General features: G+C 62.8%; 57 protein-coding genes, 1 tRNA gene and 1 pseudogene (1 of these 59 running past the window's edge). 31 read left to right on the forward strand and 28 right to left on the reverse strand.

Annotated elements, in window-relative coordinates; genetic code table 11:
* Positions 1 to 616: the 5' portion of a DMT family transporter gene (locus tag QTI05_RS16675; RefSeq protein ID WP_286622414.1), read on the reverse strand. Its footprint begins 275 nt before the window's first position; 616 of the gene's 891 nt are visible here — the first part of the coding sequence; it begins with the start codon at positions 614 to 616; the stop codon falls past the left edge of the window.
* Between the two features lie 66 nt (positions 617 to 682).
* Here QTI05_RS16675 and QTI05_RS16680 point away from each other — a divergent pair, with 66 nt between their 5' ends.
* The 12 genes from QTI05_RS16680 (at position 683) to QTI05_RS27855 (ending at position 11146) form a co-directional block, all read left to right on the forward strand.
* Entirely contained in the window at positions 683 to 1087 is a 405-nt protein-coding gene (locus QTI05_RS16680; protein WP_444812912.1) for a gamma-glutamylcyclotransferase family protein, read from the forward strand.
* 213 nt (positions 1088 to 1300) lie between these two features.
* Complete coding sequence (gene aceA, locus QTI05_RS16685) at positions 1301 to 2620, forward strand: isocitrate lyase (protein WP_286546103.1); 1320 nt, start codon at positions 1301 to 1303, stop codon at positions 2618 to 2620.
* A 287-nt stretch (positions 2621 to 2907) separates the two neighbouring features.
* Positions 2908 to 4815: a threonine--tRNA ligase gene (gene thrS / locus QTI05_RS16690; RefSeq protein WP_286622287.1), complete on the forward strand. Its 1908-nt coding sequence runs from the start codon at positions 2908 to 2910 to the stop codon at positions 4813 to 4815.
* A gap of 102 nt (positions 4816 to 4917) precedes the next feature.
* On the forward strand, positions 4918 to 5520 hold the full coding sequence (gene infC, locus QTI05_RS16695) for a translation initiation factor IF-3 (protein WP_286546253.1): 603 nt from the start codon (positions 4918 to 4920) through the stop codon (positions 5518 to 5520).
* Positions 5521 to 5657: 137 nt separating this feature from the next.
* On the forward strand, positions 5658 to 5861 hold the full coding sequence (gene rpmI, locus QTI05_RS16700; RefSeq protein ID WP_286546105.1) for a 50S ribosomal protein L35: 204 nt from the start codon (positions 5658 to 5660) through the stop codon (positions 5859 to 5861).
* 24 nt (positions 5862 to 5885) lie between these two features.
* On the forward strand, positions 5886 to 6245 hold the full coding sequence (gene rplT / locus QTI05_RS16705; RefSeq protein ID WP_007832499.1) for a 50S ribosomal protein L20: 360 nt from the start codon (positions 5886 to 5888) through the stop codon (positions 6243 to 6245).
* Positions 6246 to 6353: 108 nt separating this feature from the next.
* Positions 6354 to 7430 carry a phenylalanine--tRNA ligase subunit alpha gene (pheS, locus tag QTI05_RS16710; RefSeq protein WP_286546106.1) on the forward strand — a complete coding sequence of 359 codons (1077 nt, stop codon included), beginning with the start codon at positions 6354 to 6356 and terminating at the stop codon, positions 7428 to 7430.
* A gap of 24 nt (positions 7431 to 7454) precedes the next feature.
* Complete coding sequence (pheT, locus tag QTI05_RS16715) at positions 7455 to 9896, forward strand: phenylalanine--tRNA ligase subunit beta (protein WP_286622288.1); 2442 nt, start codon at positions 7455 to 7457, stop codon at positions 9894 to 9896.
* A gap of 15 nt (positions 9897 to 9911) precedes the next feature.
* A complete protein-coding gene (locus tag QTI05_RS16720) occupies positions 9912 to 10274 on the forward strand; it encodes an integration host factor subunit alpha (protein ID WP_286546108.1) in 363 nt (120 codons plus the stop codon).
* 64 nt (positions 10275 to 10338) lie between these two features.
* Entirely contained in the window at positions 10339 to 10803 is a 465-nt protein-coding gene (locus QTI05_RS16725; protein ID WP_286622289.1) for a MerR family transcriptional regulator, read from the forward strand.
* 26 nt (positions 10804 to 10829) lie between these two features.
* Positions 10830 to 10906, forward strand: a tRNA-Pro gene (locus QTI05_RS16730).
* Positions 10862 to 11146, forward strand: a complete 285-nt coding sequence (locus QTI05_RS27855; protein WP_353505960.1) for a DUF3363 domain-containing protein — start codon at positions 10862 to 10864, stop codon at positions 11144 to 11146. The genes QTI05_RS16730 and QTI05_RS27855 overlap by 45 nt, the downstream gene beginning before the upstream one ends.
* 18 nt (positions 11147 to 11164) lie before the next feature.
* On the opposite strand, the gene QTI05_RS16735 is transcribed toward QTI05_RS27855, so the two are convergent.
* The 3 genes from QTI05_RS16735 to QTI05_RS16745 all read right to left on the reverse strand — a co-directional run bounded on the left by QTI05_RS16735 (position 11165) and on the right by QTI05_RS16745 (position 14321).
* Entirely contained in the window at positions 11165 to 11533 is a 369-nt protein-coding gene (locus tag QTI05_RS16735; RefSeq protein ID WP_286546111.1) for a winged helix-turn-helix transcriptional regulator, read from the reverse strand.
* 396 nt (positions 11534 to 11929) lie between these two features.
* Positions 11930 to 13045, reverse strand: a complete 1116-nt coding sequence (locus tag QTI05_RS16740) for an NADH:flavin oxidoreductase (protein ID WP_286622290.1) — start codon at positions 13043 to 13045, stop codon at positions 11930 to 11932.
* A 334-nt stretch (positions 13046 to 13379) separates the two neighbouring features.
* Positions 13380 to 14321, reverse strand: a complete 942-nt coding sequence (locus QTI05_RS16745; RefSeq protein ID WP_286622291.1) for a LysR family transcriptional regulator — start codon at positions 14319 to 14321, stop codon at positions 13380 to 13382.
* A gap of 106 nt (positions 14322 to 14427) precedes the next feature.
* Between QTI05_RS16745 and QTI05_RS16750 the strand changes: the two genes are divergently transcribed.
* Genes QTI05_RS16750 through QTI05_RS16765 form a run of 4 tightly spaced genes read left to right on the forward strand, consistent with a single transcriptional unit; the run spans position 14428 to position 18391 of the window.
* The gene (locus QTI05_RS16750; protein ID WP_286622292.1) at positions 14428 to 15660 is read left to right on the forward strand and encodes an FAD-dependent oxidoreductase; all 1233 of its coding nucleotides are present in this window, start codon (positions 14428 to 14430) and stop codon (positions 15658 to 15660) included.
* 19 nt (positions 15661 to 15679) lie between these two features.
* Positions 15680 to 16411, forward strand: a complete 732-nt coding sequence (locus tag QTI05_RS16755; protein ID WP_286622293.1) for a class II aldolase/adducin family protein — start codon at positions 15680 to 15682, stop codon at positions 16409 to 16411.
* Positions 16408 to 17364 carry a 2-hydroxyacid dehydrogenase gene (locus tag QTI05_RS16760; RefSeq protein ID WP_286622294.1) on the forward strand — a complete coding sequence of 319 codons (957 nt, stop codon included), beginning with the start codon at positions 16408 to 16410 and terminating at the stop codon, positions 17362 to 17364. Before QTI05_RS16755 ends, QTI05_RS16760 begins: the two co-directional genes overlap by 4 nt.
* Positions 17365 to 17413: 49 nt before the next feature.
* The gene (locus QTI05_RS16765) at positions 17414 to 18391 is read left to right on the forward strand and encodes a Bug family tripartite tricarboxylate transporter substrate binding protein (protein WP_286546124.1); all 978 of its coding nucleotides are present in this window, start codon (positions 17414 to 17416) and stop codon (positions 18389 to 18391) included.
* On the opposite strand, the gene QTI05_RS16770 is transcribed toward QTI05_RS16765, so the two are convergent.
* From QTI05_RS16770 to QTI05_RS16790, 5 genes are read right to left on the reverse strand one after another with little or no spacing between them, the layout of a single operon-like run.
* Positions 18388 to 19599, reverse strand: coding sequence for a M20 aminoacylase family protein (locus QTI05_RS16770; protein ID WP_286622295.1), 1212 nt, complete (start codon positions 19597 to 19599; stop codon positions 18388 to 18390). The genes QTI05_RS16765 and QTI05_RS16770 overlap by 4 nt on opposite strands.
* Complete coding sequence (gene hisC, locus QTI05_RS16775) at positions 19596 to 20705, reverse strand: histidinol-phosphate transaminase (protein WP_286546127.1); 1110 nt, start codon at positions 20703 to 20705, stop codon at positions 19596 to 19598. Before hisC ends, QTI05_RS16770 begins: the two co-directional genes overlap by 4 nt.
* Before the next feature lie 55 nt (positions 20706 to 20760).
* Complete coding sequence (locus tag QTI05_RS16780) at positions 20761 to 21453, reverse strand: amino acid ABC transporter permease (protein ID WP_286546128.1); 693 nt, start codon at positions 21451 to 21453, stop codon at positions 20761 to 20763.
* A gap of 5 nt (positions 21454 to 21458) precedes the next feature.
* Positions 21459 to 22187: an amino acid ABC transporter permease gene (locus tag QTI05_RS16785; RefSeq protein ID WP_286622296.1), complete on the reverse strand. Its 729-nt coding sequence runs from the start codon at positions 22185 to 22187 to the stop codon at positions 21459 to 21461.
* 14 nt (positions 22188 to 22201) lie between these two features.
* Positions 22202 to 23125 carry a transporter substrate-binding domain-containing protein gene (locus QTI05_RS16790; RefSeq protein WP_286546131.1) on the reverse strand — a complete coding sequence of 308 codons (924 nt, stop codon included), beginning with the start codon at positions 23123 to 23125 and terminating at the stop codon, positions 22202 to 22204.
* A gap of 151 nt (positions 23126 to 23276) precedes the next feature.
* On the opposite strand from QTI05_RS16790, the gene QTI05_RS16795 reads away from it, so the two are divergent.
* Positions 23277 to 24350 carry an aminotransferase class IV gene (locus QTI05_RS16795; RefSeq protein WP_286622297.1) on the forward strand — a complete coding sequence of 358 codons (1074 nt, stop codon included), beginning with the start codon at positions 23277 to 23279 and terminating at the stop codon, positions 24348 to 24350.
* Here the strand turns inward: QTI05_RS16795 and QTI05_RS16800 are convergent.
* Positions 24316 to 25245, reverse strand: a complete 930-nt coding sequence (locus QTI05_RS16800; protein ID WP_286622298.1) for a LysR family transcriptional regulator — start codon at positions 25243 to 25245, stop codon at positions 24316 to 24318. The genes QTI05_RS16795 and QTI05_RS16800 overlap by 35 nt on opposite strands.
* Positions 25246 to 25436: 191 nt before the next feature.
* Between QTI05_RS16800 and QTI05_RS16805 the strand changes: the two genes are divergently transcribed.
* From QTI05_RS16805 to QTI05_RS27860, 4 genes are all read left to right on the forward strand, one after another.
* On the forward strand, positions 25437 to 26174 hold the full coding sequence (locus QTI05_RS16805; protein WP_286622299.1) for an amino acid ABC transporter ATP-binding protein: 738 nt from the start codon (positions 25437 to 25439) through the stop codon (positions 26172 to 26174).
* 99 nt (positions 26175 to 26273) lie between these two features.
* Positions 26274 to 27080, forward strand: coding sequence for an alpha/beta fold hydrolase (locus tag QTI05_RS16810; protein WP_286622300.1), 807 nt, complete (start codon positions 26274 to 26276; stop codon positions 27078 to 27080).
* 223 nt (positions 27081 to 27303) lie between these two features.
* Positions 27304 to 28122 (forward strand): acyl-CoA thioesterase, encoded by an 819-nt coding sequence (locus tag QTI05_RS16815; protein WP_286622302.1) that lies wholly within the window; start codon positions 27304 to 27306, stop codon positions 28120 to 28122.
* Positions 28123 to 28143: 21 nt separating this feature from the next.
* Positions 28144 to 28647 carry a LysR substrate-binding domain-containing protein gene (locus QTI05_RS27860; RefSeq protein ID WP_353505958.1) on the forward strand — a complete coding sequence of 168 codons (504 nt, stop codon included), beginning with the start codon at positions 28144 to 28146 and terminating at the stop codon, positions 28645 to 28647.
* 171 nt (positions 28648 to 28818) lie between these two features.
* Here QTI05_RS27860 and QTI05_RS16820 read toward each other — a convergent pair whose 3' ends face one another.
* Positions 28819 to 29454, reverse strand: a complete 636-nt coding sequence (locus QTI05_RS16820) for a TetR/AcrR family transcriptional regulator (protein WP_286622303.1) — start codon at positions 29452 to 29454, stop codon at positions 28819 to 28821.
* 46 nt (positions 29455 to 29500) lie between these two features.
* Between QTI05_RS16820 and QTI05_RS16825 the strand changes: the two genes are divergently transcribed.
* Entirely contained in the window at positions 29501 to 30376 is an 876-nt protein-coding gene (locus tag QTI05_RS16825; protein WP_286622304.1) for an NmrA family NAD(P)-binding protein, read from the forward strand.
* A gap of 115 nt (positions 30377 to 30491) precedes the next feature.
* Here QTI05_RS16825 and QTI05_RS16830 read toward each other — a convergent pair whose 3' ends face one another.
* The 7 genes from QTI05_RS16830 to QTI05_RS27865 all read right to left on the reverse strand — a co-directional run bounded on the left by QTI05_RS16830 (position 30492) and on the right by QTI05_RS27865 (position 36680).
* Positions 30492 to 31361: an AraC family transcriptional regulator gene (locus tag QTI05_RS16830; protein ID WP_286622305.1), complete on the reverse strand. Its 870-nt coding sequence runs from the start codon at positions 31359 to 31361 to the stop codon at positions 30492 to 30494.
* 204 nt (positions 31362 to 31565) lie between these two features.
* Positions 31566 to 32489, reverse strand: coding sequence for a 3,5-dioxohexanoate:acetyl-CoA acetone transferase (gene kce / locus QTI05_RS16835; protein ID WP_286622306.1), 924 nt, complete (start codon positions 32487 to 32489; stop codon positions 31566 to 31568).
* 55 nt (positions 32490 to 32544) lie between these two features.
* The gene (locus QTI05_RS16840; RefSeq protein WP_286622307.1) at positions 32545 to 33297 is read right to left on the reverse strand and encodes an SDR family oxidoreductase; all 753 of its coding nucleotides are present in this window, start codon (positions 33295 to 33297) and stop codon (positions 32545 to 32547) included.
* An 87-nt stretch (positions 33298 to 33384) separates the two neighbouring features.
* Positions 33385 to 33756 carry a tautomerase family protein gene (locus QTI05_RS16845; RefSeq protein WP_286622308.1) on the reverse strand — a complete coding sequence of 124 codons (372 nt, stop codon included), beginning with the start codon at positions 33754 to 33756 and terminating at the stop codon, positions 33385 to 33387.
* 639 nt (positions 33757 to 34395) lie between these two features.
* Complete coding sequence (locus tag QTI05_RS16850; RefSeq protein ID WP_286622415.1) at positions 34396 to 35745, reverse strand: MFS transporter; 1350 nt, start codon at positions 35743 to 35745, stop codon at positions 34396 to 34398.
* A gap of 62 nt (positions 35746 to 35807) precedes the next feature.
* Positions 35808 to 36179, reverse strand: a complete 372-nt coding sequence (locus tag QTI05_RS16855; protein WP_286622308.1) for a tautomerase family protein — start codon at positions 36177 to 36179, stop codon at positions 35808 to 35810.
* Between the two features lie 324 nt (positions 36180 to 36503).
* Positions 36504 to 36680, reverse strand: a complete 177-nt coding sequence (locus tag QTI05_RS27865; RefSeq protein ID WP_353505959.1) for a CoA transferase — start codon at positions 36678 to 36680, stop codon at positions 36504 to 36506.
* Positions 36681 to 36732: 52 nt separating this feature from the next.
* On the opposite strand from QTI05_RS27865, the gene QTI05_RS16865 reads away from it, so the two are divergent.
* From QTI05_RS16865 to QTI05_RS16895, 7 genes are all read left to right on the forward strand, one after another.
* Positions 36733 to 36969, forward strand: coding sequence for a hypothetical protein (locus QTI05_RS16865; RefSeq protein WP_286622310.1), 237 nt, complete (start codon positions 36733 to 36735; stop codon positions 36967 to 36969).
* Between the two features lie 9 nt (positions 36970 to 36978).
* The gene (locus QTI05_RS16870; protein WP_286622311.1) at positions 36979 to 37953 is read left to right on the forward strand and encodes an amidohydrolase family protein; all 975 of its coding nucleotides are present in this window, start codon (positions 36979 to 36981) and stop codon (positions 37951 to 37953) included.
* Between the two features lie 34 nt (positions 37954 to 37987).
* Positions 37988 to 38758 carry a class II aldolase/adducin family protein gene (locus QTI05_RS16875; RefSeq protein WP_286622312.1) on the forward strand — a complete coding sequence of 257 codons (771 nt, stop codon included), beginning with the start codon at positions 37988 to 37990 and terminating at the stop codon, positions 38756 to 38758.
* 17 nt (positions 38759 to 38775) lie between these two features.
* Positions 38776 to 39741 (forward strand): NAD(P)-dependent oxidoreductase, encoded by a 966-nt coding sequence (locus QTI05_RS16880; RefSeq protein ID WP_286622313.1) that lies wholly within the window; start codon positions 38776 to 38778, stop codon positions 39739 to 39741.
* Between the two features lie 29 nt (positions 39742 to 39770).
* Positions 39771 to 40736 carry a Bug family tripartite tricarboxylate transporter substrate binding protein gene (locus QTI05_RS16885; protein WP_286622314.1) on the forward strand — a complete coding sequence of 322 codons (966 nt, stop codon included), beginning with the start codon at positions 39771 to 39773 and terminating at the stop codon, positions 40734 to 40736.
* A 34-nt stretch (positions 40737 to 40770) separates the two neighbouring features.
* Positions 40771 to 41559 (forward strand): SDR family oxidoreductase, encoded by a 789-nt coding sequence (locus QTI05_RS16890; protein ID WP_286622315.1) that lies wholly within the window; start codon positions 40771 to 40773, stop codon positions 41557 to 41559.
* A 165-nt stretch (positions 41560 to 41724) separates the two neighbouring features.
* Positions 41725 to 42414, forward strand: a complete 690-nt coding sequence (locus QTI05_RS16895) for a TetR/AcrR family transcriptional regulator (protein WP_286622316.1) — start codon at positions 41725 to 41727, stop codon at positions 42412 to 42414.
* A 97-nt stretch (positions 42415 to 42511) separates the two neighbouring features.
* Here the strand turns inward: QTI05_RS16895 and QTI05_RS16900 are convergent, their stop codons facing one another.
* From QTI05_RS16900 to QTI05_RS16925, 6 genes and pseudogenes are all read right to left on the reverse strand, one after another.
* Entirely contained in the window at positions 42512 to 43657 is a 1146-nt protein-coding gene (locus QTI05_RS16900) for a thiolase C-terminal domain-containing protein (protein ID WP_286622317.1), read from the reverse strand.
* A complete protein-coding gene (locus QTI05_RS16905) occupies positions 43654 to 43905 on the reverse strand; it encodes a Zn-ribbon domain-containing OB-fold protein (protein ID WP_286622416.1) in 252 nt (83 codons plus the stop codon). The genes QTI05_RS16900 and QTI05_RS16905 overlap by 4 nt, the downstream gene beginning before the upstream one ends.
* 15 nt (positions 43906 to 43920) lie before the next feature.
* A pseudogene (locus QTI05_RS16910) lies at positions 43921 to 44067 on the reverse strand (Zn-ribbon domain-containing OB-fold protein); the annotation flags it as partial.
* Between the two features lie 14 nt (positions 44068 to 44081).
* Positions 44082 to 44543 (reverse strand): MaoC/PaaZ C-terminal domain-containing protein, encoded by a 462-nt coding sequence (locus QTI05_RS16915; RefSeq protein WP_286546165.1) that lies wholly within the window; start codon positions 44541 to 44543, stop codon positions 44082 to 44084.
* Positions 44544 to 44597: 54 nt separating this feature from the next.
* A complete protein-coding gene (locus tag QTI05_RS16920; RefSeq protein ID WP_286622318.1) occupies positions 44598 to 45680 on the reverse strand; it encodes a CaiB/BaiF CoA transferase family protein in 1083 nt (360 codons plus the stop codon).
* On the reverse strand, positions 45677 to 47236 hold the full coding sequence (locus tag QTI05_RS16925) for a class I adenylate-forming enzyme family protein (protein WP_286622319.1): 1560 nt from the start codon (positions 47234 to 47236) through the stop codon (positions 45677 to 45679). Before QTI05_RS16925 ends, QTI05_RS16920 begins: the two co-directional genes overlap by 4 nt.
* Before the next feature lie 316 nt (positions 47237 to 47552).
* Here QTI05_RS16925 and QTI05_RS16930 point away from each other — a divergent pair, with 316 nt between their 5' ends.
* On the forward strand, positions 47553 to 49643 hold the full coding sequence (locus tag QTI05_RS16930) for a PQQ-dependent dehydrogenase, methanol/ethanol family (RefSeq protein ID WP_286622320.1): 2091 nt from the start codon (positions 47553 to 47555) through the stop codon (positions 49641 to 49643).
* Between the two features lie 423 nt (positions 49644 to 50066).
* Here QTI05_RS16930 and QTI05_RS16935 read toward each other — a convergent pair whose 3' ends face one another.
* The 4 genes from QTI05_RS16935 to QTI05_RS16950 form a co-directional block, all read right to left on the reverse strand.
* The gene (locus tag QTI05_RS16935) at positions 50067 to 51107 is read right to left on the reverse strand and encodes a Bug family tripartite tricarboxylate transporter substrate binding protein (protein WP_286546173.1); all 1041 of its coding nucleotides are present in this window, start codon (positions 51105 to 51107) and stop codon (positions 50067 to 50069) included.
* A gap of 151 nt (positions 51108 to 51258) precedes the next feature.
* On the reverse strand, positions 51259 to 52698 hold the full coding sequence (locus QTI05_RS16940; protein WP_286622321.1) for an aldehyde dehydrogenase family protein: 1440 nt from the start codon (positions 52696 to 52698) through the stop codon (positions 51259 to 51261).
* A 134-nt stretch (positions 52699 to 52832) separates the two neighbouring features.
* Positions 52833 to 53732, reverse strand: a complete 900-nt coding sequence (locus QTI05_RS16945) for a helix-turn-helix transcriptional regulator (RefSeq protein WP_286622322.1) — start codon at positions 53730 to 53732, stop codon at positions 52833 to 52835.
* Between the two features lie 228 nt (positions 53733 to 53960).
* A complete protein-coding gene (locus QTI05_RS16950) occupies positions 53961 to 54662 on the reverse strand; it encodes a TetR/AcrR family transcriptional regulator (protein WP_286622323.1) in 702 nt (233 codons plus the stop codon).
* Between the two features lie 363 nt (positions 54663 to 55025).
* On the opposite strand from QTI05_RS16950, the gene QTI05_RS16955 reads away from it, so the two are divergent.
* Complete coding sequence (locus tag QTI05_RS16955; protein ID WP_444812929.1) at positions 55026 to 55859, forward strand: MaoC/PaaZ C-terminal domain-containing protein; 834 nt, start codon at positions 55026 to 55028, stop codon at positions 55857 to 55859.
* The last annotated feature ends 39 nt before the right edge of the window (positions 55860 to 55898 follow it).

The following is a 55898-nucleotide window of genomic DNA, read 5'->3' on the forward strand; positions in this document are numbered from 1 at the left end:
GCGCAAACCAGATGCCGAAGGGCGTCGAGAGCACGAAGCCCCAGAGATTGATCAGCGACGAAATGCGCTTGGGCCCCATCCGGCCGGTCAGCGATTTGCCGATCACTGCGTAAGCCGCTTCGCAAAGCACCGCGCAGAACACCAGCAGGTTGCCGAGCCACGGCATCACCACGCGCGGCGTGCCGGGTGCTGTCGTGTGGGCGGGCACGAGTGCGAGCACCCCGATACCGAGCGCAGCACAGCCGATGGCCGCCGCGATGCGCACGGTGATGCGCTCGCGCAGAAACAGCCAACTCATCACTGCGACCACTGCAGGGATCGACGCCATGACCACGCCGGCCGAGACCGCGCTGGTCATGCTCACGCCGAACAGCATGCAGACCGAGAACATGAAGTTGCCGAGAAAGGATTCGAGGAACACCAGGCCGCGTGTGCGCGGCGTCATGGCCGGCTCGTCTGCCGGGCGTTTGAGCCAGTGCGGCATCGCGAGCGCCGCGATGCCGAAGCGCAGCCAGGCCAGCAGCAGCACCGGAAAGGTTGCGACGAGCGGTTTGGAGAGAGCCACATAGCTGCCCACGAGCGACATGCTGAGGGCGAGGCAACCATAGGCCAGCATGCGCTGGGTGGTGGTGCGGACGGGGTTCAATAGACTGCGAGCCGTTCAAACAAAACGGATTCGATGATGCCGCATCAGGCCAGCGCACCGCGTCATGTGTTCGTCTACGGCACCCTGCGCGCGGGCGGCAGCAACGACATTGCGCGCTTGCGGCCACCGCCCGAGCGCGTCGGCGATGGTGCGATTGCCGGCACCCTGTACGACCTGGGCGCCTATCCGGGCGCGGTGCTTGGTGGCGCAGGACGGGTGCACGGCGAGATCTATCGCATCACGCCGGAAGTCGAGGCCGCACTCGATCGGCTCGAAGAGGTGGTGGACGACGGCAGCGGGGAATACATCAAGCGCGAGCTGCTGGTCGTGGTGAATGCAGTTCGGTTGCAATGCCTTGTGTACGAAGTCCATCCCGACCGCGTGCACGACCGGCCCGTGATCGCCAGCGGCGACTGGTTCCGGCGCGAGTTTCATGGCTGAGAAGTGCATTGCGCATCATGAAAAATGCGCCTGCTGCGGCGCAATATTTTTTCTCAATATAAGAAAAATAATTTCGCATTGAGAAAATGTCACGTAAGCCGTTGATTTTGTTGAACGAAAAATATGTCTTCTATAAGACATAAGAGTTGGAGATTTGGCTACAGTAAAGCCCAAGGCCGCAGCGCCTCACCCTTAACCAACTCCGGAGTGACCATGCCCCAAAACTTCACCGAACAGCTCAGCCGTGAACAACAAATCGCAGCCCTCGAAAAGGACTGGGCTACCAACCCGCGCTGGAAGGGCATCAAGCGTGGCTACAGCGCGGCCGACGTCGTGCGCCTGCGCGGCTCGTTCCCGATCGAGCACACGCTGGCCCGTCGCGGCGCCGAGAAGCTGTGGAGCCTCGTGAACACCGAGCCCTACGTCAACTGCCTCGGCGCGCTCACCGGCGGCCAGGCGATGCAGCAGGTCAAGGCCGGCGTGAAGGCGATCTACCTGTCGGGCTGGCAAGTCGCCGCCGACAACAACAGCTACGCATCGATGTACCCCGACCAGTCGCTGTACCCGGTGGACTCGGTGCCGACCGTGGTCGAGCGCATCAACAACACCTTCCGTCGCGCCGACGAGATCCAGTGGTCGAAGGGCACCAACCCCGGCGACAAGGACTACACCGACTATTTCGCGCCGATCGTGGCCGATGCCGAAGCCGGCTTCGGCGGCGTGCTGAACGCCTTCGAACTGATGAAGGCCATGATCAACGCCGGCGCGGGCGGCGTGCACTTCGAAGACCAGCTCGCTTCGGTCAAGAAGTGCGGCCACATGGGCGGCAAGGTGCTGGTGCCCACCACCGAGGCAGTGCAGAAGCTCATCGCCGCGCGCATGGCAGCCGACGTCTGCGGCACGCCGACGCTCGTGATCGCCCGCACCGACGCGGAAGCTGCTGACCTGATCACCAGCGACTACGACGAGAACGACAAGCCCTTCATCACCGGCGAGCGCACCGCCGAAGGCTTCTATCGCACGAAGAAGGGCATCGACCAGGCCATCAGCCGCGCCGTCGCCTATGCCCACTATGCCGACCTGGTGTGGTGCGAAACCGGCACGCCGGATCTCGCGTTCGCCAAGAAGTTCGCCGATGCCGTGCACAAGGTGCACCCGGGCAAGATGCTCGCGTACAACTGCTCGCCTTCCTTCAACTGGAAGAAGAACCTCGATGACGCGACCATTGCCAAGTTTCAGAAGGAACTCGGTGCCATGGGCTACAAGTACCAGTTCATCACGCTGGCCGGCATCCACTCGATGTGGTTCAACATGTTCGACCTCGCACAGGACTACGTGGCCCGCGGCATGTCGGCCTATGTCGAGAAGGTGCAGGAGCCCGAGTTCGCTGCGCGCGACCGCGGCTACACCTTCGTGTCGCATCAGCAGGAAGTCGGCACCGGCTACTTCGACGAAGTGACCACGGTGATCCAGGGCGGCAAGTCCAGCGTCACGGCGCTGACCGGCTCGACCGAAGAAGAACAGTTCCACTGAACGATTTCGCTGTCACTTTCAGCCCGGCCGCGTGCCGGGCTTTTTTGTGGGCGCCTGTCGCCCCAGCCGGGGCGCCCTCGCCGCGGTGACTGCGCGGCTAGAATCCAGGCTTCCTCCGTCAACAAGGGCGAGAAAGGCAATCTGGTTATGACACCGCGAACTACACCGCAAGGATTTCAAGGCCGAACCGGCCGGTAGCGCGCGTGGGCTGGACGTATCCAGCTATCAAAACCATGGCAAAGCGCGGTACCGACCGCGCTTTTTGTTTTTCTCCCGAGGTTTTTTCCATGATCCAGATCACGCTCCCCGACAACTCGCAGCGCGAGTTTCCTGGCCCGGTTTCGGTGGCCGAAGTGGCCCAGTCCATCGGCCCCGGCCTGGCCAAGATGACCCTGGCCGGCAAGGTCGATGGCGTCCTGGTCGATGCCAGCGACATCATCGACCGCAGCGCCAGGCTGCAGATCATCACGCCACGCGACGATGAGGGGCTGGAGATCATCCGCCACTCGACGGCGCATCTGGTCGGCCATGCGGTGAAACAGCTCTACCCGACGGCCCGGATGGTGATCGGCCCGGTGATCGAGGAGGGCTTCTACTACGACATCGCGTACGAGCGCCCGTTCACGCCCGAAGACATGGCTGCCATCGAGGCGCGCATGCGCGAGCTGATCGCGCAGGACTACGACGTGGTCAAGAAGATGACGCCGCGCGCCGAAGTCATCGAGGTCTTCAAGTCGCGCGGCGAAGAATACAAGCTGCGCCTGGTCGAGGATATGCCCGACGAGCAGGCCATGGGCCTCTACTACCACCAGGAATACGTCGACATGTGCCGCGGCCCGCACGTGCCGAACACGCGCTTCCTGAAGGTGTTCAAGCTCACCAAGCTGGCGGGTGCCTACTGGCGCGGCGATGCCAAGAACGAGCAACTGCAGCGCATCTACGGCACGGCCTGGGCCGACAAGAAGCAGCTCGACCAGTACATCCAGCGCATCGAGGAAGCGGAGAAGCGCGACCACCGCAAGCTCGGCAAGGAGCTCGACCTGTTCCACATCGACGAGGTGGCGCCCGGCATGGTGTTCTGGCACCCCAAGGGGTGGGCCATCTGGCAGGCGGTCGAGCAGTACATGCGCGGCGTCTACCGTGACACGGGCTACGAGGAAGTGAAGGGCCCGCAGATCCTGGATCGGAGCCTCTGGGAGAAAACGGGCCACTGGCAGAACTACCGGGAAAGCATGTTCACGACGGAGTCGGAAAAGCGCGACTACGCGATCAAGCCGATGAACTGTCCCGGCCACGTGCTGATCTTCAAGAGCGATCTGCGCAGCTATCGCGACCTGCCGATCCGCTACGGCGAGTTCGGCCAGTGCCATCGCAACGAGCCTTCGGGCGCGCTGCACGGCATCATGCGCGTGCGTGGTTTCACGCAGGACGACGGGCATGTGTTCTGTACCGAAGACCAGATCCTCGACGAGTGCGTTGCCTACACGACCAAATTGCAGAAGGTCTACGCCGACTTCGGCTTTACCGACATCCTCTACAAGGTGGCGACGCGGCCCGACAACCGGGTCGGCTCCGACGCGATCTGGGACAAGGCCGAGCACGCCTGCATGGAGGCGCTGCGCCGCTCCGGCGTCGATTTCGTGGTCTCGCCGGGTGACGGCGCGTTCTACGGCCCGAAGATCGAATACACGCTGCGCGATGCCATCGGCCGGCAGTGGCAGTGCGGCACGATGCAGGTCGACTTCAACACGGCCGAGCGCCTGGGCGGCGAATACGTGACGGAAACGAGCGGCCGCGCCTACCCGGTGATGCTGCACCGCGCGATCGTCGGCAGCCTGGAGCGCTTCATCGGCATGCTGATCGAACATCACGCCGGCGCCATGCCCGCCTGGCTCGCGCCAGTGCACGTGGCGGTGCTCAATATCAGCGAAGGACAGGCCGATTACGCTGCGGAAGTTGCAAAAACGCTGCGGAATCAAGGGCTTAGGGTTCAGCTCGACCTGCACAACGAGAAGATTACGTATAAAATACGCAAGCATTCGTTGCAAAAGCTCCCTTACATCCTCGTCGTAGGCGACAAGGAAAAGGAAGCAGGTGCCGTCGCAGTGCGCGCCCGGGGCAATCAAGACCTCGGTGCAATGTCCCTCGAATCGTTCGTGCAACGGCTCGTCCAGGATATTGCTGACAAGCGTTGATTTGTCTCCGGAACACCCCCATATGTTTCCTTGCCAAATCACGCCGCTTGTCCGCGAGGACTGCCCGGCGTTCGCTACAGATTTTGTAGCAAATTTTGAAGGATTCTGACCATCGCTACTGCATTTCGCGACCGCCGCCACCGCGAGGAACGCCAACACCGCCTGAACCGGGAAATCATGGCCCCGGAAGTCCGCCTAGTCGGCCCGGAAAACGAGCCGTTGGGTGTCATGAGTCTCTCCGAGGCCCTGCGCCTGGCCGGCGAGGCCGACGTGGATCTGGTGGAGGTCGTTGCGGCGGCAAATCCTCCGGTCTGCCGCCTGATCGAGTACGGCAAGTTCAAGTACCACGAGCAGAAGAAGGCAGCCGAGGCGAAGTCGAAGCAGAAGGTCATCGAGGTCAAGGAAATCAAGTTCCGGCCCGGTACCGACGATGGTGACTACAACATCAAGATGCGCAACATCAAGCGCTTTCTTGAAGAGGGCGACAAATGCAAGATCACGCTGCGCTTTCGCGGCCGCGAGATCACGCACCAGGAGCTCGGTCTGGCACTGCTGCAGCGCATTCGCGACGAGCTGGCCGACCTGATCGTCGTCGAGCAGTTTCCGAAGCTCGAAGGCCGGCAGATGATCATGATGATCGCGCCGGGCCGCAAGAAGGCCGGTGGAGCGGCGCCGAAGCCGACGACGGAGCCGGCAGCGGCCTGATCCGGCGGCAGTAGAAGGTTTGAAGGGATTTCGCGGCGGCTTGCAAAAGCCGCCGCGGGATAAAGAAGTGTCTCGGGGCCAACAAGCCCGTGGAACATCCACGGCGCCTCACGAGCACAATTTAAAGGAGCATGAATATGCCCAAAATGAAGACCAAGAGCAGCGCGAAAAAACGTTTCCGCGTTCGTCCCGGTGGCACCGTCAAGCGCGGTCAAGCCTTCAAGCGTCACATCCTGACCAAGAAGACCACCAAGAACAAGCGCCATCTGCGCGGTGCAGTGACGGTTCACGAAACCAACATGGTTTCGATGGCCGCCATGATGCCCGGCCGTGGCATTTAACCCCGACGAACAAGGAGTACACACATGCCTCGCGTCAAACGTGGTGTAACGGCTCGCGCCCGCCACAAGAAAGTTCTCGCACTCGCCAAGGGTTTCCGCGGTCGCCGCGGCAATGTCTTCCGCGTCGCCAAACAGGCGGTGATGAAGGCAGGCCAATATGCCTACCGTGACCGCCGCACCAAGAAGCGCGTTTTCCGTCAACTGTGGATCGCGCGTATCAACGCCGCCTCGCGCGAACTGGGCCTGACCTACAGCCAGTTCGCCAACGGCATCCGCAAGGCGGGCATCGAGATCGACCGCAAGATGCTTGCGGACATCGCGGTGCACGACAAGGCCGCTTTTGCCGGCATCGTGGAGCAGGTCAAGGCCAAGCTGGCTGCTTGATCCCGCAGAGCAGGCCGCAGTCTTTCTGGACGGCTGCCTGCGCCCACGGCATGAGGGCTGGCGCTTGAAAAGGCTCCAGCCCTTTTTTATTTCTCTCTCCGAATTCCTATGAACGAGTTGGACTCCCTGGTCGACACCGCACGCGCTGACTTCGCCCTCGCGAAAGCGCCGGCGGATCTGGAGAATGCCAAGGCCCGCTTCCTCGGCAAGGCCGGTCGCATCACCGAACTCATGAAGGGTATGGCGGCCCTCAGCGTCGACGAGAAGAAGTCGCGTGGCGCCGCCATCAACGTCGCCAAGCAGGCGATCGAGGCCGCGCTCAACCACCGCCGCCAGGCGCTGGCCGACGAAGAACTCGAAGTGCAGCTGCGCGCCGAGGCGCTCGACGTCACGCTGCCCGGCCGCCGCCGCGTGGGTGGAGGCCTGCACCCGGTCAGCCGCACCATGGAGCGCATCGAAGCGATCTTCTCGAGCATGGGCTTCGACGTGGCCGATGGCCCCGAGGTCGAGAGCGACTGGCACAGCTTCACCTCGCTCAACAACCCGCCGAACCATCCGGCGCGTTCGATGCAGGACACCTTCTACGTCGACATCGACGGCGAGGACGGTATCCCCTACAACCTGCGCCCGCACACCAGCCCGATGCAGGTGCGCTATGCGCATCAGCACATCAAGAAGCACGCGGCCGCGTTCGAGGCTGCGGCGGCCGATGCCACCGGCGCCACGCGCGCACCCGAGATCCGCGTGATCGCACCGGGCCGCACCTACCGCGTCGACAGCGACGCCACGCATTCGCCGATGTTCCACCAGTGCGAAGGCCTGTGGCTCGGCGAGAACGTGAGCTTCAAGGATCTGAAGGTCGTCTTCACCGATTTCTGCCGCACTTTCTTCGAAAGCGACGACCTGGTGCTGCGCTTCCGCCCGAGCTTCTTTCCGTTCACCGAGCCAAGCGCCGAGATCGACATCCAGTTCCAGAGCGGCCCGCTGGCCGGCCGCTGGCTCGAAGTCGCGGGCTCGGGCCAAGTGCACCCGAACGTGGTGCGCAACATGGGCCTCGACCCCGAGCGCTACATTGGCTTCGCCTTCGGCATGGGCCCGGATCGGCTCACCATGCTGCGCTATGGGGTGAACGACCTGCGCCTGTTCTTCGACGGCGACCTTCGCTTTCTGAGCCAGTTCCAGTAAACCGACAAGAACGAGAACAACGAGATGCAATTCCCCGAGTCCTGGTTGCGAGAGTTCTGCAACCCGCCGCTGTCGAGCGAACAACTGGCCGAGACGCTCACCATGGGCGGTTTCGAGGTCGAAGAACGCCGCCCGGTGGCGCCGCCCTTCAGCAAGATCGTGGTCGGCGAAATCAAGGAAGCCGTGCAGCACCCGAACGCCGATCGCCTGCGCGTGTGCCAGGTCGACGCGGGGCAGGGCGCCTTGCTCAACATCGTTTGCGGTGCACCCAACGCGCGCGTCGGCATCAAGGTGCCTTGCGCATTGGTCGGCGCAGAACTGCCGCCCGGCGAAGACGGCAAGCCCTTCCTCATCAAACTCGGCAAGCTGCGCGGCGTCGAGAGCCAGGGTATGCTGTGCTCGGCGCGCGAACTGCAGCTCAGCGAAGACCACGGTGGGCTGCTCGAACTCGCGGCCGATGTGCCGGTGGGTGCAGACGTGCGGGATGTGCTCAAGCTCGACGACGCACTGCTCACGCTCAAGCTCACGCCGAACCTGGCCCATGGCCTGAGCGTCTACGGCATCGCACGCGAGCTGGCCGCCCTGACGGGCGCGCCCCTCAAGACACCGGCCGTGCCAGCGATCACTGCATCGTTTGCCGACGTGCTGCCCGTCAAGGTCGACGCGCCCGAACTCTGCGGCCGTTTCTCGGGCCGCATCGTGCGCGGCGTGAACACCCGGGCGGCTACGCCGGCCTGGATGGTCGAGCGCCTGTCGCGCTGCGGGCAGCGCAGCGTGACGGCGCTGGTCGACATCTCGAACTACGTGATGTTCGAGCTGGGCCAGCCCTCGCACATCTTCGACCTCGACAAGCTCCACGGCGGCCTCACGGTACGTTGGGGCAAGGCGGGCGAGCAGCTCAAGCTGCTGAACGGCAACACCGTCACGGTCGATGAAAAGGTCGGCGTGATCTCGGACGAGCGCGAGGTCGAGTCGCTGGCCGGCATCATGGGCGGCGACGCCACATCGGTGACCGACGACACGAAGAACATCTATGTCGAGGCCGCGTTCTGGTGGCCCGAGGCGATCCAGGGGCGCTCGCGCCGTTTCAACTTCTCGACCGATGCGGGCCACCGCTTCGAGCGCGGCGTCGATCCGAGCCGCACCGTCGGGGTCATCGAGCGCATCACGCAGCTGGTGCTCGAGATCTGTGGCGGCCAGGCCGGCGCGATGGACGACCAGACGCTGAAGCTGCCCGAGGCCAAGCCCGTTACCTTGCGCGTGGCCCGTGCCGCGCGTGTGATCGGCATGCCGCTGACCCAGGCCCAGTGCGTCGATGCCCTGGGCCGCCTCGGCCTGCCGATCGAGGAGGGCGATGGCACGCTGCGCGTGACGCCGCCGCCGCACCGCTTCGACCTGCTGATCGAGGAAGACCTGATCGAGGAAGTTGCACGCCTCATCGGCTACAACAACCTGCCGACCACGCCGCCGCTCGCACCGATCACCGCGCGTGTGAGGCCCGAAGTGCAACGCGGCTCTTTCGCGCTGCGCCATCGCGTCGCCGCGCTCGGCTACCAGGAAACCATCAACTTCAGCTTTGTAGAAGCGCACTGGGAGCAAGACCTTGCAGGCAATGCCAACCCGGTCAAGCTGCTGAACCCGATTGCCAGCCAGATGAGCGTGATGCGCTCGTCGCTGCTCGGCTCGCTGTTGCAGGTGCTCAAGTTCAACCTCGACCGCAAGGCGCCGCGCGTGCGCGTGTTCGAGGTGGGCCGCGTGTTCGTGCGCGACGACAGCGTGGCCACGACCGACAGCACCGTCAAGGGCGTCCGCCAGCCGATGCGCGTGGCCGGCCTTGCGTGGGGCGACGCCGACGAATCGCGCTGGGACGGCAAGCCGCAGCGCACCGACTTCTTCGACGTCAAGGGCGATGTCGAGGCGCTGCTGGCGCCGCTGCTGCCCACCTTCGAGCCGACCGAACACCCCGCGCTGCACCCGGGGCGGGCGGCGCGCGTGCGTGTCGATGGCTGTGACATCGGCGTGGTCGGCGAACTGCACCCGCGCTGGCGCCAGAAGTGGGAGCTGGCGCAGGCGCCGGTGCTGTTCGAGCTGGACCTCGATGCGGTCAGCGCACGGCCCGTGCCGGTCGCGCAGCCGGTGCCGCGCCACCAGGCCGTCGAGCGCGACATTGCCGTGGTGGTGGCCGAAGCCGTCACGCACGACGCGTTGATGGAAACGATCGAGGCCGCCTCGGCCGATGCCGGCTTGCTTCAGGGCGCGACCCTGTTCGACATCTACCGCCCGCAGCCGGCGCGCGACGGCGCTGCGGTTTCATCGGCAGGTTTGGCGCAGGGCGAGAAGAGCATGGCGGTGCGCCTGAGCTTTCAGAGCGACGCGGCCACGCTGACCGACGAGCAGATCGAACCCGCCGTGCGCGCCATCATCGACCAGCTCGGTGCCCGGCTCGGCGCCCGGCTGCGCGGATAACAGAGGACGATGATCATGGAATTCACGCTCGAAGCCCTCGAAACGCCGGCCCTCACCAAGGCGCACCTGGCCGACCTGCTGTTCGAGCAGATCGGCCTGAACAAGCGCGAGTCCAAAGACATGGTCGAAGCGTTCTTCGACCTCATCGCCACCAGCCTGATCGAAGGCACCGACGTCAAGATCTCGGGCTTCGGCAATTTCCAGATCCGCACCAAGGCCCCGCGCCCGGGGCGCAATCCGCGCACTGGCGAAGCCATTCCGATCGGTGCGCGCCGCGTTGCCACGTTCCATGCGAGCGCCAAGCTCAAGGAACAGATTCACGGAAACATCACGGAAGATGGTGCACAAGAGGTCGAGTGGAGCATTGGTGCCGAATAGTGCTTGGCGCCCGGAAGGTGCGTAGAGTAACCTCTGAGGTTTCGCGCGCACTGTCTTGATTTCAATGGAGAAAACGCTCCCCCCGATTCCCGTCAAACGCTACTTCACGATCGGTGAGGTGGGCGAGCTTTGCGGCGTCAAGCCGCATGTGCTGCGCTACTGGGAGCAGGAGTTCACGCAACTGCGCCCGATGAAGCGGCGCGGCAACCGGCGCTACTACCAGCACCATGAAGTGCTCATGATCCGCCGCATCCGCGACCTGCTCTACGACCAGGGCTTCACCATCAGCGGCGCGCGCAACAAGCTGCAGGAACTGGTGCAGCACGAACGCGACCGCCGCAAGGCCGGCGAGGTGCCGCTGGAAGGCGTCGAGGCCATCGAGATCGACCAGGAAGAGTTCGACGCCGCGGTGCAGGACGAAGAACTGCACATGCATGCCGCATCGTCGCAACGGCTTGCCCCATCGCTGCTGGCTCAGTTGCGCCGCGAACTCTTTGAAATCCGCGAGCTGCTCAGCGCAGGACACTGAAATCTGCCCGCTATAATTGCGGGCTTCGGTGTGTGGCGCAGCCTGGTAGCGCACTTGCATGGGGTGCAAGGGGTCGAAGGTTCGAATCCTTTCACACCGACCAACAAAACGTCCAAGGGCGTCCGGATTCATCCTCCGGACGCCCTTTTTCTTTGGGGAACTGGGCGAATCGTGTCCGGAGGCATTCAGCGGCCGATTTGCCATGCTCGACGATGGGAAAGCGTTCAATCTGGTGCCGTGGCCGCCGATCGCGGACGAGTATCTTGGGCCGCAGGTTTCGGTCGTCTTGCGAGGCTCCTCAGCAGCATGGAGTTTTGGCAAGAGCCGGACCGTTGGCATCTAGCAGTCACTCACGAGCAGATCAAAGCCCTCGCTGGTCAAATGCTTGGCGTGCCTTCTGGACCGACGGCAGCTTGACCATCGTCCAATCGTGCAGTGCACGCAACGGCTGTTGCAAGGTGCGCCCAAGCGGTGTGATGTCGTACTCAACTGCAACGGGCGAAACCGGAATGACGCGACGGGAGACCAAGCCGTTGCGTTCGAGGCGGCGAAGGCTCTGGGTCAGCGCCTTCTGGGTGACGCCTTCCAGGCGACGCTTGATGGCGTTGAACCGGTGCGGCTCGTCCTCCAGCACGGCCAAAATCATCATCGACCACTTGTCCGCGATCTGGTCGAACAAAGCTCGACTCGGACAATCTGAAGAAAAGCATTCCGGCGTGATCTTTGGCATTGGGCGGTTTCCTTCGCGATACCTAGGCGATCCTAAGTGTCTGATTGAAGTCAAGTCTACTTTGTGTACCTTGGTAGCTCCCGCGCGACGGGCAAACGACGCAAAGAGAGGAGATCCGTATCGCGACTTGCGTATTGCACAAACACCAGAAACATGGATCACGAGCTCGCTCAATCGATTCCTTGCCCACGCCAAAAAATCTGTCCTGACCTTTGGCTGTTGGGCGCTCCGCAGCCAAGCGACCTCGAGTTCGCATCCCGCCATGCACGCAGAAACTGGTTGCGTCCTGCCGCCACTGGGAGCCGTCTAAGGTGTCCAGATTTAGGCACTGAAGAAGGCTTCGGCCACTATTTGAAAGTGGCCGACTAGCGATCTGTGATCAGCGTCGCAGTTGCATCAGACGAGCGCACCCAGTGCGGCGGCATCAAAGCCCTGCAGGTTCTTGTGATCGCCCGATTGGATTTTTGAAACCCAGTGCGGGTCGCCGAGCAATGCACGGCCGACGGCAATCAGGTCGAACTCGTTGCGTTCCATGCGCTCGACCAATCGCTGCACGCTCGCCGCTTTCGATCCCTTGCCGGCAAAGGCGTTCAGGACGTCGCCGTCCAGGCCGACAGAGCCCACGCTGATCGTGGTCGCGCCGGTCAGCTTCTTGGCCCAGCCCGCGCAGTTCAGGCCGTTTTCGCCGTCGAGCTCCGGAAATTCCGGCTCCCAGAAACGCCGCTGCGAGCAATGCAACACGTCCACGCCAGCTTCCACGAGCGGCAGCAGCCAATCCGTCATTTCCTTGGGGGTGGGTGCGAGACGCACGGTCAGGTCCTGCTGCTTCCATTGGCTGACGCGCATGATGATCGGAAAGTCGGGACCCACCGCCTTGCGGATGGCAGCCACGATCTCGCTGGCGAACCGCGAACGCTCCTTGAGTGTGGCGCCGCCATACCGATCGGTGCGCCTGTTGGTGCCGGACCAGAAGAACTGGTCGATGAGGTAGCCGTGTGCACCATGAACTTCCACGGTATCGAAGCCCAAGCGCTTGGCATCTTCCGCGGCTGCGGCGAACGCCGCCACGGTGTCCGCGATCGCTTCCTCGGTCATGGCTTCACCGCGCGGCTTGTCCGGTGCGTCCAGGCCCGACGGGCTTTCCACGGGCGAATCGGGTTCCCACTCGGTGTAGCGCGCCGAACCGGTATGCCAGAGCTGTGGACCCATGCGGCCGCCCGCTGCGTGCACGGCATCGATCACCCCCTTCCAGCCGGCCAGCGCGGCTTCGCCGTGGAAGAACGGGATGTTGGGATCGTTGCGGGAGGCAGGGCGATTGACCACCGTACCCTCCGAAAGAATCAGCCCGACCTGGCCTTCTGCACGGCGCCGGTAGTAGGCCGCATTCGCCTCGACGGGAACACCGTTGGGCGAGAAGGTGCGGGTCATCGGCGCCATGACAAGCCGATTCTTGAGCTGGAGGTTCTTGACGGTGAGTGGCTGGAACAGCGCGCTGGTGTCGACGGATGACATGGGTAACTCTCAGTTGTAAAGACCTGGCGAATGGTATACAGAGTAAACCTAGTGTCAATTAGGCACTTTAAAGTGCCCAGGTATATCCGAGGAAACCGAGCCATGATCGAGCGGCAACTGGAAGGCATCACGCAGAAAGCGCTCACCCAGTGCCTGCGGCGGCGCAGATGCCTCGCGGCAGCTTAGAGAGAACATTCGACCGTCACATGCCGATCGCGCCGTTTGCGCGCGCCTAAGCACCTGGCACGGAGGGAATGTTTTCCCACTCCTCGCGACCACGCTCGACCTTGGCGAATTTGTGGATTTGCCTGGATGGCGCCCGCGTCGGCGGCGTTCAGGCCACTGCGAGCTGGCTCAACTTCCTAAAGTGACGGCCCAGGTCGTCGATGAGTTCGGTGGCCAGCTCGGTTTTCTGGCGCCCCTTCCTGCTCACCACGAAGAAGTCGATTGGCACCACGGGATTCACCAGCGTCTGCACTTCCACGTCGTAGCGCGCGCAGGCTGGAAGCACAAACCCAGGCAGGGCGGCGACCCCATGCCCTGCCTCCACCATCGCGATGATGGCCTGGATGTTCTGCAGTGCTCCACTGAACGCGGGTGCCACGGCCAGCCCGCGCAGCTGAGCGTCCACGAGCTTCTGGATCGGGTTCTCTATGGGCAACGCAAGCAGGCGTTGACCCGCGAACTCCGCCCACGCGGCGCGCTTGCCTGCGCTGGCCGGCCGTGTGCGCGTGCCGGCCAGGGTGCGACGACCCGATTTCGGACTGACGCGCACCATCGGAAAAGTGGCTAGCAACTGCCGTTCGATGCCCGATGCTGGCTTAAAGAAGGCGCCCAGACCGAGGTCGACTTCACCTGCGTCAATGCCCAGCAGAATCTGCTGGCGATCCAGGTCGCTGACATTCACGCGGGTGCTGGCTTGCACCAAGCGAAACTCATTGAGCCACTGCGGCAGCACACTGGAGGCGATCAGCGGTGTTGCGGCCAGCGAGACCTGCTGCGCGGCCTCGGCCGACAGCTGCCCGATGTTGGATGTGGCCCGGTCCCAGTCGGCCAGCATGCCGCGCGCGGTCGGCAGCAAGGCCTCTCCTGCCGGCGTCAGGCGCACCGAACGCGTTGTGCGGTCGAACAGGCGGGCACCGACCTGCGCTTCGAAATCCTTGAGCATCAGGCTCAGCCCGGCCTGCGTCACGAAGGTCTCTTCGGCGGCGCGCGTGAAGCTGCCCAGTCGGGCAATGGCCAGGAAGGCCTGAAGCTGCCGGGTGTTTATATTCATTGCTGAAGGATATTAATTGATTTGATAATTTAACTTCACAAATTTGTCTCACTGCGATGCAATTCAGTGCTGGCCGATGGGGCCAGATGTATCAAAGGATGGAGACATGGCTGCTGAACCCTTGCATGTATTGATCGCCGGCGCCGGCATAGGCGGGTTGTGCTGCGCACTGGCCCTGCAGCGGCGCGGCATTCGCGTGACCGTGCTGGAGCAGGCGCCCGAACTCGGCGAAGTCGGTGCCGGCTTCCAGGTGAGCGCGAACGGCTCGCGGTGCCTGGCGGACATCGGGCTGGGTGACGAACTGCAGCAGCTGGCGACGCAGGCGGCGGGGAAGCAGGTCCGGCTCTGGAACACTGGGCAGACGTGGAAGTTGTTCGACCTGGGTGCTGAATCGGTGCAGAAGTATGGGTTTCCGTACTACCTGATCTACCGGGCAGACCTGCATGCGCTGATGGCTCGCCACGTGCGTCAGCGCCAGCCAGGCGCGATTCGCCTGGGCGCCAAGGCGGTGGGTCTGACGCAGGACGCAGAAGGTGTCGAGGTAGAACTTGAGGGCGGCGAGCGCATTCGTGGCGACGTCCTCGTCGGAGCTGACGGCGTGCACTCGCGCATCCGCCGCGCCATGTTCGGCCAGAGCGATGCCCAGTTCACGGGTTGCGTTGCTTGGCGTGGACTGGTTCAGCGCGACAAGCTGCCACCGCACCTGCACGCCAACCTGGCCACAAACTGGATCGGCCCCGGCGCCCACGTCATTCACTACCCCTTGCGCGAGGGCGCTCTCGTCAACTTTGTGGGCATCGTCGAGCGCAGCGACTGGCAGGTCGAATCCTGGACCGAGCGCGGCAGCGTGGAAGAATGCATGAACGACTTCAGGCACTGGCATGACGATGTGCATCGCCTGATCCAGGGCATCGACCAGCCCTACAAGTGGGCTTTGCTGAGCCGTCAGCCCATGAATAACTGGACGCAGGGCCGGGCCACGCTATTGGGCGACGCCTGCCACTCCACACTGCCTTTCCTCGCTCAAGGCGCCGTGATGGCCTTGGAAGACGGCGTGGTGCTCGCCCGCTGCCTGGAAGCGCACAAGGACGACCCCGCCGCCGGACTGCTGCGCTATCAGGCGCTGCGCATGGAGCGCACCTCTCGCATCGTGCTGGGCTCCGCGGCCAACGCGGCGCGTTTTCACAACCCCCTGCTGGCGGACGCCGTCGAGGCGGGTCGCTACGTGGACCGCGAATGGAGCGAAGACAGCGTTCGGCAGCGCTACGAGTGGCTGTTCAGCTACGACGCCACTGCGGTCGATGTGGTCAGCAAAGCGACCGCTCCTTCCGCCCTCTGAAATCTTCACAACTCAAGCCATGAACAAAGACGCCTTGCCGGTATTGATTCACGACCTGATCCACGCCTTCCAGATCCTCGCCATGGACGGACAGGGCAGCGGGATCTCGGGTCACCTCACCGCGCGCCTGCCCAATGCGAGGACCTTCTGGAGCATCCCCTACGGCTACGGCTTCGAGGAGGCAACGGCCGAGGAACTGATCGAATCCGACTTCGACCTGCGCACGGTCACCGGCACCTTGCCTTGCAACCCCACGCTGAACATCCACACCGAGATCTATGAGGCGCGGCCAGAGGTGTGCTGCATCCTTCACACGCATTCCGAGGCGTCGCTGGCCCTGGGCATTGTGGGCAGCAATCTCGAGCCGGTGACACAAAGCGGTGCGCTTTTTTACGAAGACATCGTGCTGTTCGACGAGTTCGACGGCATCGTGCTCGACAAGAAGGAAGGCGCCAGCATCGCGACGCGCCTGGGCGCCAACCGAGCCATTCTGCTGCGCAACCATGGCTCGGTGGTGGTCGGTGAATCCATTGCGGAGACCACCATCGCCGCCACGGTGCTCGAGTTCGCTGCGCGCGTTCAGCTGCAGGCTATGGCGGCCGGAACGCCCAAGAAGCTGCCGCCCGCCGAGGCGCGCCAGACCAAGGCCTTCCTGCGCCGCACCGACGTGGTGGACCTGCGCTGGCAGCTGCTGGTTCGACAGGCCCGCAGACACAACCCCCGCTTCAACTATGAGAGAACCTTTGCATGAAAGTAGCTTCCACCCAGCGTCCCGTTAAGGTCCTGATGCTGTTGACCTCGGACTTCGTCACGGCCCGCTATGAGGCTCTGCGCGCACGCGCCCCAGAACTGAACGTCGTCACGCGCATCGATGGGGACACAGACCCGGATGTCACCGCGCTCTTCGCTTTCAAGTTGCCGGCCGGTCTGTTACCGCGGCTGCCGAATCTTCAGCTGGCTGCTTCGGTTGGCGCCGGCGCCGACGGCATCCTCGGGGCGCCCGACTTGCCGGCGAGCGTCAAGGTCACCCGCGCCGTGGAGCCCGGCCTCGGCCTTAGCATGGCGCAATATGTGTCGCTGCAGATCCTGCAGCATTTCCGCGCGTTGCCGACGCTGCAGGCCCAGTATGCCGCACACGAATGGAAGCGCGTGGCCGTGCCGGATTCGCGCGAGTACACGGTCGGCATCATGGGGCTCGGATCGATCGGTTCTGTGGTCGCCGATGTAGTGGCCGCACTCGGCTTCAAAGTCATCGGCTGGACGCGTTCTGAAGGCCGGGCGGCCCGGGTCCCGGTATTCGTGGGCGAGCAAGGCATGGATGAATTCCTCGGCCAGTGCAACTACCTCGTGTGCCTCCTGCCGAGCACAGCCCAGACCGCCGGACTGATCAACCGTGCCTTTCTGTCGAAGCTGCCGCAGGGCGCTTATGTAATCAACGCAGCGCGTGGCGGGATCGTGGTTGAGGCAGATCTGCTGGCCCTGGTCGATGAAGGCCATCTGGGCGGGGCGGCCTTCGACGTTTTCGCCACCGAGCCTCTGCCCGCCAGCAGCCCGTTCTGGGGCCATGAAAAGGTGCTGGTGACGCCGCACATTGCGGCCCAGCCATCGGTGGGCCCAGTGGTCGAGCAATTCCTCGAGAACTTGCAAAGGCTGGAGCGTGGAGATCCGTTGATCAACGAAGTCGACAGATCCCTGGGCTACTGAGTCGCTGCGCGCCGACACTTTTAATCATTAAACACAACGGAGACATCGCATGGCAAAACGCAAATTGCTCTATGGATTGGGCGCTGCCCTGGCACTTGGAGTCGCCCACCAGCCCGGCCTAGCGGCCGATGCCTATCCCTCAAAGCCAATCAAGGTCATCCTGCCTTTCGCGACCGGTGGCCAATCGGACGTTGTGGCCAGGCTCCTCGCGGCCCGTCTGTCGACCGGCCTCGGCCAACCGATGGTTGTCGAAAACATTCCCGGCGCGGGCGGAATGATTGCCGCTGCCAACGTGGCGCGCGCCGCGCCCGACGGGTATACGCTGTTTCTGGCGAACGCTAGCACGTTGACAATTGCGCCGTATCTGCAGAAGGGCGTCAACGTCAAGCCGACTGACTTCACACCAGTGACCACCGTAAGCCAGTTTCCGCTCGTGCTGGTTGTCAATGCCGCGTCGCCCTACAGATCGCTCGCCGATGTGATCGCGGCTGCAAAGGCCCGACCCGACAAGCTGAGCTTCGCGTCTCCGGGGTATGGCACCACCCCGCACCTGATCGGAGAAACATTCAGGCGCGAGGCGGCGATCGAGATTACGCACGTGCCGTACAAGGGCGGTGCGCCAGCGCTGAATGACTTGCTGGGCCGCCAGGTTGATCTCTTCTTCGAGGCGCCCAGTACGCTGCTACCGCAGATAGCTGCCGGCAAGATTCGTCCGCTCGCTGTTACCAGCAAGACGCGCATGAGCGCACTCCCCGACGTGCGAACCGTGGCCGAGCAAGGGATGCCCCAGCTGACGCTTCAGAGCTGGTCGGCCCTTGTCGCGCCTCCAAACACCCCTGCCGACGTGGTAGCGCGCCTGCGTATCGAGACAGAAAAGGTTCTTAAGAACCCGGACATCGTGAACAAGCTGCAGGAGTTGGGCTTCGAAGCCACGTCAAGCACGCCTCAGGAACTTACCCGTATGGTTCGCGACGAAGGCGCTACTTGGTCGAAACTGATCAAGGAACGAAACATCACCGTCGATTAGGGTCCCGGGGCCAGAAAGCGCTCCACAAGCCGAACCCAGTAGGTGGCGCCCAGCGGAATCAATGCATCATTGAAATCGTAGCTTGGGTTGTGGAGGCTGCAGGGGCCCGGCCCGTGCGGCATTGAGCGATGCGCTCCGTCGCCGTTCCCGATGAAAGCATAGGCGCCGGGCCGCACCTGCAACATAAAAGCGAAGTCTTCCGCCGTCATCGCGGGCTCCTGCACCAGGACGTTGTTCGCGCCGACGATGTCGGTCATCACGCCATGGGCAAAGGCGGCTTCGGCCACGGAATTAATGGTGGGAGGATAGCTGCGGTTGAAGCGCACCTCGCTGCGCGCGTCGTGTGCACTGCACACATGGCTGGCGATCTGCGTCATACGCTGCTCGATGAGGTCCAGCGTCGGTAACGAGAAAGTGCGGATCGTGCCCCTCAACTCGCAGTTGTCGGCAATGACGTTGTTCGACTCACCGGCCCGAAGCACGGTCACAGTCAACACGGCGGCTTCGTCCGGCTTCTTGTTGCGCGAAAGGATATTCTGAAAGGCCTGTACCACCTCGCAGGCCACGGGTATCGGGTCGACGGCCGTGTGCGGCAGCGCTGCATGGCCGCCCTTGCCGTGAATGATCACGGTGAACTCAGTGCTCGATGCCATCACACCGCCCGGGCTCACGGCAAACTGGCCTTCGGCCATACCCGGCCAGTTGTGCATGCCGAACACGGCGTCGACAGGAAACTTATCGAACAAGCCGTCCTCGATCATGGCGCGCGCGCCCGCGCCACCCTCTTCGGCGGGCTGAAAGATGAAGTGCACGGTGCCATCAAACAGGCGGTTCTGCGCCAGATGCCGTGCGGCCGCCAGCAGCATCGCGACATGACCGTCGTGTCCGCACGCATGCATCTTGCCGGGGTGCGTGCTCGCGTGGCCGAAAGTGTTGAGCTCCGTCACGCGCAGCGCGTCCATGTCGGCTCGAAGGCCGATGGCCTTTTTCCCGCTGCCTTGGCGGAGCGAGCCCACCACGCCGGTGCGCGCGAGGCCACGATGCACGGCGATGCCGCATTGCTCCAGTTCAGCTGCGATCAAGTCGGAAGTGCGGAATTCTTCGTATCGCAGCTCGGGGTGCGCATGGATGTCGCGTCTCAGCTTGGCGTTCGTCTCGGTGCGGGCGACGATGGCGTCGATCAATGCCCTGCGGGTGCTCGTAGTCATGCAGCGGGTCTTAGTTCTTGTGCGAGTGCGTCGAGGAAGCGCGAGTTTTCGATCGAGGTGCCAATACTCACTCGCAACCAGTCCTTGAGCCCGTAGGAGCCAAGCGGCCGCGCGATGAGGCCGTGCTGTTCTAGCCGGCCGGCCAGTGCGGCGCTGTCCCCAGTCTGCACGGACACGAAGTTGGTCGACGACTTCAGATGGCGCAGTCCCCGAGCACTGAAGGCTGTGCACAGCTGTTCGTGGCCTTCGCTGTTGACGGCAAGCGTGCGCGCGAGGAAGTCGGCGTCGGTCAACGCGGCCACAGCGCCGGCCTGTGCGGGCTGCGAAACCTGGAACGGCGAGCGTACCCGGCGCAGCATGCCGGCCAGCGCGGGCTGCGCAATGCCGTAGCCCACGCGAAGACCGGCCAGCCCGTACGCCTTGGAGAAGGTGCGCGTCACGAGTAGGTGGGGGTGGCGGCGCACCCAGGCGACGGCGTCGCCCCGAGTCGCGGCGGGTAGGTATTCCAGGTAGGCCTCGTCGAGCACGACCACCGTTCCGTCAGGCTGGGCTCCGATGAAGGCTTCTAGCGTATCGGGGTCAACGCTGGTACCGGTCGGGTTTCCCGGATTCGCGATGTACACGAGCGAGATGGGCTGGCGCTTGCCGTGGCGAAGCATCTCGCCGAGATCGACCGTAAAGTCTGGCGACGGCACCACGATAGACGTCGCGCCCACGCGCTGCGCCGCGTTCACGTAGGCCTGGAACGAGTATTGCGCGTAGAGCGTGAAGCGGCCTGTACTCAGAAGGGCCGTTGTCGCCATGCCGATCACGCTCTCGGAGCCGGCGCCGGTCACCACCCAGTCCGGCGGCACATCGAGCTGTCGAGCTAGCGCCTGGGCGAGGTCGGTGCAGTCGTTGTCCGGGTAGCGGGAAAGGTCGATCGACGACGCGGCCAGAGCCTCCAATGCGCGGGGGCTGGCACCGAGTGGGTTCTCGTTCGATGCAAGCTTGACTATGTGCGCGAGGGGCATGTCGATGCGGCGGGCGAGGTCTTCCATTGGCAAGCCCGGCGAGTACGACTTGAGCTGCTCAATGTGCGGGGGATAGACGGGTGCAGTTCTCACGGGTGTTGTCTTTCGATGTTTTGGATGAAGAGGAAGTCCGGGCGCGAGAAGATCATCAGCCGGCGCGGGCAATTCGTTCCTGCAGCGCACGCACATAGCTGGAGAGCGCGAAGGAAATGCAGAAGTAGAAGATTGCGATGAAAAGGTACATCTCGACCAGGCGGCCGTCGCGCTGCGCGACCTTCGAGGCAGTACCGAAGAGATCGTCCAGGGAGAGCACGTAGACCAGCGAGGTGTCCTGGAACAACACGATGAACTGCATGAGCAGTACCGGCAGCATCTTGCGCAGCGCCTGTGGCAGCACGATGTAGAGAAAGGCGCTCATGCGGTTCATGCCGAGGGCTTGTGCTGCGGCGACCTGCCCGTTCGGCATCGTGCGGATGCCGGAACGGATGATCTCGCAGAAGTACGCCGCTTCGAAGAGCACGAAACTCAGGTAGGCTGACACGGGGGCGCTGAACGGCACGGGCGTGGGCGAGCCGACCACCCATGCCACGACGTAGGGCGCAAGCACATAGAAGGCGAAGAGCCAGAGCACCAGCGGAATGGCGCGGAACACGTTGGCGTACGCGTCGCCGAAGGCGCGCAACAGCCTGCTCTTGCTGAGCCGGGCCATCGCGATCCCACAGCCGAGCAGCAGGCCCGAGAAGCCGGCCACGAGCGTGAGCTTCACGGTGAATGCAAGGCCCGTCGTGAGCAGGTAGGGCAGGGAAACCCAGATGGCGGCGAAGTCGAATCCGGAGAACATGGCGCTTACTTCCCGCCGAAGCCGGGCAGTTCGAGGCGGCGCTCGAAGCGGCGCATCACCGTGACGATCACGAAGTTCAGGATCACATAGATGGTGAGCGCTGCCAGAAAGGCCTCGAACACCCGGAAGGAGAACTCCTGCATCGAATGCGCCTGCGCGGTCAGCTCGACGAAGCCGATCGTCAGGCCGATGGACGTGGCCTTCACGGTGCCCATGGCATCGGTGGTCAGCATCGGCCAGGTGATGCGAAACGCGCGCGGCAGCAGCACGTACCTGTACGACTGAGAGAGGGTCATGCCCAGCGCCGCCGCGGCTAATTGCTGGCCGCGCGCGAGGGCCTGAATGCCGCTGCGCAGCTGCTCGCCCACGCGCGCCGCCATGTAGCAGCCGATGCCGATCACCACGGTGAAAAACGGCGCCGCCTCCCACTGCTTGACCCATTCTCCGGGTGCTTTCGGAAGCAGTTCGGGAAGCACGAAATACCAGATGAAGAGCTGCACAATGAGCGGAATGTTGCGAAACACCTCGACATAGATGCGGCCTGCGGCTTGCGCCTTCCTGGAAGGATGCGTGCGCAGCACACCGACCGCGGTGCCGAGCGTCAGCGCCAACACGAAAATCAACAGCGTGGCAGCCACGGTGTTCGCGAGGCCGACGGCGAGCAGGTAGCCATAGGCGCCGCCTCCGTTGGGCGACTGTTCGAGGAACACCCGCCAATTCCATTGGTAGTTCACGCGATGCCCCGTGATCAGTAAGCGGTGAGGTCGATCGAGTCTGTGGGCTTGGCGTAGGCCTTCTTGAGCGCGGCACCCATCGGGAAGTTCATTCGCAGCCCGCGTGGCGGGATGGGATGTACGAACCACTTGTCGTAGTTGGCCTTTGCGGCCGGCGACGTGAGGTACGCGGTCAGCGCCTTGTCAACTGCAGCCTTGAACTGAGGGTCATCGCGTCGCATCACGAGGCCATACGGCGCGGGCGGGGTGAGGATATCGGGCGAGATTAAATAATCTTCCGGATTCTTGGCGCTGGCGATGACGCTGGCGAGCAGCACATCGTCGCTGACCAGCGCCGCCGCCCGGCCTGTCGAGAGCATCAGGAACGCCTCGGGCTGGTCCTTGGCGCTGACGATGCGCATGTTCAGGTTCTGCTTCTGGTTCATCTCGTTGAGGATGACCATGTGGTTCGTGCCTGGCACGGCTACGACGGTCTTTCCCGCGAGATCGGCAATCGACTTGAGGTTGCTGCTCTTCTTGGCAGCGAACGCGGTGGCCGTCAGAAAGAATGTGTTGCTGAACGAGACCTGCTTCTGGCGCTCCGCGTTGTTGCTGACGCTGGCGCAATCGAGGTCGATGGTGCCGTTGCCTAGCAGCGCGAGGCGGGTCTGCGCCGTCACAGGTTTGAGCTCGACCTGGAGTGCCTTGATACCGGCATCGGCCTTCAGGCTGTCGACCAGGGCCTTGCAGATGTCGACCGTGAAGCCGATCACCTTCTGGTTGTCGTCCACGTAGGCGAAGGGAACCTGGTTTTCCCGCACGCCGAGCGCGATCGTGCCTGTGTCGGCGAGCTTCTTCAGCGTGCCTGACAGCGGCGCTGCCAGCGTCTGCGCCGAACTCGTCGAAAAGCTTGTTGCCAGAGCGACGCCGACGATCCATGTGGGGAGAGGATTGCGCATCTTTTTTCCTTCAGAAAGAGTGGAGGGGAGACCAACGGATGGTCTATGCCGCGATGCGGGCTGTCCATGCCGCCGTCGGCATCGCGATTCCACATCGCTATCAGTCGGAAGCGAACGCGGCGTGGTGTGAGTACTCATGAGCCGGCGGGCGATGCGCAACGGCAATCTCGATGACACCGAAGCTGTGGACGCGCAGTGTCACTGCGCACACGATGGCTGGTCACTTCAGGAGGTCACCGCCTTGCCGTCCCCGAAACCGTCCCCCGCCTTTATCTCTGGTTCGATTGACGCCAGGCCGGCGGTCCCCGAGAGCATTCCGCCGTGGCCTTGCTACCTCAACGGCGAGTTCACCAACCTGCGCGAGGCGCAGGTGTCCGTCCTCGACCGGGGCTTTCTTTTTGGCGATGCGATCTACGACGTCGTGCCGGCCTACGAGGGCCAGCCCTTCATGTTCGAAGCCCACATGGCGCGCCTGGCGCGCGGCCTAGCCGAAATGAGGATTCCCAACCCGATGGAGCGCGACGCATGGCACCGCCTCACGATGAGGTTGCTGGCCATGCATGCAGAAGCCGACCCGCACCCGGGTGGCGTGCGCCATCAACTGGTCTACTTCCAGATCACGCGCGGTGTTGCGATGCGCGAGCATGCCATGCTGAAGGGCCTTGCGCCCAACGTGTTCGCCATGGTCAATCGGATGCCTGTACCGACTGAAGCGCATCGCCGCTACGGCGTCGCCTGCATCACGGCGGAGGACTTTCGTTGGCGCAAGGCGCATCTCAAGTCCACCAGCCTGCTGGGCGCTGTTTTCTCGAAGCAGTTGAGCGTGGACGCGGGCGTTGCCGACACCATCATGTTCCGCAACGGCCAGCTCAGTGAGGCCTCTGCAAGCAATGTCTGGATGGTGAAGAAGGGCTGGGTGGTCGGGGTACCAAGGAGCAACCGGGTGCTTGAAGGCGTGCGCTACGGGCTGCTGGAGTCGCTTTGCCGCGATGAAGGATTGCCCTTCGAGCTGCGAGAGCTGTCGCGCGCGGAAGTGTTCGATGCGGACGAGCTGATCTTGTCGTCCGCGGTGAAGGAACTGGTGCCGGTGGTCGAGCTCGATGGCCGGCAGATTGGGGACGGCACGCCGGGCGCTGTCTTTGCAAGACTTTACGCCGCGTACGCGCGGGCTGTTGAACGCAATTGCACGCTCAGGGCGGGGGGCGCCGATACGCAGCCTGGCTGATGCGCGAGAAAGAGCGAAGCATCGCGACCAGCGTCTTCGCCTCGGGGCTCAGCCTGCGGCTAGCCCTGGACACAATGCCAACCTCGTAGCGTCGCGATGGGTGCGGAAGTTTAATCTCCACAAGCTGCCGCGCCGTCAGGGGATGGTCCAAGATGGATCTTGGCATGCGCGACACGCAGTCGGAGTCGATCAGCATCGAAACGGCGCCAAACAGCGAGTCGGACACCGCAGCGATGCGCGGGCGTCCCATCTGTGGCTGCAGGAACAGCTCTTGGATGCTTTCGTCGTCCTGTCCGGGGCGCCCCGGCGCGCCCACTATCACCCATTGGAGGCCGGCCAGCTCGCCAATGGTGCGCGCGCCCGCGCTGGGGTGGCCGGCGCGCGCAACGATAACCGCCTCCGATTCGTAGAGTACGTCCACCCGCAAATCCGCCGCGTCAAGCATGTGGGGCAGTCGCATGACAGCAAGCTCCAGCCTGTTGTCCCGCAACGCTGAGAGCAGCTCCGAGTTAGCGCTTTGCGTCAGGTGGATGGCTACGTCCGGCAGCGCTCGGCGAAAGTCCTGCAGTACGGCGGGCACGAGCCGCAGCGACGGCTCGACCGACACGCCCAGCGCGATACGCGTTGCCCGGCGGCCCTGCATGCCGCGCAGCCATTCCTCGGCCCGCGTGGCCTCGATGAGCGCTGCCTGCGCGTAGGGAAGAAAGGCCTGCCCGTCAGCCGTGAGTGACACGCCCTTGGCCGTGCGTTCGAAGAACGAGAGCCCATGCTCGTTCTCGAGCCGCGCGACGCTCTTGGTCAGGCCGGCCTGAGAGACATCGAGCGCGCGGGCTGCTGAGCGAAAGCCGCCGTACGTGATCACGGCATTCAAGTCACGAAGTTGCTGCAGATTCATGGCGTGGCCAGGAGCGGTGAAGGGAGCCACTATGCCGCAGCCGGACGATGGCGAGAAGCACTCGTGTACAGAGGGAGCATTGATTAGCATCGGATATCAATTGATTTGATATTTAAACTTCACAAATCTACGGTTGGCGCATGAAATACCCGGATCGGGCTTTTAGCCATTCCGATTTCAAAGGCAGAAACTTGATAAAGATTCAGAATGTGTCGAAGTGGTACGGCCCGGTGCAGGTGCTCAACGAGTGCTCGGTCAGCATCAAGCAGGGCGATGTGGTCGTGGTCTGCGGCCCGTCGGGCTCCGGCAAGTCCACGCTGATCAAGACGGTCAACGCACTCGAGCCCTTCCAGAAGGGCGAGATCACGGTCAACGGCATCGCGCTGCACGACCCCAAGACCAACCTGCCCAAGCTGCGCTCCAAGGTCGGCATGGTGTTCCAGCATTTCGAGCTGTTCCCGCACCTGTCGGTGACCGAGAACCTCACGATCGCGCAGATCAAGGTGCTGGGCCGCAGCGTCGACGAAGCCAAGACTCGCGGCCTGAAGATGCTCGACCGCGTGGGCCTGATGGCGCACAAGGACAAGTTCCCCGGCCAGCTCTCGGGTGGCCAGCAGCAGCGCGTGGCCATCGCGCGCGCGCTGTCGATGGACCCGATCGTGATGCTATTCGACGAACCAACCTCGGCGCTCGACCCTGAAATGGTGGGCGAGGTGCTCGACGTGATGGTGAGCCTGGCCAAGGAAGGCATGACCATGATGGTCGTGACCCACGAAATGGGCTTCGCGCGCAAGGTGGCCAACCGCGTGATCTTCATCGACGTGGGCGGCCGCATCCTCGAAGACTGCACGAAGGAAGACTTCTTCGGCAATCCCGACGCCCGCAAGCCGCGCACCAGGGACTTCTTGGAAAAAATTCTGCAGCATTGAAAGTTGGCCGATCGTGTCTGCATTGAGTTCAGGCAAGCGTCGAGCCCTTCGACTTATCCACGCTAGTGCTAACAACCAGGAGTACGTATGAAATCTGACATGTCCCGTCGCACCATGCTCGCGGGCGCCGCATCGCTCACCCTGCCTGGCCTCACGGCTTGTGCCGGAGTAGGATCTGCAAAATCCAAGGCAGCGCATTACGTGCTTGTTCACGGTGCCTGGCACGGCGCGTGGTGTTGGAACAAGCTCATTCCCCTATTGCGCGCCAAAGGGCACATGGTGACCGCGGTCGATTTGCCCGGTCGCTGGGCCCGCCCTGAACTTGCTGCGGCAACCACGCCTGCAGACTTTGTCGAAAGCGTTGGCCAAGTGCTGCGTGCGTCGCCCGTGCCTGTGATCCTGGTCGGCCACAGCCTGGGGGGCGCTACCATATCGCTCGCTGCGGAAGCCTATCCGGACCGTATTGCGCGGCTCGTATACGTTTCCGCATTCTTGGTGCCCCATGGGCAAACGGTTGGCTCCATTGCGATGTCGGACAAAGGCACGTTGATCCCGGTCTCGACTCGCCGGGATCCCTCGACGCGCGTTTCTACTGTCATCCCAGAGCGTGCGAAAGATGTGTTCTACGCAGACTGTTCGGAAGACGAGGTGCGAACGGCGCTTCAACTGCTTTGCGGGGAGCCCGCGACCATGGGGACCGCCCGCATGTCGTTGAGCAGCGATCGGTTTGGGAGAGTCGACCGTACCTATGTGGAATGTCTGCAGGATCGAGCGATATCGATCGAGACGCAGCGAGCAATGCAAGCGGGTACGCCATGCCAGCGGCACTTCACGCTCGACAGTAGCCATTCACCATTTCTGTCCAAGGCGACGGAGCTGGCAGCGATATTGGATTCGCTCGCCTGAATAGCTGCCTGCTCGAGGTCGAGGATCTTGATGACCGTGAAGACTCGAGCATTTGACACGTGCGGGCGTCAGCCACGGAGAGGAACGCCTTCTTCTGATAACGATCGTTTGGTGAACGAGCCATATTCCATGCTTCGTTCACTTGTCAACGGTGGAACTCTGGTCGCGAGGAGTACCCGCGCCCGACTATGCTTGCCGATCGTTCATCTAACGACCTCATTCCATGGCCAGACTCGAGCACCCATTCGATAGTGCGATCGCCCTCGACGGCCTCGGCGACGAACGATTCGTGGCCCGCACCACTGCCGAGTACGCGAACATGGTCGGCCCCTTCGGCGGCACGATCGCAGCGGTGCTGATGCAGTCCGTGCTGGGGCACCCGGCGCGCCTCGGCGATCCGGTCGCGTTCACGGTCAACTTCGCCAGCCCGATTGCCGACGGGGCCTACGAGATCGTGGCCCGTCCGGCGCGCACCAACCGGTCAACCCAGCACTGGTCGATCGTCGCTTCGCAATCTGGCGACGTCGTCGCGACAGCGACGGCTGTTTTCGCCAAGCGCCGCCCAACCTGGTCGAGATCCGAGGCGGAGCCGCCGCCCTCAGTCGTCCCGTTCGATCGGCTGGCGCCCTCACCCTCGGCGGGCGGCCCACCCTGGGTGAGCCGTTACGAGACGCGCTCGATGGCTGGCGGCATGCCGAGCGACTGGGACGGTGGCGAAGGGGAGAGCTCGACGAGCTGCCTGTGGGTGCGCGACGACCCGCCGCGCCCGCTGGACTACGCATCGCTGGCGGCCCTGTGCGACACCTTCATGCCGCGCATCTTCATCCGTCGCCGGACGGCGGTGCCGATCGCCACGGTAACGATGACCACATATTTCCACGCCGACGCGCAGATGCTGATTGCCCAAGGCGATCGACCGTTGCTCGGCGTCGCCCGCGCGCTCAACTTCCGCGACGGCTACTTTGATCAATCCGCGAAACTTTGGGACGCCCAGCAGCGGCTGCTCGCGAGCACGCACCAACTGGTCTACTACCGAGAGTGATCGACGGAGCCCGACAACCGGTTGGCCGCCTCTCCAGGAATGAGCGTAGGTGTGGTGCCTGACGCGTTGCGCCTGTTCAGTCAGTCGCATCCGTCCGTGCACGTGACGGTCCAGATCAACGACACCAGCACGATCACGAAGTGGACAGCCGCGGGTTACTGCGACTTCGCCCTGTCCTCGTTCGTCCCTGATCCCCACCCGGTCGAGCGACTGCTGCTCCATCGAGGCCGCGCGGTGTGCCTCCTGCCGGAAGGTCACCGCCTTGCCGGAAAACGCATGATTCGTTCGTCCGATCTCGCAGGCAAGTCGTTCATTTCACTCACCCCCAAACGACCCGGCTATGCAGTTGATCGACGCGTTCAAGCCCGACTTGCGCAGCGTCGACATCGAAACCACCCACGCAGCGACTGTGTGAATGATGGTCTTACGCGGTCTGGGGGTCAGTGTGATGGATCCGCTAGCATTTCGCGCACTTGGGCCGCCGGGCGTGGTGGCGCTCCCGTTCGATCCGCCGTTGTTCTTTGAGTGCTACTCACTGCACGCGCGAGACCGCATCGACCAAGGGTGGCACAAGCTTTTCTGGCATCGGTCAAGTCAGTGTTGTCCGCGATGTAAAGGCTTCGCCGCGTTTGGAGAGCGCGCCGGCGATGATGGCAATCGCGTTCACCCGTCGGGGACCTTCGAGCCCGTATGTGCTTAGGTTCTCGTTTGCGCGATATCGGCCGCCGGCCACGCCAACATTGCAACAGCGATCATCCGGTCCAATTCGCTCCTGGTAGCACCCGCCTGCGGTAGATCCAAAATCGCTTGCATCACCCCGAGAAAACACCAAGCCAGCGCGGCGACATCTGCCCCACGGGGCAGCTCCCCAACTGCAATTGCTTCCCGAAGCAGACTTTCGAGCAGAGTGCGCTGCTGGCTCATCCCCGAGATTGCTGCTTTCCGTCCTTCCGGCGGCAGATCGACCAGCTCGGCACAACTTCTTGCGAGCAGGCAACCCGGCGGTCGACGGGACCCCGTGGGCAGCAGCCCGCGCAGCAGTGCTTCGAGCCGCGCACGCGCACTGCCGCCCTCGTATGACTTCATCCTGCGCAGCACCCGATCCGTATAAGTTGCAAGTGCGATCTGGAACAGGCCATCCTTGTCCTGAAAACGTTGGTAAAGGCTTGAACGCGACAGTCCGGTCGCTTCCGTCAGCACATTGATCGTCGTAGCCGCGTATCCGTGACGCCAGAAGGCATCCACGGCGGCATCAATGACGGAACCTTCGTCGTACTGTGGCTTTCCGCCCATTTGAAAAGAACCTTTGACAAGATGGAATACTCGTTCCAAGATATGTGGATCGTTCGTTCCATGATACTTCTCGAAGACGCAGACAATGCTCGACTCCAATGCCAAAAGACCTCGGATTGCCATTGCGGGTGCAACAGGACGCGTTGGCGTCAGTTTGACGGCGTTGTTCGCCGACGACCCGGTTGATCTCGTCGTACTAACGCGCCAATCCAGCCCAGCGAAACTGCCCGAAGGGGTGGCCACGTTCAAGGTTGACTTCAACCGCGCGGAGACGCTCGAGACGGCCCTGCGCGGCGTCGACCGGCTCTTCATCGCGCATGGCACCTCCCTCGAACAGGTCGCCAACGAAATCGCGTTGATCGATGCAGCAGTCGCAGCAGGCGTTCGGCACATCGTCAAACTGTCTGCCCTCGGTCCTGCGACCCGACTTCTTCCCCTCGCTTGGCACATGCAGATCGAGGCGCATCTGGCACAGCAGCCGATCGCATCTACGGTCTTGCGGCCGACAACGTTCACCCATGTGCTCAAGCGCGTGGGGCCACACATCGCCGCCGGTTCCTGGGCTGGCGCGGCAGGGAATGGCCGGGTGAACTTCATCGATACCCGCGATGTTGCCGAGGTGGCCCGCATCGCATTGCTTGAGGAGATCGAGCCAACGTCGCAACGTGCGTATCACCTGTCTGGTCCACGCGCATGGACCATGACGCAGGTGGCAGAGGAGTTGGCCCGCCTGCTGGGGCATTCGGTTATCTATATCGACCGTTCGCCTGCTGAGCAGCGAGAGGCGCTGCTCGGCGCCGGACTTTCTCCATTGGTAGCCGATCTTCTGGTTGGCCTCGACCAGATGTTCCGCGAGTCAACGATCGCCGAAACAACGTCGACGGTCGAGGAACTGACCGGAAAGGTTCCTCGCTCGTTAACCGAGTGGCTGACCGAGAACCTAAGCGAATTTCGAGCCTGAGCTCTCCGTTCCCCGCCGCCAAGGAATCGAAGCATCGTTCGCAGGTGCGCCGGCTCCCGAGCTGGTCAACTGGCGCGGTCTCCGAAACGGCACCTGCCTCGGTCCGTGCGACACATCAGCGCATTGCAGCCCTGCGGAAATCGGACGGCGTCACGCCGGTCGCCTTCTTGAATGCAGTGCTGAAGTGCTGAGCATGGCTGAAGCCGCATTCCAGCGCGACTTCAGTTGCGGTGCGGCGAGGATCCAAAAGGAATTCCTTGGCTCGCTGGAGACGCAGGCCGTACACAAAGCGCAATGGCGTCTGCCCGGAACTGTCCCGAAAGGCCCGCATGAAATGCCGGGGACTGACGCCGGCGATTTCCGCCAGGCCATCGATCGTGAACGGTCTCGACAAGTCGGCCTCGATGTAGTCGATGACGCGGCGCAAGCTGCCAGGTGCGAGGCCCCCGGACGGGCGAACGGTGGCTGGGGGGGTGCCGTTGACGCGCCCGAGCAGGGCGAGTGCCTGCATTGCCCAGCCTTCGGCGAACAGCCCATAAAGGCTGTCTGCATTGCGCGCCTCACGGCATAGAACCGAAAGGCCACGTTGCAGATCTTCGTTGCCGAAGGCAATCAGCGGCCTATCGAAGTGGCAGCCGGCGCCGGACGCAACGGTCGGGTCGAGGAAGACCACCGTGTAGTCGAACTGTGGCGCGACGTCGAATTCGCCTTCGACCGAAGTCGAGGCGGGGAACAGCGCAAGGCTTGTTCCTTGTTTTATTCCGGAGTGGATGCGGCGGCCGTCGAGCTCCAGATTCAACTCTTTGAGGCCGTTGCGAAACCAGAACAGCGCGAGCCGCGGTTGGCGAAAGCGCCAGGAAATGGGGCCGGTCGCTCGGCGCGCGAGGACTTCAAGATGCGTGGTGCGCGAATCAACAATGGTGCCGGATACGAATTCGCCCCCAACCTCGCGATATTCAGTTTGTGCGTCTAGGTGGCCATGCATTGCTTGCCTCCGCTTCGGCCTTGCGCCTGTCATGGTGCGGCGCGTCCTCTCCCTTGATCTCGCAAGCGAACCGCAACCGTATCGCTTGCGTCTCTATCCTACACCTTGGCTCCTTGTGCTGCTCTGCAGCAACGGCGATGCGGTGAGCCCAGGGCAACGAGCCCCCGCCGTTTGCTTTTGCAAACACGGTCGACCTGTTCCCTCTCAGAACTTGACTTTCCCGATGCCCTTCAACTGGAGGATTTCCCGAGCTTCGTCTGGGCTGGCAATTTCGAGACCGAGCCCTTCGATTATCTGGCGCACCTGCAGCACCTGCGCCGCATTGCTCTCGGCCAGCGTGCCGCGTCCAAGCCATAGGCTGTCTTCTAGTCCGACGCGCACATTGCCGCCCATACTGGCAGACATTGCTGCAAGGCGAAGCTGATCCTTGCCTGTCCCCAGCACCGACCAGCGATAGTCATCGCCGAACAGGCGATCGGCCGTCCGCTTCATGTGCAACACGTCTTCAGGATGCGACCCGATACCGCCCAGGATCCCGAACACGGTCTGAACAAAGAACGGCGCCTTGACCAGACCACGCTCTACGAAGTGCGCCAGGTTGTAAAGATGGCTCACGTCGTAGCACTCGAATTCGAAGCGCGTGTCGTTGGAAGCACATTGCGCCAGGGCGTATTCGATATCCCTGAAGGTGTTGCGGAAGATCAGGTCACGACTGGCTTCGAGCGCCTCGCGCTCCCAGGCATGTTTGAACTTCTTGAAACGCGCCAGCATCGGGAACAGTGCGAAGTTCATGGAACCCATGTTGAGTGAGGCCACCTCGGGCGCGAAGCGCATTGACGGCTGGATGCGCTCCTCGATCGTCATGTAGGGCGAGCCACCGCTGGTGACATTCAACACTGCATCGGTGCGTGCCTTGATCTGCGGCAAGAATCGGGCGAATGCATCGGGGCTTTGATCCGGCTTGCCTGTGACAGGATCACGCGCATGCAGGTGAATGATCGCGGCACCAGCCTGGGCCGCGCCGACCGAAGCTTCGATGATCTCTTCCGGTGTAACCGGTAGATGCCGTGACATTGAGGGCGTGTGGATCGCACCGGTGACAGCACATGTGATGATGACTTTGCTCATATTGCGAAAGGGAAACCCGCGTTGGACGGCCAGTTTCTTCCTGCCGTCGCCATCTTCAAATCTGGGCCTTGCCGCCGTCGACGAACAGTTCAATACCGTTGACGAAGCTTGAATCATCGGAAGCAAGGAAGACCGCCGCCTTGGCAATTTCGTCCGCATCACCGACGCGGCCCATGGGGATCCGCGAGGCGAGGGCATTGAGCATTCCCTGCTGCCGTGCGGCGTCGGGGCCGGCCAGGCCAAAGAAGCCTGGCGTCTTGGTGGGTCCGGGGCTGAGCGTGTTGACCCGGATGCCGCGACCCTTGAGATCGAGAATCCAGTTGCGAGCGAATGAGCGTACGGCGGCCTTTGAGGCGGCATAGACACTGAACCCCTCGGCGCCTCCGCTGGCGGCGGTGGAGCCAGTCAAGATCACTGATGCGCCGTCCGCAAGCAATGGCAAAGCCTTCTGTACAGTAAACAGTACGCCCTTGACGTTACTGCCAAAGGTGTCGTCATACTGCTCCTCGGTGATTTTCCCGAGTGGCAGCAGCGAGCCGCCGCCAGCGTTGACGAACAATACGTCGATCCGACCGAAATCCGATCTCACCCAAGCAAACAGCTTGTCAAGTTCGGCCATGTTCGATGAGTCGACCCGGATGCCGGTAGCGTTATCGATTGCAGACACCGCAGCGTCGAGTTCAGCCTGTCGGCGTCCGGTGACGATGACATGCGCTCCCTCATCGGCGAACCGCTTGGCCGTAGCGAGCCCGATTCCGGTGGATCCTCCGGTAACAATTGCGATCTTGCCTTCAAGTTTGCGTGACATGAAAGTTTCCTTGATTGTTTGTGAGTGGAGTGGGGTCGGATGCTGCGAGGATCGGCTGTGTGCAGATGCGCGCAGACTGCCTTGACCTCACACGCGAGGGGCTTCGGGCAGGCGTTCACCGCCACGCACGACGTATTTGGCGGGATAAAGTGCGACGAGAACCTCGACTTCGTCCTCTGACGCTCCGGTGCACGCGCTCCAGATCGAGCTCACCCTTTTGGCCAGCGACAGCACGGCGCCATCGCTGCGCCCATCACGTATGTGACAGAAGATCAGCGTTTCGGAAGTGGCCTCTCCCGAACGGTAGGTGTTCTCGGGAGTGGCTTCATGGAAGACGACGCTGATCAGGTCGAGCGGCGAGAGGATGATTTCCCTGATCGCGCTGGTGAACTCGGCGGCCATCTTGGCCTTGACGCCAGCTTGGATTCCGGCCTTGCATTCGCAAACAATGACGGGCATTTTGTGTCTCCGTGGGAGGGTGGGCTATTGAGGCCCCCAGTCTCTCGGAACATAGTCATTGCTGATTGCAGCGCGGCGCCACCACTTGCTTGGAAGTGCCACGAAATGGGTTCCTGACCGCTACGGGTTGCGTCTGCGCCAATGACTTTGTCCGAGGCGCCGCGTTTGGAGCCTCGTGTACTTGAAACCTTCGTGGCCGCACGGTCATGTCCGCGCCGATGCAGTGCTCCGCGCATGCGCTCAGTGCTTCACCGATTCCCGGTTCGCAGAACACTTCTCAGGTCCGCCGCAGCACTGGCAACCTTGCCGGCTGCGGCTTGCAGCGCGCCATCAGACGAAACCAAAGCACTGAAGGCCGGTGCCGATTTCGTGCTGGCCCGTGTCGTGGCATCCGGCGACACGGCCGGCGTAGCCGCTGCGGTGATTACTCGCGATCAGACCCTCTACGCCGGAGCGCGGCGCAATGGCGGAACGGCATCCGCCAAGTCCCGCTTTAACGGGTCCGAGCGCGACTGTCGCTGCCGAAGTTCGACAGCGGACGTAAGTCATCGGCGCCAGTCCGTCGCCGCGCCGCTTCTCAGAGAGTAGGCCGTTGAGTAGAGGTCGCCATCGAATTGCCCGCCCTCAGCAGGTCGAGCATCAAGGCCGCTGGCCGACGGCGCTCGTGTCGTGGCTGTGCGAAGAGATCGATGGCCTTTGCTTGATCAGAGCAACCGCGACACCGCCGATCACCGCGGCAATTGCAATCGCGAGGAAGTTCTGCACCAGCGGCAGCTTCATCGAGACCAGCAGTCCAATCATGATCGGCGCCGCGATCGCGCCGATGCGCCCGACCCCCGAAGCAAAGCCGAGTCCCGTCGAGCGGATCGAAGTCGGGTAAAACTGCCCGGCATACGCGTACAGCAGGATCTGTGTGCCCAGCGTCGACGCGCCGACGATGGCAATGATCAGGAACAGCGGTTGAGTGCCGTAGCCGAGCAGCGTCAGCGAGACGGCGGCGACCGCGAAGAATCCGCTCGTCACCCACTTGATGTTGAGCTTGTCGGCCAGCCATCCGCCACCGACGGCGCCCACGACCGCACCGGCGTTGTAGGCGAGCAGGAAGTTCAGCGCGGAACCGAGGCTGTAGCCGGCCATGCCCATCAGCTTGACCAGCCAGGAACTGAGCGCATAGAGCATGAACAGGCAGGTCATGAAAGCGAGCCAGAACATCAACGTGCTAAAGCTGCGGCCGTCCAGGAACAGCCCGCCTACGGTCGGACCTTCGGCCTTGTCCTCAGCGGGAACGAGAAACTCCTCGTGCGGCTCGAGCCGCATGTCTGGCCGCATCTTCCGGACCACTTCGCGCAGCCGCGTGTCGTCGTGCTGCTTGATCAGGAACGGCAGTGATTCAGGCATGTACTTCAGGATGAACGGGATCAGCACCACTGGGGCGCCCGCGGCAATGAACACCGATTGCCAGCCGTAGGTCTCGATGAACTGCTTTCCGAGCAGCGCGGCGAGGATGCTGCCGGCCGCGTAGCCGCAGCACATCAGCGTGACCATCAAGCTGCGCACCTTCTTAGGTGAGTATTCGGTCATCTGCGCGGCCGCTGTCGGGATCGCGCCGCCAATGCCGAGCCCGGCGAGGAAGCGCATCACGCTGAAGGTAATCGGATCGTTGGTGAACCCGGCCGCCGCGGTGAAGACGCTGAACATGAATACGCAGATCGAGATCGCCCAACGGCGGCCAATCCTGTCGGCCAGCGCGCCGAGCGCGATCGCACCGAACATCATGCCGAACAGTGCTGAACTGGCCATGAATCCGGCGGTCGCGGCCTCGACATTCATCGCCTTCATGATCGATGGAAGCGCGATGCCAGCGACCGCCAGGTCATAGCCGTCGAGCACTAGGACCACGAAACACCACAGCAGCACGGACCAGTGAAAGCTGTTGAACTTGGCCTCGTCGGCCAGGTTGTGAGCATCTATGGGGCGGGTTGGCTTCATTGACTTGTCTCCTTTTATTTTTTCAGTACGAGGTTCAGGATGCAGCGCAGACTGCCTTGACCTCACACGCGAGGGGCTTCGGGCAGGCGCTCACCGCCACGCACGACGTATTTGGCGGGATAAAGTGCGACGAGCACCTCGACTTCGTCCTCTGACGCTCCGGTGCACGCGCTCCAGATCGAGCTCACCCTTTTGGCCAGCGACAGCACGGCGCCATCGCTGCGCCCATCACGTATGTGGCAGAAGATCAGCGTTTCGGAAGTGGCCTCTCCCGAACGGTAGGTGTTCTCGGGAGTGGCTTCATGGAAGACGACGCTGATCAGGTCGAGCGGCGAGAGGATGATTTCCCTGATCGCGCTGGTGAACTCGGCGGCCATCTTGGCCTTGACGCCAGCTTGGATTCCGGCCTTGCATTCGCAAACAATGACGGGCATTTTGTGTCTCCGTGGAAAGTGGGCTATTGAGGCCCCCAGTCTCTCGGAACATGGCCGTTGCTGATTGCAGCGCGGCGCCACCACTTGCTTGGAAGTGCCACGAAGTGGGTTCCTGACCGCTACGGGTTGCGTCTGCGCCAATGCAGTGTTCCGCGCATGCGCTCAGCGTGCGCTGCGCTTGCTTTGGCCCTCCAACTGCGCGAGGGTGAATGTCCTGCCGCTTTCCAAGAAGCGCTCGACCGGCTTGTCGGGCGTTGCCCGAGCGAATCGGTTCGGCCGGTACTCGCGAAACCGCAATTGAGTGGTGGCCGCTGCCCCAGGCCGTCATCGCGGTTCTCTCTTGACGATCTCCGCTCCCATGTCCGCGAGCGGCATCGCGCCGTACGGGCCAGCCGCCGTTGAGCAGAACTCGCCCACTTGCACACCACGAAGAGGTGGGCGCGAATTGAATCTCCGCGAAGCGTTGTTGTTCCATGGCGGTGGAGATCGAGGCCATCCCACGGAGGAAGCGTATTAAATACATCTATTGACAAAACAGATTAGTCTATTCACAATGACCATCTTGTCAGAGATGTGGCGATGGTCGCCAGGCACGCCCGAGGCTGTCGTCAAGAAATTGAGCCAGGACTTCGCGGACGTCGTCAGAAACAAGGATTTCGCAGAGAAGAACCTGATTCAGGTGGGTCTGACACCGGTGGGCAGTTCGCCCGAAGAACTCAGGCAGCGCATAGCGCGCGATGTAACTGCAGTGGCGGAGTTCGTACGCTCCGCCGGGATCAAACCAGAGTGAAGGACCGACATGCAAGGAAAGATCGCGATCGAAGAGCATTGGGAGTCACCCGAAGTCGATACGCCCGCCACCTTCGGGTTTGTCAACGCCGATTACCTGGCCCACTTGAACCAGCGGCTGCAGGATGTCGATCGCCGGCTGGCGGAAATGGATGCTGCCGGCATTTCCATCGCGGTGCTCTCGCTGACGCAGCCCGGTGTTCAAGGTATTCAGGACACGCCAACGGCCGTCGATTTTGCGCGGCGCATGAATGACCATGCGGCCGAGACATTGGCGAGGCGGGATCCCGCGCGCCTCAAGACCTTTGCTTGTGTCGCGCTGCAAGATCCCGAACAGGCGGCACTGGAAGCGCAGAGGGCGTGCAGAGAACTCGGGTGCGTCGGCGTTCTTGTCAACGGATTCACCGACTTGGGCGACGACAACGCGCGATACCTGGACGAGCCGGAAGTCTTGCCCTTCTGGGAGGCCGTCAGTGAGTTGGGGGTGCCGGTTTACCTCCATCCCCGCATGCCACTCACGAGTCAACGCAAAGCCTACAAAGGTTACCCGGGCCTCGTCGGATCCGCCTGGGGTTTCGGCCACGAAACTGCCACCCACGCGCTTCGGCTGATGTTGAGCGGGCTCTTCGATCGTTTTCCAAAACTTAATGTGATGCTCGGACACCTCGGTGAAGGTCTGGCGCTTTCGCTGCCCCGGGTTGAGCATCGGTTTCGCCACCAATTGCCGGGCTCGCACGGAACGCATCTGCGCACGCCGATGGAGTACTTCTGCGACAACTTTTATGTGACGACTTCCGGGACGTTTCGCACGCAGGGGCTGCTCCATACGATCAGCGAGATCGGCGTCGACCGCGTGCTCTTCGCGGTCGACTATCCCTACGAGTCGATGAGCGAAATCACCGAATGGTTTGACAACTGCCCGATCAGCCCGAACGACAAGCGACAGGTGGCATCCGGGAATGCGCGCCGCCTGTTTGGTCTCTGAGCGATCGAATCCCACGGCGAGAAGGACTCCAGACATGCTGACAGAAGTTGCCTCCCACACCAATCCGAAGTCGTCCCACGCGGTAAGTGAACAAGCGATACGCACGGATCTGGCTGCGTGCTACCGATTGGCCGCGCATTTCCGCATGACGGACATGACTTACACGCACATCTCCGCACGGCTTGACGGCGGGGAAGAGTTTTTGCTCAACGCTTTCGGGCTCTTGTTTGAAGAAGTCTGCGCATCCAATCTGGTCAAGGTCAGCGCATCCGGAGAAGTTCTGGACGACCCGACCGGAGTCGGCATCAATGCCGCCGGCTTCGTGATCCACAGTGCCGTGCACGCCGCGCGTCCCGATGTGCGCTGCGTAATGCATACCCATACGGCGGCAGGGATGGCGGTGTCAACGCATCCCGAGGGGCTGCTTCCGATCACGCAGCATGCAATGCGATTCCACAATCGCATTGCCCGGCATGCGTATGAAGGTATCGCCATCGACCTCGCCGAGCGGGAGAGGTTGGCGAAGGACCTGGGCGAACACAACGCCATGATTCTGGAGAACCACGGCCTGCTGGCCTGCGGCCGCACGGTTGCCGAAGCCTTCGGCACGATGTACTACCTCGAACGCGCCTGCCAGGCACAAGTGGCGGCGCTCGGCAGCGGGGTCAAACCCCTGATGCCATCGCGGGACGCAATTGAAAAGACCGCGAACCTGTTTCACGAGAACCGTGGAAAAGCCGATCACCGCGACTGGCCGCCCCTGCTGCGAATGCTGGACCGGGTTGATCCATCGTTTCGAAACTAGCACGTTCGGGCAAGCACATGCTCTTCATCATCGGGCCGACGCGGGCCGGGCCGCTCATGAAGAAAATCGCGTCATTGCTCGAGGACGCTGGTCGTTCGGCCGCCGTCATTGCAACCGAAAGCCAGGACCTGCTGGACTTTCCGGAGTTGGCGCAAGCCACCGTGCTCGTCTGCCTGATGATCCCCTGCGGGGCCAGGGAAATGGATGCGATGCCGGCGCTGCGAGGAATCGTGTCGCCGCTGCTCGGCTATGACTGGATTGATGTCGAGGAGGCCGCACGCAGGTCCATCCCGGTGGTCAACGGGGAGATTCGCGAGAGCAGGGAGAGCATGGCCGAAGCGACCATCATGCTCGTGCTTGCGTTGCTGTACCGGTTGCGCGAAACGGAAGCCGAGCTTCGCGCAGGTGGCGAACGTGTCCAGCACCGCAACATGTTGAAGGGTCGCACCGTCGGCATCGTGGGCTATGGCGGCATCACGCGCGAGATCGTTCAGCGCCTCAAGGGCTGGCAGGCCACGATCCTGGTGCACACCCGCGGGGCACAGGAAAACGAGGACGGCATTTCCTTGGTGTCAAGCGATCACCTTTTAGCCGCCAGCGACGTGGTGCTGCTGATGACCCGGCTGGACGATGGCAACAGGCATTGGCTGGATAGAGGCCGTCTGCAACTGATGAAGCGTGGTGTGCTCCTTGTCAATACCGCCCGGGGCGGGCTCGTGGACGAGGACGCGTTGTTGGAAGCTTTGCAGTCCGGCCAGGTGGGCGCCGCCGCCCTCGACGTGTTCGAAACTGAACCGCTGCCCACCAGCCACCCGTTCCGGCAGCTTTCCAACGTCATCCTGACGCCGCACTCAGTCGGCCATACGGTGCAAACGATTGAGCAGATCCCGCGTACGGCGGTCGCCAACATCTTGGCGCTGCTGGATGGAAAGCTGCCCGAGAGCTGCAAAAACAAAAGTCTATTGACACCAGTCAAGGACTAGTTGGACTGCCTTAGAACCAAGGAGACGATATGAAGTGGATGCTTGTTTTGATCGGGTTGGTGTTTTCATGCTTTTGTGCGAATGCGCAGACGCAGCCGTTTCCGCAAAAGCCGGTGAAAATCGTGGTGCCGTATCCGCCCGGGGGCATGGACATCCTGTATCGAGCGCTTGCCGTTGAGCTATCGAACAAATGGGGGCAGCCAGTCATCGTGGAGAACCGTGCAGGTGCAGATTCGCTGATAGGCGCCGAGTTCGTGGCCAAAGCCCCGCCAGACGGATACACGATCTTGGCAACGGGCGACTTTACGCTCGTCGCCAATCGATTTCTCTATGCGAAGCTGCCGTACGACCCTGACAAGAGCTTTGTGCCGGTGTCGCTCGTGGCACAGACGGAAATGTTCCTTCTCGCGAGCGAGAGCTTGCCGGTGAACGACCTTCGGGAACTCGTGGCATACGCTCGCGCGCACCCGAAGCAACTCAGTTTCGGTTCGTTTTCGAAGGGCAGCCAGGCCGACCTCGCTTTCCTGGCATTGAACAAGCGGGAAGGAATCGACTTGCTTGCCATACCCTATAAGGGCATCGGGCCCGTGTTAAGCGGGATGGCCGGCGGCGAGATCCAGTTGGGGATGGGGGGCACCAACGTCGCCGAACCACTCATCCAGGCGAAAAAGCTCAAGGTGCTCGCAATGACGGGTTCTTCACGCCATCCGCAGTTCCCCAATGTCAAGACGGCCGCCGAGCAAGGCTTCCCCTATCTCATCTCGAGACTGTGGTACGGCGTATTTGTGCCCGCCGGTACACCCAGTCCCGTCGTGAACAAGATCAGTGCCGACATCCAGGCAGTCCTCGCCAGCAAGGAATTTGTCGAAACAAAAATCGCGTCCCGCGGGATCAGGCCGTTGAGCGGCAATGCGGAAGATCTCGCCAAGCGAATCGAGGAGGACGTAGCGCGTGGCGCGCAGGCCTTCAAGGAGGCCGGTATCAAGCCTGAATAGTGATGGCCCACGCAATGCACCGAAAGGATAGAAGATGGAACTCGGGATCAAAGGAAAAAAGGCCATCATCGCGGGCGGCAGCGCCGGGATGGGAAAAGAAAGCGCCCTGGCGCTTGCCAGGGAAGGCGTCGAGGTCTGCATATCGGCGAGGGGCGAGGCTCGATTGCAAGCGGCCGCTCGGGAGATTGCGCAGGCCACCGGCGTCCGTGTTGTTCCCGTGGTCGCCGACCATGGTACCCCTGAAGGCCGCTCACGCCTGCTCGCGGCCTGTCCCGAGCCCGACATACTCGTTATCACCTGTTCGCCGCCGCGGTTTCTCCAGAGCTATCTGGATCCAGAACCGGACGAGTGGATGAGCGCGCTTTCAACCACGCTGCTGGGCCCGGTGGAACTCATGCGGGCGACTGTCGGCGGTATGGCGAAACGCGGCTTCGGCCGCGTCGTCAACATCGGCACGATTGCGGCAAAACGGCCGCACGAGAGCCGCCTTCTTTCAGGGCCGCCCCGCGCCGCCTTGTGCAACTACACGGCCGCGATCTCCAGTGGGCTTGCGAAGAGCAATGTCGCCATCAACAACATTCTGCCGGGCATGTTCGATACCGCTGCCATGCAGCAAAGGTTCGAGACCCAGTCAAAAGAGAACGGAACGACATACAAGCAGGAAGAGGACAAGTGGATCGCCCAGGTGGGCATCCCGGCCCTCAAGCTTGGCGACGCCAAGGACGTCGGCGCGCTTTGCGCGCTGTTGTGCAGCCAGTACGCGAGCTTCATCATCGGACAAAGCATCGTGATAGACGGCGGGCAGCTTTTCTCCACGTTTTAGAAATGCCCCATCTGCAAACGCCGCGCAGACTGCTCGGCGCGGCGCTCAGCACGGCGGGCGGAGAGAGCCAGCTACTAGGTCGCGGTCACACTCGTCTACGACGTTGACCGACTGAGTAGGTTTATCTATCTGGAAATTCGATTTGATAATCTACAATCCCCAGAAATGAAACGGACCGCCACTGCCGCCCCTGTTCCTGTGAAATCCGCCTCACGGCGTGCTGCGCCTCCAGCTGCGCCGGTGTCGGAAGTGCCGGCTGAGCGCTTGCTCGAAGCCGCCGTGTCACTGTTCGCGCAGCATGGTTTCGATGCGGTCAGTACGGGGGCGGTCGCGGCCGCGGCCGGGCTGACCCAGTCGATGGTGCATTACCACTTCGGCACCAAAGAAAAGCTCTGGAAAGCAGCGGTTGAACACCTCATGCACGTCCGGGGAAACATGTTTTCGCTGAACCTGGAAGACCTGCGCGACGTGGACGACCTCTCACGGTTAAAGGTCATGCTCCGGCGCTTCATATCAGCCAACGCAGCCGATCCCGATCTAACGCGCATCCTGATTCATGAGGGGATGAACGACTCGCCGCGCCTCAAGTGGCTCGCGAAGCGCTACATGATCCGTGGCTATGCAACTTTCAATGCGGCGATCGAGTCGGCGATCAAATCGGGGGTGGTCCGTCGGCTGCCCGTGCGGGACGTCACGAACATCATCGTTGGCGCGTGTGTGCTGACGTTCACGCTCAGCAGGCTGCTCAAGGAGGTTTACGGCGAGCTGCCCACCAGCGCGGACGCCGTTTCCTCGCTCAGCGACACGCTGCTTGAGGTCCTGTTCAAGGGCCTGGAAGCGAAGTCCAGGCCCTGATCCCGCCTCAATGCCGGAATGACCGGCACGAGGGAGGAGGTGCGACTCGTACGCGCCACCAGCCTGAACGACAGGCCACGCCGGAGCGAACCCTTCGCTAAGCTCTTTCGTTGGAAAAGATGATCGTGGAGCTGGCGGCGAACATGCCGCCCACACCGTGAGCGACGGAAATCTTCGCCCCCTCAACTTGCGCGGGTGCAATGCCCCGCATCTGCCGGATGCTTTCCTGCAACGCGTACATGCCATACATGCCGGAGTGCATGTAACTCAGCCCACCGCCATTGGTGTTCAGCGGCAGCTGCCCGCCAGGGCGCGTGTGGCCTTCCCGGATGAAGGCTGCAGCCTCCCCACGTGCGCAGAACCCGAGGTCTTCGAGTCCGTAGAGCGGCAAATGCGCGAATGCGTCATAGATCATCAGGTGGTCCACGTCGGCATGGGTGATGCCGGCTTGCGCGAACGCATTGCGGCCGGACACACGGAATGCCTTGGACGAGCTGAAGTCCTCCATCTGGCTGATCATGTTGCCCTCGACGCTCTCGCCGGTGCCGATCACATAGACCGGCCGTGCGTGCAGGTCGGCCGCGCGATCGGCGGCCGACAGGACAATGGCACCGCCGCCGTCCGTGACGAGGCAGCACATCAACATCCGGAAGGGGTACGCGATCATCTTGGAAGACATCACGTCGTCGACGGTGATCGGGGCCTTTTGACTGGCACGCGGGTTGAGCGCGGCCCATTCGCGCTGGACAACGGCAACGCGGGCGAGGTCTTCCTGCTCGTAACCGCGATCCTTGAGAAAGCGGAGCACCGGCAGGGTGAACATCGTCGGCGGCCCGAAAGTGCCATAGGGCGTCTCGAACTGCTGCGGCAGACTCCCGGGAATCGGATGTGGAAACCCGGCCGCCGCGACGCGGGACCGCCCGCTTTCGCCGTGAGTGATCAAGACATGCCGGCACAGCCCCGACTCGATGGCCGACATTGCGTGCCGCACATGCATCAGGAAGGAACAGCCGCCCACGCCCGTGGCGTCGATCCACGTTGGCGTGATTCCCAGGTACAGCGCGAGCGACTCCGGAGTTTCGCCCGCGGTAGCGATGCCATCGATGTCGGACGGCTTCAGGCCCGCGTCAGCGAGCGCGTTCAGCGCGGCATCCGCATGCAGCTGCAATTGAGACATATGGGGTAGCTTCCCCATTTCAGTTGTTTCGGCGGCGCCGATAACCGCTGCGCGAGCCCGCTTCATTGCGAGCTCCCGGTGAGTTTGAACATGGGCAACGTGATCTTGTCGCTGAGTGCCTCGAAGGTGACCTCCACCGGATGATCAAGCTGCAACAAGGCAGGATCACAAGGCGTTCCAACAATGTTCGTCATCATCTTCGGCCCCTCGTCCAGCTTCACCACGGCAATGGTGTAGGGCGGCTCGAAGCCCGGCGCGGGCAGATGCGAGATCACGTAGCTGTGCAGCGACCCGCGCCCGCTGGCGCGAATCACCCCAACATTCCTTGAAGCACACCCTGGGCAAAAGGGGCGGGGAGGGAAGTAGGTATGGCCGCAGTCCCGGCAGGTCTGCAGGCGAAGTTCACCCAGTCGGGTGCCCTCCCAGAAATGGGCGGTCTCCGGCGTGGGTACGGGCAGCGGGCGACTGGTGTTCATCGCGGCGGAACCCGTCAGGCCGGCTTGCCGGCCATCAGCAGCGCTTGGTCGTAAGTGAGCACGGTTTCGCCGCGCTGGTTCTTGGTGGTGATCGTCATGGCCACCACGCCACGACCGGGTTTGTTCGATTCGCGCGTGCTCGTGACAGTCGCCGACGTTAGGACCGTGTCGCCGAATCGAACCGGGCTGGAGAAGCGCACGTTGTCCATGCCGAGGAAGCCAATCGTCGTGCCTTCGAACATGCCGGTCTGGTTCATCTGGCCCGAAGTCACCGCAAGGGTGAGCAAGCCGTGGCCGATGCGCACGCCAAACATCCCCTTCTCGGCATAGACCTGGTTCACGTGGACGGGATTGAAGTCGCCCGACAGACCGGCAAACAAGTTGACGTCGCCGCTCTCGATGGTTCGGCCCGAAGTCTCGATGACTTCGCCGACTTGGAAGTCATGCCAATATTTTGCGTTTCGCGATTTGCTCATGGGAAGCTCCTGTTAGATAAGAAAAAACGGCGGACGGCGCCGCCCGAGAAAAACTCAGCCTGCAGCCGTGGCGGCCATCGCGTGTGCGATCGGCACCGGGTCGCGCACACCTGCGCGCGGCGGCGCGGCATCCCTGGAAAAACGCGGCACCGGACCGGCCTGGACGACACCGTCCACATCGATGAACGAGCCGCGGGCCGCGAGGTGAGGGTGCCGAGGTGCCTCTGAAATACCCAGTACGGGAGAGAGGCAGTGGTCGCCGCTCTCCAGCAGCGTCGCCCACTCATCGCGCGTACGCGTCTTGAAAATCTGCTCGAACGATGCGCGCAGGGCGGGCCAATGCGAAGGATCGTCGCGTTGCGGTGGCGGTACGAGCCCTATGGCTTCGCACAGCCGCACATAGAACGGTTCCTCGAGCGGCCCAATCGAGATGTGCTTGCCGTCGGCGCATTCGTAGTTGCGGTAATGCGGCAGGCCGCCATCGAAGAGGTTCGACTCGCGCGTTTCGGTCCATTGCCCATCTGCGACCTGCTCGTGGATGGCAGTCATCAGCGAGATGACGCCATCGCACATCGCCGCGTCGACCACCTGGCCCTGTCCGGTGCGCTGCGCGGCCATCAAGGCGGCGAGCATGCCGGCGACCAGGAACATGGATCCGCCGGCGAAGTCTCCAATGAGGTTGAGCGGAAGAACGGGACGATCGCGGGGGCCGATGGCCCCAAGCGCACCGGTCACGGCGATGAAGTTGATGTCGTGCCCGGCGGTGGACTTCAAGGGGCCGGTTTGACCCCAGCCGGTGACCCGTCCATACACCAGGCGTGGATTTTCCTTCGACAGCACGTCCGGACCCAGGCCCAGGCGTTCCATCGTGCCGGGGCGGAAACCCTCGATCAGCGCGTCCGCGGTGCGGACAAGGCTGCGCACATGGGCGAGATCTTGCGGGTTCTTCAGGTCGGCCGCATACCGCTGGGCACGGCCCCGCTGCGAGATGGCTGTGGGCGACGCCGGTTGCGCGTCGGGGCGTTCGATGCGGATCACCGTAGCGCCCATGTCGGCCAGCAGCATGGCCGCATACGGCCCGGGACCCAGGCCCGCAAACTCGACGACCGTGAGGCCAGTCAAAGGACCCGAGCTCATTCCGCCTCGCTCCTGTCACGCAGGGCGCGCCGATCGAGCTTGCCGGTCAGGCCGGTCGGCAGGGCGCTGATGAAGTGAAATGTCTTGGGCACTTTGTAGCCGCTGAGCCGGCGGGTGTCCTTCAGGTACGACTTGAGATCTTCTGAAGTCAGTTCAGTGCTCTTCGGAACGATGTAGGCCACAATCCGCTGCCCGAATTTCTCATCTATGCGTCCGACGACCGCGCATGACGAAATCCCTTCATGGGTCATGATTTCCGCCTCGATCTCCTCCGCATGGACCTTGATGCCGCCGGTATTGATGACGTTGTCGGAACGACCGTTGACCCAAAGATAGCCATCCTCGTCAAGGTGACCCAGGTCACCGCTGCGCCACCAGCCGTCGATGAACTTCTTCTCGGTCAACACTGGGTCACGCCAGTAGCCGAGCGCCACCGACGATCCAGTGACGACGATCTCACCCGTGTGGCCTGGGGGAAGCACATCGTCGATCGAACCGTCGGGATCGACGATGCGCACCTCAGCACCTACCGCCGGCAGACCCGTCGAACCGATTTTTCGGCCGTCCACCAGATCTTCGGCGGTGATCATGACCGCGCAGCCGTTGCCTGATTCGCCCGCCATGTAACCTGGGGCAATGCGTTTGCAGATGCGTGTCGTCAAACGTGTGACGTCTTCCGCGGTAGGTGATTCACCGCCCACGCCGATCAGTCTCAAACTGGTCAAGTCCCGTTTCGTCGTATCGAGATCGAGCACCATGCGCCACATGGTCGGCACCATGGGCAGGATCGTGACGCGCTCACGCTCGACCAGCTCGAGTACTTGGGCGGGATCGAAGCGGCGGACGAAGTGGAGGCGGGATTTGCCGGCTATCGCCGGCAGCGCGAACATCACCCAGCCGGCGAACGATGGGTTCATGGTGAGCATGAGCGTGTCGTGCCTGCGGATGCCCTCCAGGATTCCTGGGCCTGCGACAGCACAGGCCAGCAGCGTAGCCTGGCTGTGCATGACGCCCTTTGGTTGGCCAGTGCTGCCCGATGAGAGAACGATGGACGCCAGCGATGCTGCGTCCGGGCGTTCACGTTCGTAGTCGAGCGGGGAGGCGCTGTCGATGAACGACTCCCAGGTGCCGGCCTCGTCATCGAGCGCAAGCGTGCGGATCGGCAGGCCGCATTCCTGCACTGCGGCATGGATAAGCGAAGTGAAGGCCGCATCGTGCACGACGACCTTGGCGCCCAACCATTTCAACGTTTCGGCGATTCGTTCAACCGAGTCGTTGCGTACGTGCAGGCTGGAAGCCACGTAGCCCCCTGCGATTGCGCCGAACCATGAAACGGCATGCGGGGCCGAACCCAGACACAGGAAGGCCACCACATCGCCCGGCGCCAATGAGGCGCTGCGCAACGCGGAGGCGAAGCGCAGGGAGCGATCCAGAGATTGCTCGCCGGTGTAGTGGGTGTCCTGGTCGTCGGAGAACAGCGTGTTCGCGCCTTTCCAGCGGCAAGTACGCACGTACAGGTCCGCGAGCGAGTTGCACGTTGCGAAGCGGGTGGTCATGGATGTCTCTTTCTGAAGCGGAGAAGGACGGTCACGCATGTCCGTGTTCTGGTTGATGAGGGGAGGCGCCACGCACGTTGCGGCCCTTCCGAATCTTCGTGGGCGAAATATAGATTGAGCTATTGGTAATGTCAATAGGACTATCTGGTTTGGAGCCTAGGCAAACCCTATCGCGAAAGCTCGCGATAGCCAGCCGGCCTGCCCCGATTCCAGAATTCGGCAGGGCAGGCGAGTCCTGCGTATCGCCGAAAAGTCGTTCGTGCGCGACGGCGGCTTGCAGCACAAGAGGCAAGAAATGAACAACAAGAGATTCCCGATGAAACTCATATTCAAGCCACGGCTTGCCACCGCGCTGCTGGCTACGTTGACCTTTTGCGCATTGGCGGCTCCGGGCGCGGGCGCGCCCGCCGGCAAGGTCAACACCGCCTTTATCCGCAGCAACGCTGCCACCACCGAGGAGTGGCCGAGCTACGGCCTGGACTATGCGGAGACGCGTTTTTCCCGCCTGAAGAAGATCAACACGTCGAATGTCAAGGACCTGGGCCTGGTGTGGTCGTACGACCTCGAATCCACGCGCGGTGTGGAAGCGACTCCGCTGGTGGTGGACGGCGTCATGTACGTCAGCGCCTCGTGGAGCATCGTGCACGCCGTCGACGTGCGTAGCGGCAAGCGGTTGTGGACCTATGACCCGCTCGTACCTCGCGACAAGGCTTACAGGGGTTGCTGCGACGTGGTCAATCGCGGTGTCGCGATCTACCAGGGCAAGGTCTTCGTGGCCTCCTATGACGGCAGGCTGATCGCGTTGGACGCGGGTACGGGCCGCAAGGTATGGGAGCAGGACACCATCGTGGACCGCAAGCGTAGCTACACCATCACCGGCGCGCCACGTGTCTTCAATGGCAAGGTGATCATCGGCAACGGCGGCGCCGAGTACGGCGTGCGCGGCTACATCACCGCCTACGACGCTGGCACGGGCGAGCAGAAGTGGCGCTGGTTCACCGTGCCGGGCGATCCGTCCAAGCCATTCGAGGACGAGTCGATGGCGCGGGCGGCCAAGACCTGGGATCCGGCAGGCAAATGGTGGGAAGCCGGCGGCGGCGGCACCGCCTGGGACTCGATGACCTTCGACCCCGAGCTGAACCTGATGTACCTGGGCACGGGCAATGGTTCGCCCTGGGCACGCAAAAAGCGCAGCCCGGCGGGTGGCGACAACCTGTACCTGGCATCCATTGTTGCGCTCAACCCCGACACCGGCCAGTACGTCTGGCATTACCAGGAGACGCCTGGCGAAGAGTGGGACTTCACGTCGACACAACCGATGATCCTGGCCGATCTGACCATCGCCGGCAAGCCGCGCAAGGTGATCCTGCATGCGCCCAAGAACGGCTTCTTCTTCGTGATCGACCGCACCAGCGGCGAGTTCATCTCAGCGAAGAACTTCGTCGATGTGAACTGGGCCAGCGGCTATGACGCCAAGGGACGGCCGATCGAGACCGCCATCGCCCGCACGGGCGACCGGCCGCGCGAAATCATCCCCAGCGCGATGGGAGCGCGCAGCTGGCACTCGATGTCGTTCAACCCGGGCACGGGCCTGACGTACATGCCGGTGCAAAGCATCCCGATGACCATCATGGACAACAAGAACTGGAAGTTCAATGTGCCCGAGCCGGGCGCACCGTACAGCAACATGGGCTGGAATCTCGGCATCTACGCCAACGTGGAGCCCCCTACGAGCAAGCCTTTCGGCAAGCTGGTGGCCTGGGATCCGGTACAGCAGAAGGCCGCCTGGACGTATGAGCACGTGGCGCCCTGGAACGGCGGCACGCTCACCACCGCCGGCAACCTGGTGTTCCAGGGCACGGCGGACGGCCGCTTCATGGCTTTCGACGCACGCGACGGCAAGAAGTTGTGGGAGGCGCCCACTGGCACCGGCGTGGTGGCCGCGCCGATGAGCTACATGGTCGATGGCAAGCAGTACGTCTCCATCGCCGTGGGCTGGGGTGGAATGCAAGGCATTTACAGCCGCTACACCGATCGCAAGGCCACGGGCACGGTGTACACCTTCGCAGTCGGCGGCAAAGCGGCCATGCCCGCCTTCGTCGCCTACAACCAGGGCGCCCTGGTGTCCGGCGTGAAGTACAAGGCCGGGGATGTGCCAGCGGGCACCGCGCTGTACATCAGCAACTGCCTGTTCTGCCATGGCTTTCCCGGCGTGGACCGCGGCGGCAACGTGCCCAACCTCGGCTACATGAACAAGGCCTACATCGAAAACCTGGACAAGTTCGTTTTCAAGGGCCCGGCCATGTCGCGCGGCATGCCCGATTTCACCGGCAAGCTCAGCGCCGACGAAGTGGAGATGATCAAGGCCTTCATCCAGGGCACGGCCGATGCCATTCGCCCCAAGTGAACCTCGGTCCCAGTCCTGCGGGGGACGGCCGGTTGGCGGCAGCGCTGCCTTCAGCTGCGAGCGGGACAGTTGCAGGTCAACCTGGGGGGCGTCACCGTGATGGCTCTTTTGCGTGTGCGGGCGACAAAAGCCATGCGCTGCAAAAAGCCAAGCACGACCGTGCGGCAGTGCGGCTACCGCACCCGGGCGACGCCATCATGCTGCGCGATGCCTGAGCCGGCCGAAGAGACTGAACAACTCCACCGCAAGCTCACACCGCGACTCTCTCAAGGCTGCAGTGATCGGCAGCGGCGTGCTGCTGGGTGTGAGCCTGGCGGGACCGTGCGACGCCAAAGCCGCCGGCGCTTTGCGCGCGCCCAATGGCTGGGCGCATATCGGCGACGACAACAGCATTCCGTGCCCGGGACTGCATGGGTGCGGGTGTCAATCCAGGCGCACATTGGCGGCCTTGATCAGGTCGCGGTAGTACTCGTAGTCCTGCCGGAAGTACATATCAAACATGTTGGGCGTGCCACCCGCCGGAGTGACGCCGAATCCCTTGAGCCATGCTGCGTACTCGGGCTTGCTCACCGCGGTGGTAACGTCCCTGGCGATCTTGTCGACGATCGACCTGGGTGTCTTTGCCGGCGCAAACAGACCCATCCATTGGTCCCGCGTGAAACCATCCAGCCCCGCTTCCTCCAGCGTGGGCACTTGCGGCAACACCGTAGAGCGCGTGGCGCCCGTGGAACCGATCGCCAGAACCTTGCCGCTGTCCAAACCTATGCGGGTGGTGGTGTAGGGCATCAGGCCCGAGTCGATCTCGCCGGTCATCAGTCCCTGCACGACGAGGGCCGTGCTCTTGTAGGGTACGTGAAGGATTTCGACCTTGGCCTTTTTTTGCAGGGCGGTCAGGAGCAAGTGCGAGGTGGAGCCATTGCCATACGACCCGAAAGAAAGCTTTCCAGGTTTGCGGCGCGCCAGTTCGATGAATTCGCCTATTGTGTTCGCACCAAGGGACTTGGTAACGGCGAAGTACAAGGGCTCCGTGGATACGCGAACGACGGGCGTCAGGTCAGCCAAGGTGTCGAAGGGCATTTTCGCGCGCAGGTGCGGGTTTTGAGCGATGGTCGCGATCTGCGCCAGTATCGTGTAGCCATCGGGCTTGGCATGCGCGACCTCGGCGGTGCCAATGATCGAGTCGCCCCCTCCCTTGTTGTCAACGACCACCGACTGTCCCCACATCGTTTCAAGTTCGCGCGCCAGACGTCGCGCCGCAGCGTCGATGCCTCCCCCTGCGCCGTATGGCACGACCAGCCGCACCGGGCGGTTGGGATATTCCGGTTCCGCCCCCAAGGCCTGTTGAGCCAATAGAGGAAGGGACGTCAGGCAAAGAGTCGCTTGTCGACGGTTGAGTTTCACTGAAAGCTCCTGCGCGGCGATGCCGCCGATGTGGGGGGAGAAGGAGAGGAGTGCCTCGCACATTGCAGCTCTCTCAGCCCTTCTTGATCTGAATATAGATTTCGCAATCTTCTGTGTCAATAGGGCTATCGATAAGGCTGTTTAAAGCAACAGGACAGATCGGATCGCCATGGTGCGGGCCCGCCTCACCCCTTGAGCATTCCTTTCAGCCTCTTCATTGCGCCTTCTTTTTGAGGCTGATGATCTGCGGCTGCGTCACCGCCTTCAAGCCTTCGGCGCCGAACTGCACGCCCCAGCCCGACTTCTTGACGCCTCCGAACGGCACCATGGGATGGATGACGCCGTGGTGGTTGATATACACAGAGCCGGCCTCCAGGCGCGACGCGACCGCTCTGGCCTTCTCGATGTCAGGGCTCCAAACCGAAGCGCTCAATCCGACCTCGACGCGGTTCGCTTGGGCGATCGCGTCCTCGACGTCGTGGTAGGGGATCACGGGCAGTACCGGACCAAACTGTTCCTGGTCGACAAGGGCGGCACCCTCGGCAATGTCGGTGACCAGCGTGATGGGGTAGAAGTTGCCGGCTCCCGGTTCGCCGCCGCAAACAATGGTCGCGCCGCCGGCGCGCGCCTCGTCCACCAGCTTGCGCACCTTGTCGAACTGCATGCGGTTCTGGATCGGGCCCATCGCGATGCCGGGCTGGGCGCCATCGCCCATCGGCATCATCTCGGCGATGGCCTTGAGCTTGGCCACCAGTGCATCGTGCAGCGCATCGGGCACGTACAGCCGCTTGGCGGCGGTGCAGCTCTGGCCCATGTTGATGAAGGCGCCCCAGAAAAGGTCCATGGCGATGGCATCGGGGTCGGCATCGGCGAGCACGATCGCCGCGTCGTTGCCGCCCAGTTCCATGGTGGTGGGCGTGAGGTTGCGCGCCGCCACCGCTGCGACCTTCGCGCCCGTGGTCTCCGAGCCGGTGAACATGATCTTGTCGATATCCGTGTTTTCGACCAGCCAGCCACCCACCTCGCCGGTGCCGGTGACCGTGTTGAGCACGCCCGGCGGCAGCACCTCGTTGATCAATCGCACCATCTCGAGCGTGCCGATGCTGGCATATTCCGAGGGCTTGATGACCACCGTGTTGCCTGCGCGCAGCGGCGCCGCGATCTGAAACATGGCGATCAGCAGTGGCCAGTTCCACGGCGCGATGGCCGCGATCACGCCGAAGGGTTTACGGTGCATCTCATCGCGCCGCGTCTCGTCCTCGAACACCACCTCCACCGGCATTTCCAGGCTGGCCGGCACCCGGGTCCACGCTTCGCAGCCCAGGGCCTCGAGGCGCGCGCCGGGCACATCGGTCGGGCCCACGCCGCCCAGTGGCTTGCCTTGCTCGCGCGTCACCCAGCCGGCCAATAGCTCGGCGTTGTCGCGCAGCACATCGGCCACCTTCATCACCAGCGCACCGCGTTCGGCATCGGGCCGCGCGGCCCAGGCGGGCTGCGCCTTGCGCGCCGCGCGCACCGCCTGCGCGACCTGCTCTTTGGTTGAGTGCGGAACGAGGCCGATGGCCTCGCCGGTCGCGGGGTTCTTGGATTCGAAGCTGCGCTCGGAGGTGACCGGGCGGTTATCGACGATGTTGGGGTAGGTTTGAAGGTTCATGGAACGGCAGTGTGCGAGCCTTCCGCGCATCCGGCATCGCGAACATTCGCGACGAGGCACGGTCTAAGCCAGGGCTTAGCCAAATCAGGTTCGCCATAGGGCCGCACGGATCGCCTGCGGCCCCGGATCGCCAGTCAATGCTGGCGCTGTCCCGACACGAGGTTCACCAGCCGCGCCGTCGAACTCACGCCCAGCTTGCTACGCGCGCTGCGCAACTGGTGATCGACGGTAGAGAACGAGCGATCGAGCTGACGCGCGATTTCCTTGTAGCTCAGCCCATTGACCGCGAGCCGCGCCACGGTGCGCTCGGCCGGGGTTAGTGTTTCGAGCAGCATAGGAACCTCCTCGTCCTGCGTCGGGCGCGTTCCCCGCCGCGTAGTGCCTTCGATGCGCAGTGATGTGCTCATCACTGGCCCGAGCACGACCGCCGCCACTTCCTCGAAGCGAGCGCGGCGCTCGTCGCGGGCCGGTTCGCAAAGGTCCAGCCAGTCTACGCACATCAGAGCCAACGGGCCCGTGTGGTCCATGATCGGTGCCGCCATCTTCACCCGCGTACCCATGCGTAGCAATTCGGCGCGGTTGCGCTGGCTGAGCAGCCGTTCCAGCTCGAAGTCGCGCAGCACCGTCACACCACGGGCATACCACAGGGCCTGCAGGCCCCAGTCGGCGACGTTCATTTCGATGCCGATTACCGAAGGAACGTCGCGGTCACGCCGCAAGGCCTCAGCCTGCGGTCGGAACCACGCATCGTCGGGGCGGCCGAAACCACAGTCCACCCGGTCGGCGTCGAATGCCTCGCGCAACCAGTCGGCAGCGATACTCAAGCAGTCGTTGGGCGCGTCGAGGTGCAGCAGCAGATGCGCAGCGAGGTCGCGTGCCGGCCGCCAGTGGATGGCACCAGGAGTGTCCAGCAGGCTCAGGCGCAGTCGGCGCTGCGCGGACATCAAATTCTCATCGTTCATGCCCGCAGCGCTCGCTCTGGTTGTGTTGCCCAGGTCCCGAGCGCAGACTTGTTCACGGCGGGTCAGTTTCATCAGGGCTCCTAGAAGAACTGTTGAAGCCGGTCCTGTTTTATCTAATAGAACGACTACTTGTATGAACAGTTTGAGGCGAACCGAAGACGGAACGGATTAGGGGTTTCCCGAGCGTGATCGCCCGCGCGGTGTGTACGCCAGCAAATGGACCGAGCCAAGCAATCCCCGGCTCGCGGCGGGGAGGCGAGATCGACGATCAGACTCCGGCTCAGAAGAGGCGGTGGCTCATCACCTCTGAGAGAGGCCGTGCAAGAGCATCTCGAGCAGGTTGTCCGATATCTCTGCCACGGCCTGATCGGTCTGCACCTCGACGTTGTGGACCATGCGGATAAGCGGCGCCAAGGAAAAGATGAACGAGCAGGCGTTAACGATGGCGTTGGTGGCGATGTAGGTGGGAATAAGCTTGGTCGTTCCTGTCGCGTTTGCCTGGCGCAGGGTTTCGTCCAGGGCCAGCAGGCGGGCCCGCACGAAGGTGTCTACCAGCCACTTCAGTCTGGGGCTCTCAGCCAGGGTTTCATGTACGAGGATTCGCGCGAGATTCGGCTGGTAGGCGCTGAGCGCGATAAATCGCCGGATCATCACTTTCAGCCGCATCAGCGGGTCGAGGTCCCGCAACTCGCTCATGTGAAGGGGAAAGCGCTGGTCCAAGTCCGCCATCATGAAGGTGATGCTCTCTCGCCAGAGTTCTTCCTTCGTACCGAAATGGTAGTGGATGATTGCCTGCGACATATCGGCGGCACGGGCAATCTCTCCCGTGGAAACCGCTTCAAATCCGTGCTGCGCAAACTTCGTGCTGGCAATCAGCAGGATGCGCTGTCTCGCTGTGCCCGACGGCTCCTTGCCCGCATCGGGCGACTTGCGCGGCGCGGTCGAATGGGCGCTCGCTGGCGGTTTGCGGGTGCGCGACGCGGCGAGTTTACGTTCAGGCATGAAGGCTCCTAGGCTGAGTGGTATGCACCGACCGACGCCGAACTGAAGCTCAGGCCTCAGCGCGCCAAAGAGGGCTGAGCAGCAATCATAGCGAGACCGACCAGCTTAGCTGTTCGGTGGCCAATTCATTACTTTCCAGATGGCCAGTAAATCTAAGTAAAAACCCTCATAAGACTGATTAATCTAACTGAGATACTGTTTGATCTACCAGTTTTTACGACTGGCCTTTATTGTTAAGCGGGGCAACGACATGAGAGCGTGGTTGGCAGAGCTGCAGGCCCATCAGGGCGTCCTTCCCCGGGGGCCGGCGTGAGACCCCTCGATGTCGACGCACTCGTTGCCTGGCCCTTTCGCGACGTTCACGTGGCGTACGGCGAGGAGCGGGCCATGCTTCATGCGCTGTCTGTCGGTTTAGGCGGCGATCCTGTTGACGAGCGCCAATTGCGCTACGTGTACGAGCCAAAACTGAAGGCATTTCCCACGCTTGCGCTGGCGATCGGCTTGACCGATGACGCCGGCTACTTGCATGACGAGCGAATCGGGATCGACTTCCCCCGCATGTTGCACGGGCAGACTGGCTTGCGCTGGCACAAGCCCTTGGCCGCGGCCGCCGAGATGACCAGCAGGTTTGCTGTCGAAAGCGTGACTGATCGTGGCCTGGACAAGGGGGCGGTACTTCGCTTCAGCCGCACGCTGCGCGACCGTGCCAGCGGTGACCTCATCGTCACGGAAACGGGTGTGTACCTGCTGCGTGGCAACGGCGGCTTCTCGCCGGGCACGGGAACCGCTGGGCCATCAACGGCCCCTGCACCCGTGCCACCGACACCTTGCAGCCAGTCCGTCGAGCTCGCCACGTTGCCTCAATCCGCCTTGCTTTACCGGCTGGCGGCGGGGGACAGCACGGGCCTACATGCAAGCCCAACTCTTGCGCGGCAGGCTGGCTTCGAGCGGCCGGTGCTGCAGGGAGGTTGCAGTTTCGGTGTGACCGCCCATGGCCTCATTTCAATGTTGTGCGACTACGACGGCGACCGATTGCTGGCGATGGACGCGCGCTTTACATCCCCAGTCTTCCCCGGTGACCGCCTGAAGGTGGAGGTGTGGCTTACGGGGCCTGGGAAAGCGGCTTTCCGAACCACCTCCCTGCCCAGAGGCGTGGTCGTGCTGGACAACGGCTCTTGCGAGTTCGAAGCCTCGTGATCCTGAGTCGCTAGGCGCATTATTTTTGTGTATCAAGGA

Source organism: Variovorax fucosicus, assembly GCF_030316825.1.
Lineage (GTDB): Bacteria > Pseudomonadota > Gammaproteobacteria > Burkholderiales > Burkholderiaceae_C > Variovorax > Variovorax fucosicus.

Coding starts and splice junctions, on each gene's coding strand:
- QTI05_RS16680 (WP_444812912.1), top strand. CDS start 683: ATGCCGCATCAGGCCAGCGCACCGCGTCATGTGTTCGTCTACGGCACC.
- aceA (WP_286546103.1), top strand. CDS start 1,301: ATGCCCCAAAACTTCACCGAACAGCTCAGCCGTGAACAACAAATCGCA.
- thrS (WP_286622287.1), top strand. CDS start 2,908: ATGATCCAGATCACGCTCCCCGACAACTCGCAGCGCGAGTTTCCTGGC.
- rpmI (WP_286546105.1), top strand. CDS start 5,658: ATGCCCAAAATGAAGACCAAGAGCAGCGCGAAAAAACGTTTCCGCGTT.
- rplT (WP_007832499.1), top strand. CDS start 5,886: ATGCCTCGCGTCAAACGTGGTGTAACGGCTCGCGCCCGCCACAAGAAA.
- pheS (WP_286546106.1), top strand. CDS start 6,354: ATGAACGAGTTGGACTCCCTGGTCGACACCGCACGCGCTGACTTCGCC.
- pheT (WP_286622288.1), top strand. CDS start 7,455: ATGCAATTCCCCGAGTCCTGGTTGCGAGAGTTCTGCAACCCGCCGCTG.
- QTI05_RS16720 (WP_286546108.1), top strand. CDS start 9,912: ATGGAATTCACGCTCGAAGCCCTCGAAACGCCGGCCCTCACCAAGGCG.
- QTI05_RS16725 (WP_286622289.1), top strand. CDS start 10,339: ATGGAGAAAACGCTCCCCCCGATTCCCGTCAAACGCTACTTCACGATC.
- QTI05_RS27855 (WP_353505960.1), top strand. CDS start 10,862: ATGGGGTGCAAGGGGTCGAAGGTTCGAATCCTTTCACACCGACCAACA.
- QTI05_RS16735 (WP_286546111.1), bottom strand. CDS start 11,533: ATGCCAAAGATCACGCCGGAATGCTTTTCTTCAGATTGTCCGAGTCGA.
- QTI05_RS16740 (WP_286622290.1), bottom strand. CDS start 13,045: ATGTCATCCGTCGACACCAGCGCGCTGTTCCAGCCACTCACCGTCAAG.
- QTI05_RS16745 (WP_286622291.1), bottom strand. CDS start 14,321: ATGAATATAAACACCCGGCAGCTTCAGGCCTTCCTGGCCATTGCCCGA.
- QTI05_RS16750 (WP_286622292.1), top strand. CDS start 14,428: ATGGCTGCTGAACCCTTGCATGTATTGATCGCCGGCGCCGGCATAGGC.
- QTI05_RS16755 (WP_286622293.1), top strand. CDS start 15,680: ATGAACAAAGACGCCTTGCCGGTATTGATTCACGACCTGATCCACGCC.
- QTI05_RS16760 (WP_286622294.1), top strand. CDS start 16,408: ATGAAAGTAGCTTCCACCCAGCGTCCCGTTAAGGTCCTGATGCTGTTG.
- QTI05_RS16765 (WP_286546124.1), top strand. CDS start 17,414: ATGGCAAAACGCAAATTGCTCTATGGATTGGGCGCTGCCCTGGCACTT.
- QTI05_RS16770 (WP_286622295.1), bottom strand. CDS start 19,599: ATGACTACGAGCACCCGCAGGGCATTGATCGACGCCATCGTCGCCCGC.
- QTI05_RS16780 (WP_286546128.1), bottom strand. CDS start 21,453: ATGTTCTCCGGATTCGACTTCGCCGCCATCTGGGTTTCCCTGCCCTAC.
- QTI05_RS16790 (WP_286546131.1), bottom strand. CDS start 23,125: ATGCGCAATCCTCTCCCCACATGGATCGTCGGCGTCGCTCTGGCAACA.
- QTI05_RS16795 (WP_286622297.1), top strand. CDS start 23,277: ATGCGCAACGGCAATCTCGATGACACCGAAGCTGTGGACGCGCAGTGT.
- QTI05_RS16800 (WP_286622298.1), bottom strand. CDS start 25,245: ATGAATCTGCAGCAACTTCGTGACTTGAATGCCGTGATCACGTACGGC.
- QTI05_RS16810 (WP_286622300.1), top strand. CDS start 26,274: ATGTCCCGTCGCACCATGCTCGCGGGCGCCGCATCGCTCACCCTGCCT.
- QTI05_RS16815 (WP_286622302.1), top strand. CDS start 27,304: ATGGCCAGACTCGAGCACCCATTCGATAGTGCGATCGCCCTCGACGGC.
- QTI05_RS16825 (WP_286622304.1), top strand. CDS start 29,501: ATGCTCGACTCCAATGCCAAAAGACCTCGGATTGCCATTGCGGGTGCA.
- QTI05_RS16830 (WP_286622305.1), bottom strand. CDS start 31,361: ATGCATGGCCACCTAGACGCACAAACTGAATATCGCGAGGTTGGGGGC.
- kce (WP_286622306.1), bottom strand. CDS start 32,489: ATGAGCAAAGTCATCATCACATGTGCTGTCACCGGTGCGATCCACACG.
- QTI05_RS16840 (WP_286622307.1), bottom strand. CDS start 33,297: ATGTCACGCAAACTTGAAGGCAAGATCGCAATTGTTACCGGAGGATCC.
- QTI05_RS16845 (WP_286622308.1), bottom strand. CDS start 33,756: ATGCCCGTCATTGTTTGCGAATGCAAGGCCGGAATCCAAGCTGGCGTC.
- QTI05_RS16850 (WP_286622415.1), bottom strand. CDS start 35,745: ATGAAGCCAACCCGCCCCATAGATGCTCACAACCTGGCCGACGAGGCC.
- QTI05_RS16855 (WP_286622308.1), bottom strand. CDS start 36,179: ATGCCCGTCATTGTTTGCGAATGCAAGGCCGGAATCCAAGCTGGCGTC.
- QTI05_RS16865 (WP_286622310.1), top strand. CDS start 36,733: ATGACCATCTTGTCAGAGATGTGGCGATGGTCGCCAGGCACGCCCGAG.
- QTI05_RS16870 (WP_286622311.1), top strand. CDS start 36,979: ATGCAAGGAAAGATCGCGATCGAAGAGCATTGGGAGTCACCCGAAGTC.
- QTI05_RS16875 (WP_286622312.1), top strand. CDS start 37,988: ATGCTGACAGAAGTTGCCTCCCACACCAATCCGAAGTCGTCCCACGCG.
- QTI05_RS16880 (WP_286622313.1), top strand. CDS start 38,776: ATGCTCTTCATCATCGGGCCGACGCGGGCCGGGCCGCTCATGAAGAAA.
- QTI05_RS16885 (WP_286622314.1), top strand. CDS start 39,771: ATGAAGTGGATGCTTGTTTTGATCGGGTTGGTGTTTTCATGCTTTTGT.
- QTI05_RS16890 (WP_286622315.1), top strand. CDS start 40,771: ATGGAACTCGGGATCAAAGGAAAAAAGGCCATCATCGCGGGCGGCAGC.
- QTI05_RS16895 (WP_286622316.1), top strand. CDS start 41,725: ATGAAACGGACCGCCACTGCCGCCCCTGTTCCTGTGAAATCCGCCTCA.
- QTI05_RS16900 (WP_286622317.1), bottom strand. CDS start 43,657: ATGAAGCGGGCTCGCGCAGCGGTTATCGGCGCCGCCGAAACAACTGAA.
- QTI05_RS16915 (WP_286546165.1), bottom strand. CDS start 44,543: ATGAGCAAATCGCGAAACGCAAAATATTGGCATGACTTCCAAGTCGGC.
- QTI05_RS16920 (WP_286622318.1), bottom strand. CDS start 45,680: ATGAGCTCGGGTCCTTTGACTGGCCTCACGGTCGTCGAGTTTGCGGGC.
- QTI05_RS16925 (WP_286622319.1), bottom strand. CDS start 47,236: ATGACCACCCGCTTCGCAACGTGCAACTCGCTCGCGGACCTGTACGTG.
- QTI05_RS16930 (WP_286622320.1), top strand. CDS start 47,553: ATGAAACTCATATTCAAGCCACGGCTTGCCACCGCGCTGCTGGCTACG.
- QTI05_RS16935 (WP_286546173.1), bottom strand. CDS start 51,107: ATGTGCGAGGCACTCCTCTCCTTCTCCCCCCACATCGGCGGCATCGCC.
- QTI05_RS16940 (WP_286622321.1), bottom strand. CDS start 52,698: ATGAACCTTCAAACCTACCCCAACATCGTCGATAACCGCCCGGTCACC.
- QTI05_RS16945 (WP_286622322.1), bottom strand. CDS start 53,732: ATGAAACTGACCCGCCGTGAACAAGTCTGCGCTCGGGACCTGGGCAAC.
- QTI05_RS16950 (WP_286622323.1), bottom strand. CDS start 54,662: ATGCCTGAACGTAAACTCGCCGCGTCGCGCACCCGCAAACCGCCAGCG.